The 57671-nt window shown below is 66.6% G+C and carries 48 protein-coding genes and 1 tRNA gene (1 of these 49 running past the window's edge); 33 read left to right on the top strand and 16 right to left on the bottom strand.

The genetic code is table 11. The annotated features are described in order from the left end of the window. A protein-coding gene (locus EJV47_RS14690; RefSeq protein WP_126693919.1) for a flagellar hook assembly protein FlgD crosses the window boundary here: on the bottom strand, positions 1-304 show its 5' end (the start). The gene continues 1313 nt to the left of window position 1, outside the view; only the first 304 of its 1617 coding nucleotides appear in the window; the start codon lies at positions 302-304; the stop codon falls past the left edge of the window. A 274-nt stretch (positions 305-578) separates the two neighbouring features. Between EJV47_RS14690 and EJV47_RS14685 the strand changes: the two genes are divergently transcribed. From EJV47_RS14685 to EJV47_RS14650, 8 genes are all read left to right on the top strand, one after another. After that, positions 579-1382 carry a PhzF family phenazine biosynthesis protein gene (locus tag EJV47_RS14685; RefSeq protein ID WP_126693918.1) on the top strand — a complete coding sequence of 268 codons (804 nt, stop codon included), beginning with the start codon at positions 579-581 and terminating at the stop codon, positions 1380-1382. Then, positions 1379-1810: a DUF5071 domain-containing protein gene (locus tag EJV47_RS14680; RefSeq protein ID WP_126693917.1), complete on the top strand. Its 432-nt coding sequence runs from the start codon at positions 1379-1381 to the stop codon at positions 1808-1810. Before EJV47_RS14685 ends, EJV47_RS14680 begins: the two co-directional genes overlap by 4 nt. A gap of 116 nt (positions 1811-1926) precedes the next feature. Next, positions 1927-3006, top strand: coding sequence for a tetratricopeptide repeat protein (locus tag EJV47_RS14675; protein ID WP_165903769.1), 1080 nt, complete (start codon positions 1927-1929; stop codon positions 3004-3006). A 3-nt stretch (positions 3007-3009) separates the two neighbouring features. Next, a complete protein-coding gene (locus EJV47_RS14670; RefSeq protein ID WP_126693915.1) occupies positions 3010-3408 on the top strand; it encodes a DoxX-like family protein in 399 nt (132 codons plus the stop codon). Continuing rightward, a complete protein-coding gene (locus EJV47_RS14665; RefSeq protein WP_126693914.1) occupies positions 3408-4139 on the top strand; it encodes a DUF2071 domain-containing protein in 732 nt (243 codons plus the stop codon). Before EJV47_RS14670 ends, EJV47_RS14665 begins: the two co-directional genes overlap by 1 nt. Before the next feature lie 156 nt (positions 4140-4295). Further along, positions 4296-5057, top strand: coding sequence for a class I SAM-dependent methyltransferase (locus EJV47_RS14660; RefSeq protein ID WP_126693913.1), 762 nt, complete (start codon positions 4296-4298; stop codon positions 5055-5057). Then, positions 5038-5448: a hypothetical protein gene (locus EJV47_RS14655; protein ID WP_243651173.1), complete on the top strand. Its 411-nt coding sequence runs from the start codon at positions 5038-5040 to the stop codon at positions 5446-5448. Before EJV47_RS14660 ends, EJV47_RS14655 begins: the two co-directional genes overlap by 20 nt. Before the next feature lie 69 nt (positions 5449-5517). After that, entirely contained in the window at positions 5518-7326 is a 1809-nt protein-coding gene (locus EJV47_RS14650) for an ATP-dependent nuclease (protein WP_126693912.1), read from the top strand. A gap of 6 nt (positions 7327-7332) precedes the next feature. On the opposite strand, the gene ruvC is transcribed toward EJV47_RS14650, so the two are convergent. Beyond that, a complete protein-coding gene (gene ruvC, locus EJV47_RS14645) occupies positions 7333-7968 on the bottom strand; it encodes a crossover junction endodeoxyribonuclease RuvC (RefSeq protein ID WP_126693911.1) in 636 nt (211 codons plus the stop codon). Between the two features lie 90 nt (positions 7969-8058). Here ruvC and EJV47_RS14640 point away from each other — a divergent pair, with 90 nt between their 5' ends. From EJV47_RS14640 to EJV47_RS14575, 14 genes are all read left to right on the top strand, one after another. After that, positions 8059-9021, top strand: a complete 963-nt coding sequence (locus EJV47_RS14640) for a lysylphosphatidylglycerol synthase domain-containing protein (protein WP_165903768.1) — start codon at positions 8059-8061, stop codon at positions 9019-9021. Continuing rightward, entirely contained in the window at positions 9018-10226 is a 1209-nt protein-coding gene (locus EJV47_RS14635; RefSeq protein WP_126693909.1) for a glycosyltransferase, read from the top strand. The genes EJV47_RS14640 and EJV47_RS14635 overlap by 4 nt, the downstream gene beginning before the upstream one ends. 226 nt (positions 10227-10452) lie before the next feature. Further along, positions 10453-10698, top strand: a complete 246-nt coding sequence (locus EJV47_RS14630; protein ID WP_126693908.1) for a hypothetical protein — start codon at positions 10453-10455, stop codon at positions 10696-10698. After that, the gene (locus tag EJV47_RS28440; RefSeq protein WP_207895897.1) at positions 10689-13415 is read left to right on the top strand and encodes an RHS repeat-associated core domain-containing protein; all 2727 of its coding nucleotides are present in this window, start codon (positions 10689-10691) and stop codon (positions 13413-13415) included. The genes EJV47_RS14630 and EJV47_RS28440 overlap by 10 nt, the downstream gene beginning before the upstream one ends. Beyond that, positions 13406-13807 carry a hypothetical protein gene (locus EJV47_RS14620; protein ID WP_126693907.1) on the top strand — a complete coding sequence of 134 codons (402 nt, stop codon included), beginning with the start codon at positions 13406-13408 and terminating at the stop codon, positions 13805-13807. The genes EJV47_RS28440 and EJV47_RS14620 overlap by 10 nt, the downstream gene beginning before the upstream one ends. A 108-nt stretch (positions 13808-13915) precedes the next feature. Further along, complete coding sequence (locus EJV47_RS14615) at positions 13916-16837, top strand: GEVED domain-containing protein (RefSeq protein ID WP_165903767.1); 2922 nt, start codon at positions 13916-13918, stop codon at positions 16835-16837. 200 nt (positions 16838-17037) lie between these two features. After that, a complete protein-coding gene (locus EJV47_RS14610) occupies positions 17038-17664 on the top strand; it encodes a helix-turn-helix domain-containing protein (protein ID WP_126693905.1) in 627 nt (208 codons plus the stop codon). A gap of 138 nt (positions 17665-17802) precedes the next feature. Further along, positions 17803-18219: a hypothetical protein gene (locus tag EJV47_RS14605; RefSeq protein WP_126693904.1), complete on the top strand. Its 417-nt coding sequence runs from the start codon at positions 17803-17805 to the stop codon at positions 18217-18219. A 182-nt stretch (positions 18220-18401) separates the two neighbouring features. Further along, on the top strand, positions 18402-18956 hold the full coding sequence (locus EJV47_RS14600) for a c-type cytochrome (RefSeq protein ID WP_126693903.1): 555 nt from the start codon (positions 18402-18404) through the stop codon (positions 18954-18956). A gap of 88 nt (positions 18957-19044) precedes the next feature. Beyond that, positions 19045-19302, top strand: coding sequence for a hypothetical protein (locus EJV47_RS14595; RefSeq protein WP_126693902.1), 258 nt, complete (start codon positions 19045-19047; stop codon positions 19300-19302). Continuing rightward, positions 19302-20477: an ABC transporter permease gene (locus tag EJV47_RS14590; protein ID WP_243651172.1), complete on the top strand. Its 1176-nt coding sequence runs from the start codon at positions 19302-19304 to the stop codon at positions 20475-20477. The genes EJV47_RS14595 and EJV47_RS14590 overlap by 1 nt, the downstream gene beginning before the upstream one ends. A gap of 100 nt (positions 20478-20577) precedes the next feature. Further along, positions 20578-21846, top strand: a complete 1269-nt coding sequence (locus EJV47_RS14585; RefSeq protein ID WP_126693901.1) for a PP2C family protein-serine/threonine phosphatase — start codon at positions 20578-20580, stop codon at positions 21844-21846. Between the two features lie 203 nt (positions 21847-22049). Next, positions 22050-22649 (top strand): DinB family protein, encoded by a 600-nt coding sequence (locus EJV47_RS14580; RefSeq protein ID WP_126693900.1) that lies wholly within the window; start codon positions 22050-22052, stop codon positions 22647-22649. A 25-nt stretch (positions 22650-22674) separates the two neighbouring features. Next, entirely contained in the window at positions 22675-23385 is a 711-nt protein-coding gene (locus EJV47_RS14575; protein ID WP_126693899.1) for a hypothetical protein, read from the top strand. A 45-nt stretch (positions 23386-23430) separates the two neighbouring features. Here the strand turns inward: EJV47_RS14575 and EJV47_RS14570 are convergent, their stop codons facing one another. Together EJV47_RS14570 and EJV47_RS14565 are read right to left on the bottom strand one after the other, a co-directional pair. Then, positions 23431-24888, bottom strand: coding sequence for an O-antigen ligase family protein (locus tag EJV47_RS14570; RefSeq protein ID WP_126693898.1), 1458 nt, complete (start codon positions 24886-24888; stop codon positions 23431-23433). Positions 24889-24892: 4 nt separating this feature from the next. Further along, the gene (locus EJV47_RS14565) at positions 24893-25981 is read right to left on the bottom strand and encodes a GumC domain-containing protein (RefSeq protein WP_165903766.1); all 1089 of its coding nucleotides are present in this window, start codon (positions 25979-25981) and stop codon (positions 24893-24895) included. A gap of 163 nt (positions 25982-26144) precedes the next feature. Between EJV47_RS14565 and EJV47_RS14560 the strand changes: the two genes are divergently transcribed. The 8 genes from EJV47_RS14560 to EJV47_RS14525 all read left to right on the top strand — a co-directional run bounded on the left by EJV47_RS14560 (position 26145) and on the right by EJV47_RS14525 (position 34598). After that, a complete protein-coding gene (locus EJV47_RS14560; RefSeq protein WP_165903765.1) occupies positions 26145-27539 on the top strand; it encodes an oligosaccharide flippase family protein in 1395 nt (464 codons plus the stop codon). Positions 27540-27684: 145 nt separating this feature from the next. Then, the gene (locus tag EJV47_RS14555) at positions 27685-28818 is read left to right on the top strand and encodes a glycosyltransferase family 4 protein (protein ID WP_126693895.1); all 1134 of its coding nucleotides are present in this window, start codon (positions 27685-27687) and stop codon (positions 28816-28818) included. A 183-nt stretch (positions 28819-29001) separates the two neighbouring features. Beyond that, positions 29002-29634, top strand: a complete 633-nt coding sequence (locus EJV47_RS14550; RefSeq protein ID WP_165903764.1) for a polysaccharide deacetylase family protein — start codon at positions 29002-29004, stop codon at positions 29632-29634. 45 nt (positions 29635-29679) lie between these two features. Then, positions 29680-30786: a glycosyltransferase gene (locus EJV47_RS14545; protein WP_126693894.1), complete on the top strand. Its 1107-nt coding sequence runs from the start codon at positions 29680-29682 to the stop codon at positions 30784-30786. Between the two features lie 236 nt (positions 30787-31022). After that, entirely contained in the window at positions 31023-31790 is a 768-nt protein-coding gene (locus EJV47_RS14540) for a TatD family hydrolase (protein ID WP_126693893.1), read from the top strand. Between the two features lie 93 nt (positions 31791-31883). Then, a complete protein-coding gene (locus tag EJV47_RS14535) occupies positions 31884-32987 on the top strand; it encodes an asparaginase (protein WP_243651171.1) in 1104 nt (367 codons plus the stop codon). 53 nt (positions 32988-33040) lie between these two features. Beyond that, positions 33041-33128 (top strand) — tRNA-Ser (locus tag EJV47_RS14530). Between the two features lie 135 nt (positions 33129-33263). Next, the gene (locus tag EJV47_RS14525) at positions 33264-34598 is read left to right on the top strand and encodes a glycoside hydrolase family 28 protein (RefSeq protein ID WP_126693892.1); all 1335 of its coding nucleotides are present in this window, start codon (positions 33264-33266) and stop codon (positions 34596-34598) included. Positions 34599-34860: 262 nt separating this feature from the next. Here the strand turns inward: EJV47_RS14525 and EJV47_RS14520 are convergent, their stop codons facing one another. The 4 genes from EJV47_RS14520 to EJV47_RS14505 form a co-directional block, all read right to left on the bottom strand. After that, positions 34861-36348 (bottom strand): serine hydrolase domain-containing protein, encoded by a 1488-nt coding sequence (locus EJV47_RS14520; RefSeq protein ID WP_126693891.1) that lies wholly within the window; start codon positions 36346-36348, stop codon positions 34861-34863. A 391-nt stretch (positions 36349-36739) separates the two neighbouring features. Further along, entirely contained in the window at positions 36740-37501 is a 762-nt protein-coding gene (locus EJV47_RS14515; RefSeq protein ID WP_126693890.1) for a LytR/AlgR family response regulator transcription factor, read from the bottom strand. Further along, positions 37498-38610 carry a sensor histidine kinase gene (locus tag EJV47_RS14510; protein WP_126693889.1) on the bottom strand — a complete coding sequence of 371 codons (1113 nt, stop codon included), beginning with the start codon at positions 38608-38610 and terminating at the stop codon, positions 37498-37500. Before EJV47_RS14510 ends, EJV47_RS14515 begins: the two co-directional genes overlap by 4 nt. A 155-nt stretch (positions 38611-38765) precedes the next feature. Next, the gene (locus EJV47_RS14505) at positions 38766-41396 is read right to left on the bottom strand and encodes a TonB-dependent receptor (RefSeq protein ID WP_243651170.1); all 2631 of its coding nucleotides are present in this window, start codon (positions 41394-41396) and stop codon (positions 38766-38768) included. 673 nt (positions 41397-42069) lie between these two features. On the opposite strand from EJV47_RS14505, the gene EJV47_RS14500 reads away from it, so the two are divergent. From EJV47_RS14500 to EJV47_RS14490, 3 genes are read left to right on the top strand one after another with little or no spacing between them, the layout of a single operon-like run. Continuing rightward, positions 42070-42459 carry a hypothetical protein gene (locus EJV47_RS14500; protein ID WP_126693888.1) on the top strand — a complete coding sequence of 130 codons (390 nt, stop codon included), beginning with the start codon at positions 42070-42072 and terminating at the stop codon, positions 42457-42459. 60 nt (positions 42460-42519) lie between these two features. Then, positions 42520-43887 (top strand): HupE/UreJ family protein, encoded by a 1368-nt coding sequence (locus EJV47_RS14495; protein WP_243651169.1) that lies wholly within the window; start codon positions 42520-42522, stop codon positions 43885-43887. A 58-nt stretch (positions 43888-43945) separates the two neighbouring features. Then, a complete protein-coding gene (locus tag EJV47_RS14490; protein ID WP_126693887.1) occupies positions 43946-45343 on the top strand; it encodes a DUF3500 domain-containing protein in 1398 nt (465 codons plus the stop codon). 168 nt (positions 45344-45511) lie between these two features. Here the strand turns inward: EJV47_RS14490 and EJV47_RS14485 are convergent, their stop codons facing one another. The 8 genes from EJV47_RS14485 to EJV47_RS14450 form a co-directional block, all read right to left on the bottom strand. After that, complete coding sequence (locus EJV47_RS14485) at positions 45512-47779, bottom strand: heavy metal translocating P-type ATPase (RefSeq protein WP_126693886.1); 2268 nt, start codon at positions 47777-47779, stop codon at positions 45512-45514. A gap of 180 nt (positions 47780-47959) precedes the next feature. Then, positions 47960-48172, bottom strand: coding sequence for a heavy-metal-associated domain-containing protein (locus EJV47_RS14480; RefSeq protein WP_126693885.1), 213 nt, complete (start codon positions 48170-48172; stop codon positions 47960-47962). 164 nt (positions 48173-48336) lie between these two features. After that, on the bottom strand, positions 48337-48930 hold the full coding sequence (locus EJV47_RS14475) for a glutathione peroxidase (protein WP_126693884.1): 594 nt from the start codon (positions 48928-48930) through the stop codon (positions 48337-48339). A gap of 190 nt (positions 48931-49120) precedes the next feature. Continuing rightward, the gene (locus EJV47_RS14470) at positions 49121-52105 is read right to left on the bottom strand and encodes a hypothetical protein (protein ID WP_126693883.1); all 2985 of its coding nucleotides are present in this window, start codon (positions 52103-52105) and stop codon (positions 49121-49123) included. 201 nt (positions 52106-52306) lie between these two features. Then, positions 52307-54817 carry a hypothetical protein gene (locus EJV47_RS14465; protein ID WP_126693882.1) on the bottom strand — a complete coding sequence of 837 codons (2511 nt, stop codon included), beginning with the start codon at positions 54815-54817 and terminating at the stop codon, positions 52307-52309. Next, the gene (locus EJV47_RS14460; RefSeq protein WP_126693881.1) at positions 54810-55550 is read right to left on the bottom strand and encodes a hypothetical protein; all 741 of its coding nucleotides are present in this window, start codon (positions 55548-55550) and stop codon (positions 54810-54812) included. Before EJV47_RS14460 ends, EJV47_RS14465 begins: the two co-directional genes overlap by 8 nt. Beyond that, positions 55547-56695 carry an AAA family ATPase gene (locus tag EJV47_RS14455; protein WP_126693880.1) on the bottom strand — a complete coding sequence of 383 codons (1149 nt, stop codon included), beginning with the start codon at positions 56693-56695 and terminating at the stop codon, positions 55547-55549. The genes EJV47_RS14460 and EJV47_RS14455 overlap by 4 nt, the downstream gene beginning before the upstream one ends. 125 nt (positions 56696-56820) lie before the next feature. Then, positions 56821-57453 carry a hypothetical protein gene (locus EJV47_RS14450; RefSeq protein WP_126693879.1) on the bottom strand — a complete coding sequence of 211 codons (633 nt, stop codon included), beginning with the start codon at positions 57451-57453 and terminating at the stop codon, positions 56821-56823. Between the last annotated feature and the right edge of the window lie 218 nt (positions 57454-57671).

The following is a 57671-nucleotide window of genomic DNA, read 5'->3' as shown; positions in this document are numbered from 1 at the left end:
AAAAGGCGTTGGAGGCGCAGTGCTGGGTGCCCAGCATACCCGGCCCGATCAGCGGCAGCGAGATGCTGCGGTTCAGCGGGTCGTTGGTGGTGCAGCCGTTCACGCGGGCGGCCAGCGTCACCGACGTGGGCGCGGCCACCACCGAACAGTCGCGGAAGTTGCGGAAGTATACGCGGTACTGGTTGCTGCCCAGGCTTTCGTAGCGCAAGTCGCCGCCGAGGGCGTGCGAGGCCTCGGCCCGCTGGCCGGCCACCCCCAGCAGCAGAAGCAGCCCCAAAGCAGCAGTGCGTAAAAATCGTTTCATAGGCAGGGGAGGGAAGGCGGAACTCGGGGGCGGGGCCTTTTCAGCAGGGGATGACCCGGCCCCCGGCGCCGGGGTTGGAATCGGTTAGAAAAAAAGTTTAGCGCCACCGGGGCCCGGCCTCCCGCTGGCGGGGCCGGGCCGGCAAGGCCAGCGCGGCGGCCAGGGGCGTGCGTAGGGGTAGCAGCAGCAAGCAAAAAACGATAGGCGCGGAAAAGCCGAAATATCTAGCTTCGCCGCGGCGCCCACAACCCTTATTTTCCCCGCCGCCCCGCCTATGTCGCTGCCCCTCTACCAGGTCGACGCCTTTACCGACCACATCTTCGCCGGCAACCCCGCCGCCGTGTGCCCGTTGCGCGAGTGGCTGCCCGCCGAGCAGATGCAGGCCATTGCGGCCGAAAACAACCTGGCCGAAACCGCCTTTTTCGTGCCCCGCGCCGGGACGGCCGACGAATTTGAGCTGCGCTGGTTTACGCCCGCCGTGGAAGTGGCCCTGTGCGGGCACGCCACGCTGGCTACCGCCCACGTGCTGTTTCGCCACCTCGGCGCCACGGCCGCGGTGCTCACGTTTCACTCGCAGAGCGGCCCGCTGCGCGTAAGCCAGCAGCCCGATGGCCGCCTTACCCTCGACTTTCCCGCCCAGCCCCCGCAGCCGCTGGCCCAGCACCCGGACGGCCTCACCGACGGGCTGCGGGCCGTGCCGCTGAGCATTTTGGCCGGCCCCGACCTGATTGCCGTGTTCGACTCCGAGGCCGAAATCCGGGCCCTGCGCCCCCACATGCAGCACCTGGGCAAGGTGGAGTACCGCGGCATCATCGTCACGGCCCCCGGCGCGGGCGACATTGACTTCGTCTCGCGCTTTTTCGGCCCGCGGGTGGGCGTGCCCGAAGACCCCGTTACCGGCTCGGCCCACACCCAGCTGGTGCCGTACTGGGCCGCCCGCCTCGGCAAAACCCGGCTGCGCGCCCGGCAGGTGTCGGCCCGGGGCGGCGACCTGTGGTGCGAGCTACAGGGCGAGCGGGTGCTGATGAGCGGCTACGCGGTAACGTATTTGCGGGGCGAAATCGAGCTGCCGGCATGAGCACCGAGCCGCTCGACCCGCAGCGCATCGTGCCGGTGAACAGGCTTGACGACGCGGCGGCGGCGAACCTGCGCCGGGCCGATAAGGCCGCCGTGCTGGCCCAGGCCGGGCCGCTGCTGCAGTGGCTGCAGGACATCAACTGGCCCGTGGCCGCGGAAGTGGCCGAGGTACTGCGGCCCTACACCAACGATATAAAGGACGAGCTGCTGGAAGTCCTGCGCGGCGACGACGACGCGTGGAAATACTGGTGCATCATCTACCTCATCCGCAATGCGCCGGTACCTCGCCTGCACGACGAGCTGCTGGCCGAGCTGAGGCGCTTGGTAGAGCGGCCCGCGCCCGGCGAGCCGGAAGAAGGAGTAACCCGGGTGGCCAAGGCCGTGTGGGAAGAATGGACCGCCAAGCACGCCGCCCACCCGTCCGCTTAAGCCCGGCCGCCAATTATTCGCCGATTCCGGCTCGCGGGCATTGCGCGGCAAGCCGGTGCCGCGTAGCTTGTGCGGCCGCGCCCGGCGCGTTCCTCCAACTTCTATTCCCTGCTTCTATGCTGCACCGCTACCGTCGTTTCATTCTCATTGCCGCCCTGGGGTTGCTGCCCTTGCTGAGTTCGGCCCAGGCCACCGAGCAGGTGCGCCAGCTGGCCAAGGAAGGCGTGGCTCTGCACCTGGTCGACCGTTACCAGGAAGCCGACGCCAAGTACCAGCAGGCCCTGAAGCTGGAGCCCAATAGTCAGCTCATCAAGTACCTGATGGCGCTGAACTACACGCAGCTGGACCGGCACGCCGAAGCCATTCCCTTGCTCCAGGAATACATCGACGCGGACCCGGCGGCCGCGCCGGGCGAAGCCTACGTATCCCTGGGTACCTCGCTGAGCCGCCTGAAAAAGCTGCCCGAAGCCATCAAGGTGTACGAGCAGGGCATCAAGCGCCACCCGACGCATCAGCTGCTGTATTTCAACATGGGCCAGGCCTACCTTAAGCTGGGCAAGCCGGAAGACGCCATTGGCGCCTACCGCCAATCTGCCCGCCTCAACCCGCAGCATCCCACCTCGGCCCTGTACCTGGGTGTAGCCACGGCGGACCTCTCCAACCGCATTCCGGCCGTGCTGGAGCTGAGCCGGTTTCTGCTGCTGGCGCCCACCCACCGCAATGCGCCCACGGCCATCCAGCACCTGTACCGCCTGGTGGGCAGCGGCGTGAAGAAAACCGGCGCCAACGAGGTAAGCCTCACCATGAACGCCGACGCGCTGAAAGCCAGTCAGCGCGGCCGCGGCGACGAAAATTTCGGCGACCAGGACATGCTGCTGAGCCTGATGTCGGCCGGTGACTACACCGAGGAAAACCGCGGCAAAACCCCGGCCGTGCGCTTCGCCGAAAAAATGAACGACCTGTTCAAGAGCCTGGGCACGGCAGACGGCCGCCAGAGCCGCAAGGGCTTCGCCTGGGAGTTTTACGCCCCCTACTTCGCCGAGCTGCAGCGCAAAGGCTACGCCGAAACCTGCGCCTACCTGCTGCGCTCGGCCGACTCCGCCGACGAAGAAAGCAAAGCCTGGCTGGCCGCGCACGCCGCGCAGGTAGCCGACTTCCAGGCCTGGTCGGCGGCGTACGCCTGGCCGAAAGGGTAGGGGATGCGGCCGACTGCTTCCCGCTGGCTGCCCGCCCTGCTGACCTACGCCCTGGCGGCCGTGTGGCTCGTCAACGGGCTGCTGTGCAAGGTGCTGCTGCTGGTGCCGCGCCACCAAGACATTGTGGCGCGCATCCTCGGGCCGGCCCACGCCCCGCTGCTCACCCGGCTCATCGGCCTGGCCGAAATCGGCATGGCGGTGTGGGTGCTCAGCGGCCGGTGGCGGCGCCTGGGCGTGCTCACCCAAATCGGGCTGGTGCTGACGATGAACCTGCTGGAATTCTGGCTGGCCGCCGATTTGCTGCTCTGGGGCCCGCTGAACCTGCTGTTTGCCGGGCTGTTCGCGCTCGGGCTGTATTATTACGGCTTCCGGCTGCCCGCCCCGCGGCCGGCCCGCCCCTGATGCTGAGTTTGCGCCACCACCCCTTCGCCGTGGAAGCCCGGCTGGCCCGCACCACCGTGCTGACCTACGCCGCCCCGGCCGCCGCCCTGCAGCCCCTGCTGCCCGAGTGCCTGACGCTCGATACCCTGGGCGAGTGGGGCTTCGTGGCCGTGGCCATGGTGCAGACGCGGCAGCTGCGCCCCCGCGGGCTGCCCGCCTGGCTGGGGCAGAATTTTTTCCTCATCGGCTACCGGCTGCTGGTGCGCTACCGCTCGGCGGCCGGTAAGCGCCTGCGCGGCCTCTACATCCTGCGCTCCGAAACCGACCAGCGCCGCATGACGCTGCTGGGCAACCTGCTCACCGGCTACCGCTACCACACCGTCGACATCGGCCAGGAGCAGCGCGGGCCCGAGCAGCGCATCTTTTCCGCCCAAACCGGGCTGGACGTGCGCATTTGGGAAGCTGCGGAAGCTGCCCTGCCGCCCGGCTCCCCCTTCGCCGACTGGACCCAGGCCCGCCGCTACGCCGGCCCGCTGCCGTTCACCTTTTCCTACGACGCGGCCGCGGGGCAGGTCACCATCGTGCAGGGCCGGCGCGAGTTCTGGACGCCCCGGCCGGTGCAGGTGCTGGCCGCCCAGGTGCCGCTTGTGGAGCAGCTGCCCGGGCCGCCGCAGCTGGCCAGCGCCTTCGTCACCGATGATATTCCCTACCACTGGCAGAAAGGCCGCCGCGAAGCCTGGACGGGGCATTGAATGAATGGCCGTCCTGTCGAGCTGGTCGAGACATCTCGCTGGGTTGTCATTTCTTCGATGAACGATTGAGTTACTACCTGACGTCAGCACGCGAGATGTCTCGACCAGCTCGACAGGACGGGCTGATTATTGCCATGATGTTCTGATTATTAGAGTATGACGCTTCGAACGCCCTGGCAGGGCACCCTGAACATCGTGCGCTTCAACTGGCCCTTCTTCGCGGGGGCGGCGGGCGGGGCCGCGCTGCTGCTGGCCGTCGGGCTGCTGCACGCGCCGCTGCGCCCGTACGCATGGCTGGCGGCGCTGGCCGTGCTGGCGGGCACGGCCGCGTCGCTGCTGGTATCGGCCTACGTGTACGACGGCTCGGGCCTGTACCGCTTCGGCTGGCTCGACGGGCTGGGGCTGCCGGCCGGGGCCGCGGTGGTCAACATTCACGCGGGCTTCGACGAAAGCAGCGCCCTGCTGCAGCGGCACCTGCGCCCGGCCACCCTGCGCGTATTCGATTTCTACGACCCCGCCGCCCACACCGAAGCTTCCATCCGGCGCGCCCGCCGGGCCTACGCGGCCTACCCGGGCACGCAGTCGGTAAGTACCCGCCACCTGCCCGCGCCCGGTGGCAGCACCGACCTGGTCGTGCTGCTGCTGGCCGCCCACGAAATCCGGCAGGAGCCGGAGCGCGTGGCCTTCTTCCGCGAAGCCCGCCGCCTGCTGCGTCCCGGCGGCCGCATCGTGGTGGTGGAGCACCTGCGCGACGCGGCCAACCTGCTGGCCTACAGCGTCGGGGCGTTTCACTTCTACTCGCGGCGGGCGTGGCGGCGGGTGTTCGGGGCGGCGGGCCTGCGCGTGGCCGCCGAGCAGAAAATCACGCCCTTCGTGTCGGTTTTTGTCCTCCTCGCCGATGATAGTGCTGCAGCTTAAGCTGGTGGGCGGGCTGCTGGTGCTGCTGGCCCTGGTCCACGCGGGCTTTCCGCGCTACTTCAGCTGGGCCGCCGAGCTGCGCACCGTCAGCCTCATCAACCGGCAGATGATGTACATCCACACCCTGTTTCTGGCCGTGGCGCTGCTGCTCATGGGCCTGCTGTGCCTGAGCAGCGCCCCCGAGCTGACGGGCACCGTGCTGGGCCGCCGGGTGTGCCTGGGGCTGGGCCTGTTCTGGCTGCTGCGGCTGCTGGTGCAGTTTTTCGGCTACTCGGCGGCGCTGTGGCGCGGCAAGCGGTTCGAAACGGTGGTGCACGTGCTCTTCATCCTACTCTGGAGCTACCTGACGATGGTGTTTCTGGTGGTTGGCCTAGAGGTTACTTCTAATTAAATCATAATTTGTTGTATGTGTTGTTGATTTTTAATATTGTTGCGGTGTTTGTGGCTAAATCTAAGGCATATGCTGAGAAAAATTGCTCTGAAAAGATTTAAGAAATTTCAAGATTCTACTGTCGAGTTGAAACCGTTTACTATACTCATGGGTGAGAATAGTTCTGGTAAGACAACAGTTTTACAGGCTATCAATATATCATTGAGTGTGATATTTGGTAATAAGCTGATATTCGACAAGGATGGCTTACCTAAGGTCAAACAAGGCGGTACCGGGTTATACGATCTGCCTGGCGTATACTTGTCTAATACAAATGAGTTATGGTACAGGAAAAAATCAATCGGTGGCAAGGTTGTTGGTGAACAGGCCAATCCAAGTGTTGATATAGATCTATTTGATGAGAATAATAATGTCTATAGAGTTAATATAAGAACTAGATTCGGTAGTTATAATGTTAAGTGTAGTTCAAGTGATATTGATTTGCTAAATCAGCCTGATTTGCATAGGAAAATACCATTATTTATTACTGGATTTGTAGGGCTGAGAGTAACGGAGGAAAGAACATTTCCTGCGTTTATTAGAGAAACAATGAGGTCTGGTGAAGCAAGCTCTGTGATTCGAAATTTGCTTTTTGATATATGGGAGAAAAATAAAGATAATTATAACAGATTGAAGGATAGACTGTTTAAGGATTTTGGGTTTTCTCTTGATTCAGTTGAATTTGATTCGGAGAATGACATATTTGTGAAGGCTCAGTACTCAGAAGAGCTTGGGAAAGATAAGTTTGCTCTTGATTTTAATTCGTCAGGAAGTGGGTTTATGCAAATACTGCAAATACTTGCTCCTATTTATCGTTTTTGCCCCGAAATATCTAGTATTGTTTTGCTTGATGAGCCTGATGCTCATCTTCATCCAAATTTGCAAAATCAACTAGCGAATACATTGCGTGAAATACAAAAAGAATTTGGTATTCAAATAATAGTTTCGACTCATTCAACTTCTATAATACGTGCCGCAGATCCAAGTGAAGTGGTGCCAGTGTCTGCTAAAAATAAGGCCAATATTCCTTTGACAAACTCAGATGAAGTCGAGCAGGAAATTATATCTAGAATAGATACATACGAATTGGCGAAAACGGCGCTGTCTGGTCAGTTAATATTTATTGAGGATAATGACACTTCTATACTAGAGGCAATCGATAGAACTTTGGAAGCAAACTGTATTGCTGGCTCTACTACAATACCGGTGATTAGAGGGAGAGGTAAGGATGATAGAACGCCTTTTAATATTAAAGACGTGCTAAAAGAAGTTTTAAAAAAGGATATTAAAGTGTCTTTGATGCTTGATAGAGATGGGCTGAGTAATATGTGGGTTGATAAACTTAAAGACTATGCTAAAAAGAAAAAAGTAAATATGCATATTCTAGACGTGTATGAAATAGAAAATTATCTTCTGTGTCCTGAGTCTATCTATGCTGCTATTACTGCAAAGTATGGAGATATGCAGCATGTGTTGAATGTTGTGGTGATTAAAGAGAAAATAGCTCAATTTTTAAAGCAAACAATTGTGCATAATAGATATAAATACAGGGAGGTATTAAAGCAGCAAATATCTAAACTTGCAGTCTTATTAAATGATGATGAATTCAGGAGTAATAACGCGCAGGATAGAGAGGTAGATAGAATTATTAATGCATATTATGACGTAGATGAATTCGATGAGTTGTTGAAAATAGGTATGGGCAAAGAAACGCTGAAGGAAATATTTAAATGGCTGGAGACAAAATCTGTAAATATAGGAAGGAGGGATATAATAAATAAGATAAGTTTGAATAATAAAGTAGGGGACTTTAGGGCAATATTCCAATCCTTGAGTTAAAGTCATCTACGCCGCCGGCTTCTTGCGGGCGGCCGTAGCCTTTTTGCCGGCCACCGGGGCGGCCAGCTTGTCGGGGTTGTCGGCCAGGAACTTGCCCCAGCTCTTGCCGCCGGCCTTCACGTTGTTGCCCTTTTGGTAGTGGTGGCACATGGCCACGGCCAGGGCGTCGGTGGCGTCCAGGAACTTGGGCGCGTCGTCGGCGGATAGCTTCAGCGTCTGGCGCAGCATGCTGGCTACCTGCTCCTTGCTGGCCGCCCCCGAGCCCGTCACCGACTGCTTCACCTTCGTGGGGGCGTACTCCACGTAGGGAATCTGGCGCGACAGGCAGGCGGCAATGGCCACGCCCTGGGCCCGGCCCAGCTTGAGCATGCTCTGCACGTTGGCCCCGTAGAAAGGCGCCTCGATGGCCAGCTCATCGGGCAGGAACTCCTCGATCAGCTCGATCATGCGGTCGAAGATCTTCTTTAGCTTTACTGCGTGATTCGACCCCAGCGCCTTCATATTGATGACGTCGTAGCGCAGCACCTCGACGCGCTGCCCGGTCACCTCAATCACGGCGTACCCCATAATCTGGGTGCCGGGGTCGACGCCCATGATAATCTTGGGCAGGTCGGGCAGGGCGGGAGCGGGGAAGGCGGGCATAGTATACAAAGCTACGCAACGATTCCCGGGCCCGAACCAAAGCGGCCCGCCGGCGGCCCCACGCCGCGCCGCAACTGGCGTCCCTGGGTGGTGCTGGGCAAGCTGGCCGTTACTGCTCTTACGCTCTGGCTGCTCTGGCAGTCGGTGGTGGCCGATGCGGCCACGGCCACGGCCTGGCGCGGCCTGCTCACCGACGCCCAGCGCGGCCCGGCCCTGGCGGCCCTGCTGCTGGTGCCCCTGAACTGGGCCCTCGAAGCCTGGAAATGGTGGCGCCTGGCCCGGTTTCTGGAGCCGGTGTCGTATGGGCGCAGCTTCCGGGCGGTGCTCACCGGCCTCACGCTGGGCTTCGTGACGCCCAACCGCGTGGGCGACTACGCCGGCCGCCTGCTGGAGCTGAAAAACCGCCGCCCCGAAGCCCTGGGCGCCGTGTTTCTGGGCCGCTACTGCCAGCTGGTTGTCACCGTGCTGGCCGGCTCCCTGGGCGTGCTCTACTTCGTGGGGCGCTACCTGGGCCCCGAGTACCCGCTGGTGGCCGCCGGCCTGGGGCTGACGGCCGCCGTGGGCAACGCGCTGATGCTGCTGCCGCTCTACCGCAGCCGCCTGCTGCTCGCGGCGGTGCTGCAGTGGCGGCCGCTGCGGCGGTTTCAGCGCTACACGGCCAATCTGCCCCACTACCCGGCCCGGGTGCTGCACCAGGTGCTGCTGCTGTCCGGGCTGCGCTACGCGGTGTTTACGGCCCAGTTTGGCCTGCTGCTGTGGGCCTACGGCGCCACGGCCCCGCTGGGCGCGGCGCTGGCCGCCATTGCCGGCACTTTCCTGCTGAAGTCGCTAGTGCCCTCCCTGAATGCCCTCACCGACGTAGGGGCCCGGGAGCTGTCGGCCACGCACCTGTTCGGGCTGCTGGGGCTGCCGGTGCTGCCGGTGCTGTCGGCCAGCCTGAGCCTGTGGGTGCTCAACATTGCCCTGCCCAGCGCGGCCGGCCTGCTGTTTGTGCTGCGGCTGAAGGTGCTGCGCCGCCAGAAAAAGCGCCGTCCGGCCGCCCCCAGCGCATGAGCGGGACCGACTGGCTGGGCCTATTGCTGACGCTGCCCGCCGCCGCCTACGCCGCCGTGTTCCTGCGCTACCGCCGGGCCTGGCGGGGCCTGCGCCCGGGCAGAATGGCCGAAGAAACCGCCGCTGCCTCGAAGCCTGCCGACGGGCATGGACTCAACGCTGCTGCTGGTGCCCCGGCGCCACTGGTTTCCGTCCTCATTGCTGCCCGCAATGAAGCGGCCGCGCTGCCGCGGCTGCTGGCTGATTTGCGCGCCCAAACCTGGCTGCACCTTGCCGGCCCACCGTTCGAGGTCATCGTGGCCGACGACCACAGCACCGACGCCACCGCCGCCGTGGTGTGCGCCGCCGCGGCCGATAGTCCGTTTCCCCTGCGTCTGCTGGCGCTGGCCGGGCTGCCCAACCGGCCCACCGGCAAGAAAGCCGCCGTCGAGGCCGCGCTGGCCGTAGCCCGGGCCCCCTGGGCCGTCTGCACCGATGCCGACTGCCGGGTGGGGGAGGGCTGGCTGGCGGCCTACGCCCCGTATTTCGCCGCCGAGCAGGTGCAGTTCATCAGCGGGCCAGTGCTGCTGACGGGCCGGGGGCTGCTGGCCGATTTGCAGGGTCTGGAGCTGGCTGCCTTAGTGGGCACTGGCGCCGCCAGCATTGCCCTGGCTGCCCCCACCATGTGCAACGGCGCTAACCTGGCCTACCGCCGCGCGGCCTTTCACGAAGTCGGGGGCTTCCGCGGCAACGACCATCTGCCCAGCGGCGACGACGAGTTTCTGCTCCACAAGCTGGCCGCGCGCTACCCGCAGGGCATCCGCTTCGTGGCCGACGCCGCGGCCACCGTGCGCACCGCGGCCCAGCCTACGCTGGGGGCCCTGTTGCAGCAGCGGGTGCGCTGGGCCAGCAAGTGGCGGCACTACCAGCCCGGCGGCGCCTCACGCGGCCTGGCCCTGCTGGTGCTCGGGGCCAACCTGAGCCTCTACCTGCTGGCGCTGCTGCTGCTCATCCGCCCGGCCGCCTGGCCCTGGGCGGCGGCCGGCTGGGCGCTCAAGCTCGGCGCCGACGTGGCGTTTCTGAGGCCGGTGCTGGGCTTTTTCGGGCGGCGGCGCTGGCTGGGGCTGGTGCCGCTGCTGCAACTGCTGTACCCGCCGTATGCGCTGGCGGTGGGGCTGCTGGGGCTGCGCGGGGGGTACCAGTGGAAAGGGCGGCGGGCAGGGTAGAAGAGGCCTTGAAGCGGAGGTGTATAGTAAATTAATATTAATATAATGGTATGTATCTGCCTGTATTTATATTTCCAACCACCATAATCTATTCAGTATGATGTCATTAATGCCCAAAAGCCTATCCAGGCTCCTCATTCCTTTGTTAGCTGGCAGCACGGGCTGGGCGGGACACGCCGTTGCGCAGGTTCAACTGCCCAATACAGCCAACCAGGACCGGTACCTAATGCCCCGCTCGCCGGAGGCCGCCGAGCTGGGGAAGTACGCCGAGCTGCCGGTAAGCCTGTATACCGGTGTGCCCTCCGTCGACATACCGCTGTTTACCCTGCCCGGCCAGGGCTTGTCGGTACCCATCGGGCTGCGCTACTACGGCAGCGCTCTGCGCCTGGACGAAGCAGCGCCCTGGACGGGCATCGGCTGGACGCTGCAGGCCGGTGGCGCCATTACCCGCAGCAGCCCTGGGTGCTGGTAGCCCGCCAGGAATACAACGACCTGGGCCAGCTGGTGGATAAAAAGCTGCACAGCCTCGACTGGGAAGCGGCCGATGAAATGGACGTGCCCCCGCACTTCCTGCAGTCGGTAGATTACCGCTACAACATCCGCGGCTGGCTCACCCACATCAACGACCGGCGGCTGACCAACAACGGCACCCGCTTCGGCGGGGCCGACCCCAACGACGACAACGCCGCCGAGCAGCCGGACCTGTTTGGCCTGGAGTTGCTCTACAACGACCACCGCAACATGGGCCTGAGCGCGGCGCAGTTCAACGGCAACATCGCGGAAGCCCTGTGGCAGACGCGCAACGGCGCCACCGGCCACACGCCGCGCGGCTACTCCTACCACTACGACGCCGTCAACCGCCTGATTGGTGCCGATTATCGCACCCACCAGGGCGGACAATGGGGACTCAGCGGCCCGGACTACTCGGTATCCGGCATCAGCTACGACGCCAACGGCAACCTGCTCTCGATGACCCGCCGCGGCCTGGTATCGGCTCCCGGCAGCACGGGTACGCCGCAGCACGGGGTGCTCGACCAGCTGAATTACCGCTACTCCGCCACGGCGGGCACCACCACCGAGGGCAACCGCCTGCTGGCCGTAGACGACGCGGCTGGCCCGACCGCCGCCACGCACGACCTGGAAGACCCTACCGGCCCCTACACGCCCGGCACCAGCGCGGCCGAATACGGCTACGACGCTCAGGGCAACCTGACGCAGGACCTAAACAAGGGCATTGCCCACATCAGCTACAACGCCCTGAACCTGCCCCAGCGGGTGGGAATGGCGGGCAAGCTCCCGCGGACGGTGGACTACCTGTACACGGCCACGGGTACCAAGGTGGCCAAGGTGACGACCGAGGGCACCGAAGTCACCACGACCTATTACGCCGGGGGCTTTCAGTACCAGGCGGCCCCGGCCCAGGCGCCCGTCCTGCAGTTTGCCGCTATGCCCGAGGGCCGGCTGGTGTACAAGACCACGCCCAGCGCCGGGGGCTTCCGCTGGAAGTACGAGTACCACCTCAAGGACCACCTGGGCAACCTGCGCGTGGCCTTCCGCGACGAGGGCGACGATAAGCAGCAGCGCACCGCCTCCATGGAGCCGGCCAACGCCGCCCGGGAGGAAGCGCAGTTTGAGCGCGTGGCCGAGACCCGCCTGCGCGACCCGGAGCACGCCCGCACCGGCCAGTACGTGGCCCGCCTCTCGGCCGCCGAGGGCCGCCGCCTGGGCCCCGGCCTGAGCTGGGCCGTGCAGGCCGGCGACAGCGTCCGCGCCGAGGTGTACGCCCGCTACGACCACCCGGTTCCGGCCGGCCGCGCCGCCCGGCGCGGGGCCCTGCTGGCCGGCGCGGCCGTGGCCGGCAGCCCCGGCCAGCTCGCCACCGAAACCTCCTCGCCCGGCGCCGGGCCGCGCCGCTTCCGGCCCTGGGTAGGGGCCAGCCTGGCCCTGCTGCCCCAGCGCCTGCGCCCGGCGCGGCCCCAGCCCGAGGAACTGCCGGCCGCCGCGCTGCGCTACGAGCTGTACGACCAGGACAGCCAGCTGGTAGCCAGCCGCACCGTGCCGCTGCAGCGCACCGCCACCGACGCCTGGCAGCGCCTGGCCACCGGCCTGAAAGCCGACTCGGCCGGCTACGTGCGCGTAACCCTGCTCAACGACAGCGGCACGCCCGCCTACTTCGACGACCTGGCCCTGACGCTGGTGGATAATGTTAAATTGCAGGAAAACCACTACGACCCCTGGGGCCTGAACCTGGTGGGTATTGAAACCGAGCCGCCACCCATGCCCAGCCAGTACCAGTACAATGGCAAGGAAAAGCAGCAGGAGTTTGGCCTAGCCTGGCTGGACTACGGCGCGCGCATGTATGATGCACAGCTTGGGCGGTTTGGAACAATCGACAGATTTGCTAATATATATTGTAGTGCCACACCGTATGGGTATACTGCAAATAATCCTGTTAATTTTATTGATATCAATGGTGATTATATTACAATTTTTTTGCCTGGTAGTCAGTATTCTGTATTATACGAGAACGGTAAGGCTTATCACTATTCTCAAGATAAGGATGGGAATATTACTAAAGAAGGAGAATATGATGGGAATAGCGAATTTGTAGATGGGGTAGTTTCTGATTTAAATAAAATATCTGAAACTAAAGTGGGATTATCTAGAATTAATGATTTAATAAATTCTGATAATAATTATGATATACATGCTGCAGGAAGATTGAAAGATTCTAGATTTGATGCTAATGATACAAGTATTCATTATTATAGAGGAGGAGGTGATTTGGACGATGTGTCTTATAGCAAAAGTCATTTTGCGTTAGGTCATGAATTGCAACATGGATGGGATTATGAAATGGCTCGTAGTTTTTATTTAACAAGTAGATTCGGTCCATTTCCTAATCAGAGGTTTTCTCTTTCAGAAGTAAATGCAGTGACTTTTGAAAACTATTTAAGAGCTGCAGCTGGAGAAACTCAGATGAGGACGTCGTATACAGATACCCCATTAAATATAAGTAGCTCTCCCGACGATTATAGACAAATTGCTAGACCGCTACTTAAAACCGAAGTTCTCTGGGCACCACAATCCAAAGTAAATCCTGGAAACGATGCTACGTACGTTGCGCCAAACTACAGGATGATGGTTTTAGATACTAGGACGCAAAAATTTCAAAACCCATGGAAATAAACAGAAAAATAATTTTCATTGCGTTGTTTACTTTAATTTCATGTCAAAATCGACGTGTATTATTGGATTTGCGGGAAAATATTAAATCAAAAGAATGTGATGTTGGTGATTTATTAGAGTATCCGAAAAGATATGATTCTTTATATGTTGAAATTAGCGGTAGGATTAATGATGGTTATGAAAATACGTCTTTTTGTCAACAATGGCCTGGTAATGACGAATGTGTTTGGGTTGATATAAGTAGTGTTGGGTATATGATTAATAACTACTCGCATCTTAGTATAGATGGTGAAAATGTAAAGATCATAGGAAGATTCTTGGATAAGCCATCAGGGCATTTAGGACGATATAAGGGGGAGATAACAGATATAAAATATATTCAAATTAATTAATTATGTGACATTTATTTTTGTTATTAGTTATATCATTTTGTAGATGGGAAAATGATAATAAAAAATTTTGGCTTGAAGACTATGGGTAAATTCTTTGAAGCTACAATTATGTGGATGCTCTATCTTGCGTCGAGCACCTCAGTAGCCTCAGCCCAATGCCCACCCCCCGCCACCTGCCAGCCCGGCAATGCCCCGGCGACCAACCACGCCTTCGGCATGGGCATCTACCGGGTGACGCTGGCCGGGCTGGACACGGCCACCGCCGGCGCGGCCCAGGGCTATCAGGACTACGGCTGTCGCGCCCGCGCCGCCCTGCTCGGGCGCGGGGGTAGCTACGCGCTGGCGGTGCGCACCAACCCCAACGCCGACGAGACGGTGCGCGCCTGGCTGGACTACAACAACGACGGGCAGTTCGGGGCCGGCGAGCTGGTGCTCAGCTCCGCCAACGCCCGCCAGCACGCGGCCACCTTCACCGTGCCGGCCACCGCCCCGGTGGGCGTGGCCCTGCGCCTGCGCATCGCGGCCGATTACAGCCTGGCGCCCGTGCCCGGGCCCTGCACCACCCCGCAGTACTCCCAGACCGAGGACTACCGCGTGGTGCTGCTGGCCACGGCCCCGGCCCGGCCGCAGGCCCGCTTCCTGGCCCTCGATACGGTGAGCTGCGGCGGGCCCATCAGCTTCCGCGACCAGTCGCTGCACGCCCCTGCGCAGTGGCTGTGGCGCTTCGGCGACGGGGCCAGCAGCAGCCAGCAGCACCCCCAGCACCAGTACGCCCAGCCCGGCACCTACACCGTGCGGCTGACGGCCTGCAACGCCGCCGGCTGCGACTCCCTGACGCGCACCGGCTACGTGACCGTGCGCGCCGACGCGCCCCGGCCCGCCCCCTGCCAGCCCGCCACCACGGCCCACTGCTGCGGCTACGGCCTCACGCGGGTGCGCCTGGCCGGCCTCGATAACCGCTCCTTGGACGGGCAGGCCGGCTACGAGGACTTCAGTTGCGCCCGGCGGGCCACCCTCACGGCCGACCGCCCCGCCACCCTACAGCTCAGCACCGCCGCCGTGGCCCACGACGTGCGCGTGTGGCTGGACGTGAACGACGACGGGCAGCTGGCCCCGGCCGAGCTGCTCTACCAGGGCCTGGCCGTGCAGAGCCCCAGCGTCACGCTCAGCATTCCGGCCAGCACGGCCGGGCTGGTGTACGGCCGGCCCCTGCGCCTGCGCCTGCTGGCCGACTTTGCCGGCAGCCCCGCCACCGGCCCCTGCGCCGCCCCGCAGCTGGGGCAGGTAGAAGATTACAGCGTGGTGCTGGCGCCCAACCTGGCCCCGCCCGCCGCCGCCTTTGCCGTGGCCTACCAGCAGCTCTGCGGCCCGGTGCGGGTGAGCTTCGCCAACCAGACCACCGGGGCGGCCACCGCCTACCACTGGGACTTCGGCGACGGCACCAGCAGCACCCTGGCCGCGCCGCCCCCGCACACTTACGCACGTCCCGGCCTGTACGAGGTGCGCCTGGTGGCCCAGAACGCCGCCGGCCCCGACACGGCCTGGCAGCGCGTGGCCGTGGCCGAAGCCTGCCCCACCTACTGCACCCCACTGGGCAACGGCGGCACCAATTCTGCGCCCGCGTATTTCACCAGCGTACGGCTGGGGGACATCAACAACACCGTGCCGCGCACCACCGGCGTGGCCTACCGAGACTTTACGGACCAGTATACTACCCTGCAAATTGGGCAGAGCTACCAGTTTGCGGCTACCTCGCCACCATATCCGTTTGGGGGCAGCAACCATGTGACCTGCTGGCTGGACGCCAACCAGGATGGCTTCTTTACCGCATCGGAAATCCTGGGCACGGTCAACAACGTCTTGCAGTACCAGTACGCGGTGCGGGTGCCCGCAGCGGCCAAGGCCGGCCCCACCCGCCTGCGGGTGATGATACATTATGGCGCGGCGTACGTTGACGCCACTACTTGCTCCCCCGCGTGGTGGCCAGGCTCCACCGAGGATTACACCGTGGTGGTGCTGCCGGCTGCCGGGCCGCCGGCGGCCCTGTTCTCGGCTGAGCTGCCCACATCGTGCAGCGGCACGGTGCAGTTCCGGGATTCTACCGAGAGCGGCCCCACCCGCTGGCTGTGGCGCTTCGGCGACGGCGACTCGGCTACGGTGCAGCACCCGCGCCACACCTACGCCGCCCCCGGCACCTACACCGTCTCGCTCACGGTGAGTAACCGCCTGGGCACCAGCACGCGCACCCGCCCCGGCTACGTAACCATCCGCAGCCTGGGCGGCGCGCCGGCGCCCCTGACCGCCTGCCGGCCGGCCGTGGGCGTCACCGAGGCCCAGCGCGGTATCCGCACGTTCAGCATCGGTACGGCGCTGAGCTACGGCCCGCAGCCGCTCAACGCCCCCAGCTACCGCGACGAAACCTGCGCCGTGCCCCCGGCCGTGCTGGCCCGCGGCGTGCTCTACGCCATGACCATGGCCGACCGCTACAATCCCGCCACCGCCGCCTTCGTGTGGGTCGACGTCAACGACGACGGCCGCTTCGACGCGACCGAGCTGCTCTACGACGCCCTGCAGTTTCCGGTATTCTCGCCCACGGTGCGCACGGGCACGCTCACGCTGCCCCCGGCCACGGTGCTGAACCGCCCGCTGCGCCTGCGCGTGCTGTTTGCCTACCCGCCCGGTAACCAGTCAAACCTCACGGCCATACCCTCGCCCTGCTACACCGGCGCCGCCGACCAGGCCCGCGACTTCACCATCATTGCCACGGCCTCTACGGCCACCGCGGCCGGTGCCGGCGCACCCGCCTGGCAGGTATACCCCAACCCGGCCACCGGCCACGTCAGCGTGCGCGGCGACTTCCGCCAGCCCACCGTGGTGGAGCTGTGCGACGTGCGGGGCCGCGTGGTGCTGCGCCAATCGGTGCCGCCGGTAAGCGGCGCGCTACCGCTGCAGCTGCAGGCGCTGCCCCGGGGCCTGTACCTGCTGCGCCTGCCCGCCACCGGGCAGGCGGCGCGGCTGGTGCTGGAGTAGAGGCGGCTAGCTGCGGCCCAATCGAAAATCCGGTATCCCGCGCCGCCTGGAGCTCAGAGTCACCAGCGACAGGAAGTAGACCTGCCCCATCGCCTGAAGGACAGAACCCGTTCGGGTAGCAATGCCAAGAAAATAAAATCGATTGCTACCACGCTGGTAGCAATCGATTTTATTTTCTTGGCATTGCTACCTGTGTTGCTATGTCGCGTCGAGCTTACCCATCTGCCAGTCTGGCCGCCGCTGTGCGGCAGCACTTCGCCCTGAGTCAAGCTGAGCTAGCCCAGTTTGTAGGCGTAAGCCGGCAGATGATTGCGGCGGTGGAAGCCAGCCGTAAAATCCTGGGCGCAGCCGCCGAGCACCGCCTCTGGGTGCTGGCCCGGCAGCTGCCCCCGCCCGACGGCCAGGGCCCCGCCGCCCCCGATTTTGCCCGGGAGGCCGCCCCCGAGGCGCCACCCGTCCTCGACCCGGCCGACACCGCGCCGCTGCAGCGCCGCCGCAAGCGCCTGCGCTTCTACCTCGCCAAGCTGCGCTTCGAGCTGGCGCAGCGCGGCAGCGGGCAGCAGGGCCACGCCCGCCGCCGTTGGGTCCTGGCGGTGCTGCGCCCCCTGCTGGCCGCCCCCGATGCCCCGCCCGCGCCCGGGGCCCGCCTCACCTGGCCCGGCGCCACCCCCGATGCCGCCCGCGACCTGCACTGGCTGGACGGGCTGGGGCTGCGCACCGCCGCCGCACCCGTACCCCTCGCGCCCGCCGAGCGCCTGCTGCTGCTGGCCCGCCTGCGCGGCCTCGAAGCCGAGCTGGCGGCGCTTGATGAGGTGCTGGGCGACTGATTAACTAGATATTGCCAAAATGGGAAGCTGAGTCTCAAAATGGGGCTTTGAAATGCAATTAATGAGCCTATTCTTTGGCATAAATGCAGGTAGCGCCGCGCATTAGTCCACACCCATCATTCCCACCAGTTTACGTTTATGGTTTACTCCCTCTCTTTATTGACCACCCGCGCCCAGTGCGACGCCGTGCTGGCCGTGGCCAACGAAAAGCTGAAAGTGCTCAGCTTCCGCGACATCGAAACCGACTACCGCGCCGACAATACCAGCGCCACCGCCCGCGGCCTCCACGGCGAGCTGGACGGCCTCAACAAGTACATTGCCACCATGACGCCCGTGCTCGACACCCTCGACCCGGGCAAGGAGCGCGACGAGCAGGCCAACACGCTGCGCCGCAAAACCGACCGCCGCGACGAGCTGCTCTCCCGCCAGGGCAAAGTCGGCGGGGAAAAGCTGCTGGTTCAGGAGCTGGAGCAGGCCCTGCTGGAGCCGCAGCTGCCCATCCTGCAGCAGTTCATTGCCGACGTGACGGCCCACCGGGCCACCTTGTCCGCCTAAAGCCGCAGCGTGCGCTGCCTGCGTCATGCAAGAGCCCCCGGCCTGCACAGGTCGGGGGCTTTTTGCTGCCTCGGCGGGGCGTGGCCGGGGCCGCCACAAACCCGCAAAAAAGCTTGGCACTCAGCACCTCGGGTCGTACTTTTTGGCCGATTCCTGTTGTGCCACCTCATCCGCTTTCTGCCATGTCCCGCAACGCCCTCACGCTGGTATTCCCGGCCGCTGTAGTCCTGCTCGTCTGCAGCCTCGTCGTGCTGTTTCTCACCGCCACCGGCCTGGAGCCGGGGCCGCTGCTAGTGGCCGAGGAGGAGCCGGCGCGGGGCTGCGGCGTCGTGGCCGATTCCGCCACGCTGGCCTGGCGCGCCCGCGTAGCGGAAGCTCAGCAGCGCCGCGCCAGCCTGACGCCGGCCGACGCCGCGGCCGTCGACGCCGGGGATGCGCTGTTCAAAAGCAATTGCGCGCAGTGCCACGCCATCGACGACGTGGTGGTGGGGCCGGCGCTGGCCGGCATCGGGCAGCGCCGGCCCCTGCCCTGGATTGTCAAGTGGGTGCAGAACTCCAGCCGCGTCGTGGCCAGCGGCGACGAATACGGCGTGAAGCTGTTCAACCAGTACCAGAAGCAGCAGATGCCCAGCTTTCAGCTTTCCGCAGAGCAAATCCAGCAGATTATGAAGTACGTCGAGGTGGAAGCCGGTAACAGAGTAGTTCTTTCCGGCGCGCAGGCGGTAGCCCTGAACTAAGGGCCGCGCCCCGGGCTTACGGCCGGCCTCGCATTCCTGCCCCGCTGATGATACCTTTGCTGCCTCATCCGCTGAGCCCACCCCCGCCGTGACCGACGCCGAATTCGATATCCTCGACGAGCTGTACTTCGTCGCTACGTTCAACGATTTGCAGCAGCGCACCCAGCTGCCCGCCGCCGAGCTGGAGCAGGGCCTGCGCAGCCTGCTGGAGCAGGGCCTGGTGCGCTGCTACTGGCCCGACCCCGACACCGAGCTGGCCTACGAGCCCACCTCCTTCGGGGCCCTGCGGCAGGATTGCTTTTTCCTGGCCTCCAAGGAGGGCCTGCTGCAGCACAACACGCGCTGATGGCGGCCCCCGTCGTGACAGCTGCCGCGGCTGCGCCGGTGCGCACGCCCGGCTACTACGTGCGCCGCCGCCTGCTCGGCAACGCCCCGGCCATGCTCGGGGCGGGCTTTATCCTGCTCTGCACCCTGGTGGCGTTGCTGGGCTACCTCATCCTGCCCGACCCCTCACCCGACGCCAACAACTCGCTGGTGCAGCTGCAGAAGCAGCCCCCCGGCTTCCGCGCCACCCTGCTGCGCCTCCCGCTGGCCGACTCGGTAGGGGAGGAGCCGGGGCTGCTCGGCCGCTGGCTGGGCGGCGTGCCTACCCGCTACGAGGAAGTGCCTATCGGGGGCTGGCAGGTGCAGGGCGATACGCTGGTGGTGCAGCCCTTCCGGGCCAAAGGCGCCCTGGCCGAGCCCGCCCGCCACTACGCCCTGAGCCGCGTGACGGGCCACGCCGGTCCGGCCGCCGCGCTGCGGGCCGAGGTCGAGCAGAACCACATCACGCAGCGCACCTACTGGCTGGGCACCGACAAAGCCGGCCGCGACGAGCTGAGCCGCCTGCTGCTGGGCACGCGCATCTCGCTGGGCATCGGCCTGGTGGCGGTGCTCATCTCGCTGGCCCTGGGCGTGCTGGTGGGCGCCGTGGCCGGCTACTCGGGCGGCTGGCTCGATTCGCTGCTGCTGGGGGTGATGACCGTGGTGTGGAGCATTCCGGGCATCATGCTGGTCATTGCCATTTCGCTGGCTTTCGGCTCCAAGGGCGTCTGGACCTCGTTCGTGGCCGTGGGCCTGACCATGTGGGTGGACGTGGCCCGGGTGGTGCGCGGGCAGCTGCTGAGCCTGCGCGAGAAAACCTTTGTGGAAGCCGGCCGCGTACTAGGCTTGCCGACGAGCCGCTTGCTGATCCGTCACCTGCTGCCCAATCTGCTCGGCCCGCTCATTGTCATTGCCACCAGCAACTTCGCCGCCGCCATCCTGCTCGAAGCCGGCCTGAGCTTCCTCGGGCTGGGCGTGCAGCCGCCGGCCCCGTCCTGGGGCCTGATGGTCAACGAAGGCTTTCAACTGCTGGGCACCCAGGCCGGTTTGTGGCTCACGCTGCTGCCCGGCGCGGCCATCAGCCTGCTGGTGCTTAGCTTTAACCTGCTCGGCAACGGCCTGCGCGACGCCTACGACCCCAAAACGCCTCTAGGGTAGGAGGGTGTGAGGGTAGGGGGGGATGAGTTATTTTTGACTCACTCCCTTTTCCTTACTCAACTCCTAAACTCATACCCCCCTACCCTCATACCCTAACCTCATGCCCGATACCCTGCGCCCCCTCTCCAAGGAAGAGCACCTGCTGCTGAAGCTGAAGGAGCGGGAGCTGGCGGCCCTGCTGGAAATTACCCAGTCCATCAACGGCGAGCCCAGCGACGATAACCTCTACAAAATCTTTCAGTTTACCCTGCTCGGTCAGCTCGGCGTGCGGCAGCTGGCCGTGTACATTGTGGAGGATGGCCAGTGGCGCTGCCCGGTGGCTTTCGGACCGGGCATCCCCGATTTTCGGGGCATTGCCCTGCCCGAGCAGCTGCAGCGCTTTCCGCCCGAGCACCCCGTGGAAGTGGTCGATCTGGAGCTGGGCAAGCCCTGGCACCACTTCGCCAACGTGATTCCGGTGCGCCAGAGCGACCAGCTGCTGGGCCTCGTGTTTATCGGGCTGCCGCACCAGAACTACACCGCCACCGCCGAGGCCCGGCGCGAGGCCGTGACGTTTATCGAGTCCTTGAGCCAGATTCTGCTCGGCGCCGTGTCGTCGCGGCGGCTGGTGCGCCAGCAGGTGCAGGCCGCGGCCGTGCGCAAGGAAATCGAAATTGCCCAGGAAGTGCAGGCCATGCTCTTCCCGAGTAAGCTGCCCAACGACCAGCACGTGGCCGTGCACGCCACCTACGTGCCCCACACCGCCGTCGGCGGCGACTTCTACGACGTGGTGGCCATCGACAAGGAGCGGTTCCTGTTCTGCGTGGCCGACGTGTCGGGCAAGGGCGTGGGCGCCTCGCTGCTGATGTCGAACTTCCAGGCCGGGCTGCGCACCTTGCTGCGCCAGCAGGCCGAGCTGGCCACGGTGGTGGGGGAGCTGAACAACCTGATTTTCCGCAACTCCGGCGGCGACCGGTTTATCACCGCCTTCTTCGGGGTGTACAACCGCACCACGCGCGAGCTGGAGTACGTCAACGCCGGCCACAACGACCCGCTGCTGCTGCCCGACCTAGGCCAGGGGCCGGTGCAGGTGCTCAAGACCGGCACCATCATGCTGGGCGTGATGGACGAGCTGCCCATGCTCAAGGTGGGCCGCCTGCAGGTGCCTCCGCACAGCCTGCTGCTCAACTACACCGACGGCCTGACCGAGGTGTTCAACGAGGCTGGCGACGAGTTCGGGGAGGACGGCGTGCTGCAGACCCTGCAGCAGCAGCGCTACCTGCCCCTGCCCAAGCTGCACGACGAGCTGCTGCGCCGCATCACCGCCTTCAACGTCAAGGGCACGCACTACGCCGACGACATCACCATCCTGACCTGCCGCTTTCGGTAGGCAAAGCTGGCGCCGGTTTGGCGAAACGAAGTGAAGCGTAAGCGGTGCCCAACATAAAGCAGGCTTTCAGCCTGCGCGGGGCGTTGCTGGGTTTAGCCGGGCCGCTTGTACAGGTGCCGGCCGCAGGCTGAAAGCCTGCTTTATTATAGGCACCGGTTACGCAACTTGCAGTTGCTAAACCGGCGCCAGCTCCCTTGTCCCTCATGCCCGATTCTGCCAACATCCCCGCCGTCATCGGCCACATCCGCCAGGCCCTCGACGAGGCCTTTGCCCGCCTCGATGCGTGGTTTGATCATCCCGCCGCCGAGCGGCAGTACCGCCCGCAAAGCGGCGGCTGGACCATAGCCGAAGTGCTGGAGCACGTCGGGCTGACCAACCACTTCCTGCTCATCCTCATCGACAAGGGTGCCGCCAAGGCCCTAAAAAACCAGGCCGGGCTGGATTTGGCCGCCGAGCTGCAGCACTACCAGTTCAGTGACCCGCGCCTCGACGAAATCGGCCTGCACAAGTCTTTCGAGTGGATTCGGCCCGCCCACATGGAGCCGACGGGCACCAGGCCGCTGGCCGAGGTGCGCCGGCAGCTGCGGGAGCAGCGGGCCCATTGCCACCGCGTGCTCGATGCGCTGCCGGGCGGCGAAGGCGTGCTCTACCGCACTACCATGTCGGTCAACGACCTGGGCAAAATCGACGTGTACCAGTACGTGTACTTTCTGGCCCGGCACGCCGAGCGGCACCTCACGCAGCTGGCCCGCACCGCCGCAGAGTTTGCGGCCCGGGCGGGCGCTGCGCAGGAGCAGCCGTGAAGGGCCCGGGCCTTATCTTTCCGTTATGGTTTCCAAGCTACTGCCGCTGCCCCTGGGGTTGCTGGCCTTGCCGGCGCTGGCTCAAAAGCCCAAGCTCAACGAGCGGCTGCGCTACCAGCTCGACAGCCTCGACCAGGCCTACCGGCGGTACGAGCAGCGCAAAAGCGCCGCGCTAGAGCGCGCCCAGGCCGATTCGCTGCTGAAGCCCCTGCGGCTGCCCAACGGCGCGCTGGCCGGCTACTCGGGTCCGCGCGTCGGCGAGGCGCCGCCCGACAGCACCGATTTGCGCTTCGTGGCCGCCGTCATCCGGCGCTACGGCTACCCTGGCAAGTCGAAGGTGGGGCCGGCCGCCGGGGAAATAGCCTGGCAAGTGCTGCTGCGAACCGAGCAAACCGCGCGTTTTCTGCCGCAGCTGCGCGCCGCCGCCGAAGCAGGGGAGTTGCCCTACCGGCACTACGCCTGGGCCGTGGATAACCAGCTGATGCGGGCGGGCAAGGAGCAGCTCTACGGCACGCAGGTGGTGGGCTGCGTGCTTATCAACCGAGCTACGGGCCAGTTCGACATGGTGCGCTTTCTGTGGCCCGTGGCCGATATGCGCCGGGCCAACCAGCTGCGGCGCCGGGCCGGCTTCGCCACCACCGTCGCCGAGGAAGCGCAGCAGGTGGGCGTTTCGGCCGAACCGGTGAGCCTGGAGTACGCCCTGCGCATGAAGCGCGCCGCCGAAACCAGCGAGTAGCCGCTGACCAGAGCTAAAGGCTAGTCTGCAGACTCCCCCGCTACTTCAAGCCACTTCCTGGGCGGCCTCATCCAGCCAGTTGCGGCAGCGGATGAGCACGGCTATGCCGATGAAGAAGAAGGAGCCGATTTTGTCGACTTCCACCAGCTCGTTGAGCGTGAGGTGGAAGATGATGACTACCAACGACAGCGTGGTGCCCAGCACGACGCGGCGCACGGCCGGCTGCTGCCGGGCGCGGTGGTAGAGGTTTTCGGCCCCAATCAGGACTACGCTCACCAGCAAGGCAAACAGCGCGAAGCCCGGCACGCCCTGCTCGGCCAGCTGCAGCAGGAAGTAATTGTGGGTGGTGGAGCGCTCCGGGTTGTCCGACACGTAGGTGCGGAAGCTCTTGACGGTGTAGCGCTTGTACTCCGGGTAGAAGGTAGAGGGGCCGCTGCCGGTCAGGGGCCGGTCGGCCACCATGCGGGCGGCGGCTACCCAGCGGTACACCCGCTCCATGCCCGACACGTCCTCCAGCTTGTAGGTAGCTTCCAGGTGCTTCTCGAAGTTGCCGCCGTTGAAGATGGTTTTCTCGAAGTCCGGGGCGTAGAGCATGTAGTTGTTTTGCTGCACGAAGTACGCCACCCCGCCCAGCGCCCCCAGCAGCGCGCCCAGCAGCACCCAGCGCGTGAGCCGCAGCCGCAGCACCAGGTAAAACACCGCCGACAGCGGAATGGAGAGGATGGAGGCGCGGGTGTAGGAGGTGAGCAGCCCGAAGGTGAGAACGGCCATGGCCGCGTACCACAGCAGCCGCCAGCCGCCGCCCCGCGCCGCGCGGGCGGCGTAGAAGGCGTAGGGCAGCAGCAGCGCCAGCACCGTGGCGTAGATGACGTGGTTGATGTAAAACGGCTGAATAGCCCAGTTGATACCCGCGAAGCTGAAGCCCTTCGGCGCGTGCCGCAGGGCCGTGTAGAGCACCGTGAGGGCCGCACCGCCCACGTGGCAGCCCGCAATGCGCCACACGTCGGCCGGGCGCTGCACCAGCATCAGCGTCACCAGCAAAAAGGGGCCGATGTACCAGGTCTTGGCCAGCAGGTACTTGATGGACTTGGTGGTATCCACCGAAAACAGGGCCGACACGCCGGCCCAGAGCAGCATCAGGGCCAGAATGATTACCGCCGGGTGCAGCAGCTGCCTGCCGGTGAGGCCGCTGCTGCCGCTGACGATGCTCACGCCCAGGCAGGCCAGCAGCACCAGCATTAGCGGCTCGGAGGGCACGTCGACGGTGAGGGCGCCCAGGTGCCACTCCTGCGAGAAGGCCAGGGTGCTCAGCAGCAGGTAGTACACCCAGCGCCAGTCCACGATGAGTACGCCCAGGCCCACCACCGCCAGGGCCGGCAGCAGCCCGAAGCGGTTCACGTCGAGGGCGGCCACGGCGCCGCCGCCGACGAGCAGCACGGCAAAGGCCACGAACAGCCACTGTTCGGTGCCCTGGGGGCGCAGGCGAATCAGCCAGGCCGGCATGGGCTTAGGCGTGCTGGACCGCCGGAGCCGGGCGGCCAAACTGGCGGCGGTACAGCTCCAGCAGCGTAATGACGATAACCGACAGGGCGAAGGTGACGACCACCGACGACACTACAATCAGCCAGCGCACGGGCTTGGCCTTGCGGGCGGCGGGGTAGGCCTTCTGCACCACGTACAAGGACGAAATGCGGCCCTTCAGCGCCAGATTGGCGTTTTCGTAGGCCGAGCGCGCGTTGATCAGGCGCGTCTGCAGGTCGTTAAAGCGGGCGTACAGGGTGTTCATCGAGTCGGTACCCTGCACGTAGCGCTCCAGGTTCACCGTGTTGCCGCCGTCGGCGCGGGTGAGGCCGCGCAGGGCCCGGCGCAGGCCGGCCACCTTGCCCGCGTCGCCCGCGCCCTCGGCCTTGCGCAGGGCGGCTTCGGTTTCGATGATTTCCTTGGCCAGGTAGCGCGACTCCATTTCCAGGCCGTGAATCCCGTAGTAGCGGCGCCCGTCCAGCAGGGCCAGGCGGGTTTTGTCGTACTCCTGCTGCACAAACTTGTACCGGTCGCGGTACAGCTCCAGCACGCGGCGGCGGTTGTCGCCGGTGAGCTGCTGGTTAAACGAGTCGATGACGCTGACCAGCTCGTTGGCCACGCGGGCCGCCAGGTGCTTGTCCTTGTCCTGGAAAGTCAGCTCGATGGCGTCGCGGTCGGAGTGCACGATGCTCAGGTTGCCGTTGAACTCGTCGAGGGCGGCCTGGTCGGCCAGCTCGTCGCCGGGGGTGCCCACCTTGTAGTGCTCGTGCAGGCGGAACTTGCGGATGATGTGCTCGGCCACCGGCTGGGAGTTGCCGATGGTGATGACGCGGTCCAGGTCCTCGGTGCGGCCGCTGAGCTCCAGCTTGTTGCCCTCCGGCGTCACGAACCGGTCGGGGTCGGTGCTTTCGGGGTTGGTGGGGTAGAAAACGGCCGTGGATTTGAAGATATTGGGCAGCAGCAGGGCTACCACCACGCTCACAACGGCCGCCAGGGACACGGCCCCGAGCACCAGGTATTTCCAGCGGTTGACAATCGGCCAAAGGCCCAATAATGAGTAAGGGCGTGCGGACATGTAAAGCAAGGAGGGAAAAGACGTCCGCAAAAGGCTGGGGGCCGGGTGGACGGACGTGGGCAAAGCTACCACAAAAACCGGGTACGCGCGGCTTTTTGGTAGCTTTGCGGCCCACCTAGTTTTCGGGCCTATCAAACGCTTTTTTGGAAATATCTCCCTGGCCGTGCTCCTGAACCTGCTCGTGAAGCCGGGTTGGGTGGTGGCCGAAAACGTGGTGCAGGACCGCATCGGGCACGAGGCGTTTGGCACCTTCGCGGCCCTGCTGAACTTCACGCTGGTGCTGGCCTCGGTGTCGGATCTGGGCATCACCCAGCACACCACCAAGCGCGTGGCGGCCGAGCCGGGCTTTCTGCCGGAGTATTTCCCCACGGTGCTGCCCCTGCGCGGGGCCCTGGGCCTGCTGTTCTTGCTGGTGATGGTGGCCGGGGGCTGGCTGATGGGCTACCGCGGCCACACCTTGTATTTGCTGGCCCTCATCGGTGGCGGGCTGCTGCTCACGCAGTACGCCCAGTTCTTGCGCGGGGCGGTGCAGGCCCACCAGCACTTCCGCACCGACGCCTGGCTGTCGGTGCTGGAAAAGGCCCTGATGCTGGGCCTGGTGCTACTGCTGCTGCCCATTGGCGTGACCCCCGACAACTACGTGGCGGCCCGCACGGCGGCGGCGGCTTTCACCTTCGTGCTGCTCTACGCGCTGGTGACGCGGCTATTCGGGCGGGTGCCCTGGCGGCCGCGCCGGGCCCAGGCCACCGAGCTGCTGCGCGGCTCCCTGCCTTTCGCCCTCATTACCCTGCTCTACGGCATGAATGAGCGCATCGACATGCTGATGATTGAGCGGCTCAGCTCGCCCAAGGAAGCCAGCTACTACGCCGGGGCCTACCGCTGGGTCGACGCCGTGATGATGTACCTGTGGACGGTGCTGCCGCTGTTCTTCGCCAAGTTTGCCCACGCCCTGCACCGCCGCGACGAGCAGCGGGAGCTGCTCTGGTTTGGGCAGCGGGTGGCCACGGTGCCGCTCTTGTTTATCTGCGCCTTCGTGCTGTTTCGCGGGGAGCTGCTGTTTTTCCAGTTCAGCCGCAGCTCGCCCGCCGAAATTGCCCGCATGACGCTCTGCGCCCAGCTGCTGTTTCTGAACGTACTGGTCCACGCTTTCTTCGCCATTTACAGCACCCTGCTCACCAGCACCTCGCACGAGCGGCCGGTGAGCTGGCTGGTAGCGGCCAGCATCGCGCTGAACATCGGCCTGAACGTGCTGCTGCTGCCGCGCTACGGGGCCGTGGCCGGGGCGCTGAACACGCTCATCTGCGCCGTGCTGGTGTCGGGGGGCTACGTGTGGCTGGTGCAGCGCCGGGCCTGGGTGGCGGTGCCCTGGGCGCTGCTGGCCCGGCTGGGGCTGGCCTTCGGCGCCTTGTGCGCCGCCTGGTACGGCCTGCAGCAAGCCACCGACCTGCCCTGGCTGGCCGAATGCGTGCTGACGGGCCTGCTTTTCGTCGGGCTGCTCTTCGCCGCCGGCGTGGTGCGGGTAGGGGAGCTGCGGGCCGCGCTGAAGGGCCGGGGGTAATGCCCGGGCGCCGGTTCCCGCAGAGGTGCGCAGAGGATTGCGCTGAGGCACGCAGAGGTCGTTCAGGCTGTCCGTTGGTACATCAGCCCATTTTTCACATTAGCGAAGCGCAGCACATTCCCCACATTCAGCACATTCTCCGCATTTGGATATAGCCGTCAACACCCGCTTCCTGCTCCCCGGCGACCAGCTCGAAGGCATCGGCCGCTTCACCTTCGAGACGCTGCGGCGCTTGGTGCAGCAGCACCCGGAGCACCGGTTTCACTTCCTGTTCGACCGGCCCTTCGACCAGCGCTACCTGTTCGGGCCGAACGTGACGGGGCACGTGCTCAGTCCGCCGGCCCGGCACCCGCTGCTGTTCGTGGCCTGGTTTGAGGGCGCCGTGGCGGCCTGGCTGCGCCGCCACCGCCCGGCCGTGTTGCTGAGCACCGACGGCTTCACCACGCTCCGTACCACGGTGCCGCGCGTGACGGTGGTGCACGATCTGGCCTTCGAGCATTTTCCGCAGGACGTGAGCTGGCTGGTGCGCCAGTACTACCACTACTTTTTCCCGCGCTTCGTGCGGGCCTCCCGGCGGCTGGTGGCCGTGTCGGAAGCCACCCGGCAGGATCTGGTGCAGACGTATGGGGTAGATGCCGCCCGCATCGACGTGGCCTACAACGCGGCCGACGCCCACTTCCGGCCCCTGCCCGAGGCCGCCCAGCCGGCCGTGCGGGCGCAGTTTAGTGGCGGGCGGCCCTACGTGCTGTTCGTGGGCGCCCTGCAGCCGCGCAAGAACCTGGTGAACCTGCTGCGCGCCTTCGACGCGTTCAAAACCCAGTCAGGCTCCGATACCCAGCTGCTCATCGTGGGGCGCAAGGCCTGGAAAGCCGGCCCCATCTTCGACGTGTACCAGCAGATGCAGCACCAGGCCAGCGTGCACCTCACCGGCCGCGTCACGGACGAGGAGCTGACCCAGCTCTACGGCGCCGCCCGCGCCTGCGCCTACGTGCCCTACTTCGAAGGCTTCGGCATCCCCATCGTGGAGGCCCAGCAGAGCGGCTGCCCGGTGCTGACCTCCGACCGCAGCTCCATGCCCGAGGTGGCCGGCCCCGGCGGCGCCCTGCTCGCCGACCCGTTTTCCGTGCCCGAACTAGCCGCCGCGCTGGCTCAGCTTGATTCCGACCCCGAGCTACGGGCCCGGCTGATTCAGCAAGGGTTAGTAAACTCGCAGCGCTTCAGCTGGGACGAAAGCGCCCGGCGGCTCTGGAGCAGCATCAAGGCCGCACTTGCTGGCTGATGCTAAGTAGGTTTACAGCTTTGGTAAACGGGTTTATCAGATTGTTGCGCGGGCTTTAGCCCGCGTTTGTCAGATAGTAATTTGTAGCCCCAGCACAGCGGCCGATCCGCACAAACGCGGGCTAAAGCCCGCGCTACAGCTGCCCGCCGTACCTTCGCCGCGCCACCAATCCTCCCCCTGCCCATGCGCCTGCACCGTCTGCCCGACGTCATGCACCGCTGGCTGCCCGGCGCCGTCTGGCAAGGCCCGGCCGCCGCCCAGCCCACCGTCTACCTCACCTTCGACGACGGCCCCATCCCGGAGGAAACGCCCTGGGTGCTGGAGCAGCTGGCCCGCTTCGACGCCAAGGGCCTGTTTTTCTGCGTGGGCGACAACGTGGAGCGCTACCCCGAGGTGGCCCGGCAGGTGCTGCAGGCCGGGCAGCAACTCGGCAACCACACCCACCACCACCGCAGCGGCTGGAGCACGCCCGCGGCCGAGTACCTGCAGAACGTGGCCCGCTGCCAGCAGGCCCTCGATGCGCTGCAACCCCCGGGCGCCCCGCGCTTTTTTCGTCCGCCCTACGGCCGCATCACGCCCCGCCTGCACCGCGCCCTGCACCCCGATTACCAGGTGATTATGTGGGACTTGCTCACCTGCGACTACGACCGCGCCTACGCCCCCGACCGCTGCCTGCGCGACGCGCTGCGCTTCACCCGTCCCGGCGCCGTGGTCGTCTTCCACGACAGCCTCAAGGCCAGTCCCAACCTGCGCTACGTGCTGCCCCGCTACCTCGAAGCCCTCCGCGAGCAGGGCTACCGGTTCGGGGCGCTGTAGGAAGGCTCCGCCGGGAATTTTTAATTTTTAATTCTCAATATTTAATTGACCCCCGTCCTGCTCGTCTTCTTCGTCGGCTGGTTTGCCGTGCTGCTGGGCTCCTGGCTGCTGTTTAGCCTGCGCCGGCCCCCGCGGCCGCAGCCCCTGCCGAGTCCGCCGCCGCGGGTGAGCATCCTTATTGCCGCCCGCAACGAGGAGGCCGCCATTGCCCGCTGCCTGCAGAGCGTGCGCGCCCTCGATTACCCGCCCGAGTGCCTGGAAGTGCTGCTCGGCGACGACGGCAGCACCGACCGCACCGCCGCCGTGGCCGCGGCAGCCATGCGGGGCTTCGCCGGCACCTTCCGCATCCTGCCCATCACCGATACGCTGGGCTCGGCCCGCGGCAAGGCCAACGTGCTGGCCCACCTGGCCCGCGCCGCCACCACCGGCGTCTTCCTCATCACCGATGCCGATATCAGTCTGCCCCCGAGCTGGGTGCGCGGCATGCTGGGCCACCTGCGTCCCGGCCTGGGCACCGTCACCGGCCTCACGCTGGTCACCGGCCCGCGCCTGTTCGACCGCCTGCAGGGCCTCGACTGGCTGATGTCCCTGGCGCTGGTGCAGATGGTGACGGACCGCGGGCAGCCCGTCACGGCCATGGGCAACAACATGCTCATCACCCGCGAAGCCTACGAGGCCGTGGGCGGCTACGAGAACCTGCCGTTTTCCGTCACCGAGGACTACGCGCTATTCCGGGCCGTGCTGGCCAAGGGTTTCGGCTGGCTGAACCTGTTCGAGCCGGCCGTGCTGGCCGAGTCCCTGCCCATGCCCAGCTGGCGAGGGCTGCTGCACCAGCGGCGGCGCTGGCTGCGCGGGGTGGAAAGCCTGCCCTGGCACATTCAGGCCGGCCTGATTTACTACGCCGGCTACTTCCCCGCGCTGGCGCTGGCCGCCTGGCACTGGGGGGCGTTGGCGGCGCTGGGCATCCTGGCCGGCAAGATGGTGGCCCAGGGCCTGCTGGCCGGCAGCGCCTTCCGCAAAGTAGGCCGCCGCGCCCCGCTGCACCTGCTGCCCGTGTTCGAGCTGTACACCCTGGCCGTCACCGTGGGCATGGCCGCCTTCCGCCTCAGCCGCCGCCCGTTCGAGTGGAAGGGGAGAAGGTATTCTCAATAGGTGACAGGTGACAGGTGACAGGTAACAGGTAACACGTTCGGGGTGAGGCATAGATGAGCGAAAAAGGCTGGCCGCCCTACCATCGGCGTCGAGTGTGTGGGATGCGTCCTGATTCGCGACCAATAGCCTGTCACGCCTTGCCCCGAACGTGTCGCGTGTTACCGGTCACCTGTTACCTGCGTAGCTTTGCCAATCGTCCACAAAATCCGTGAAATCCGGAAAATCCGCACGAATCCGTGATTCTGACTGATTCCCACGCCCACATCTACGCCGAGCAGTTCAAGCCGGACCGCGACCAGGCCCTGGAGCGGGCCTACGCCGCCGGCGTGCAGACCATCCTGATGCCCAACATCGACCACACCAGCATCGACGTGATGCTGGAGACGGAGGCGCGCCACCCCGGCCACTGCCACGCCATGATGGGCCTGCACCCCTGCCACGTGCTCAAGGACTTCGAGCAGGAGCTGTACCGGGTGGAAGACTGGCTTTCGAAGCGCCGGTTCGTGGCGGTAGGGGAGTGCGGCGTGGACCTGTACTGGGACAAAACCACCCTGGCCTGGCAGCAGGAGGCCCTGAAAGTGCAGCTCGACCTGGCCAAAAAGCACCAGCTACCCATCGTGCTGCACACCCGCGAGGCTTTCAACGAAACCGCCGCGCTGGTGGAAGCCGCCCAGGACGGCACCCTTACCGGCGTATTCCACTGCTTTTCGGGCACGAGGGAGGAAGCCGAGCGGGTCGTTAAGCTGGGCTTCAAGCTGGGCATCGGCGGGGTGGCCACGTTCAAAAACGGCGGCCTCGACCAGGTGCTGCCCCACGTGGCACTGGAGCACCTGCTGCTCGAAACCGACTGCCCCTACCTCGCCCCGGTGCCCCACCGCGGCAAGCGCAACGAGCCCAGCTACCTGCCCCTCATTGCCCAGCGCGTCGCCGACCTGCTGCAAAAGGACGTGGCCGAAATAGCCGAAGCCACCACCCGCAACGCCGTGGAGCTGTTCAAGCTGTGAGATGGTGAGATGGTGAAATGGTGAGTGCCGTTCAACGCCCACGCATTTCATCCGTCCCCACTCACCATTTCACCACCTCACTATTTCACCTCTTTGGAGCCCCAGATAATCGTTGAAGGCCCGGCGGTAGCGGCCGGTGAGCAAGCCCGGTCGGTATTGGTGCTGTACACCGGCGGCACGGTGGGCATGTCGGTAAACAAGCGCGGCGAACTGGTGCCGATGGATTTCACCCAGATTCGCAAGAAGGTGCCCGAAATGCGCCAGCTGGGCATGCAGGTGTCGGTACTGAGTTTGCCCGAACCCATCGACAGCAGCAACGTGACGCCCGCCGAGTGGCTGCTGCTGGCCGGCATCCTGCAGCAGCACTACGCGCAGTACGACGGCTTCGTGGTGCTGCACGGTACCGATACCATGGCCTACTCGGCCGCCGCCCTGAGCTACCTGCTCGAAAACCTGGGCAAGCCCGTCATCCTCACCGGGGCGCAGGTGCCGGTGGGACGCATCCGCACCGACGCCCGCCGCAACCTGGTGACGGCCCTGGAAATTGCCGCCGCCCGCCACCCGGGCGGCGGCGCCGTGCGCGTGCCCGAGGTGTGCGTGTTCTTCAACGACGTGCTTATCCGCGGCACCCGGGCCAAGAAGGTGGAAAGCCAGCACTACTCGGCCTTCCGCAGCGAGAATTACCCGCCGCTGGCCCGCGCCGGCATTGAGCTGGAATTCGACGACACCCTGCTGCGTCCGCTGCCCGCCGCTCCCCTGCGCGTACACTCGCAGCTCGACGACCGGGTGGTGGTGCTCAAGCTGTTTCCGGGCATCACCGAGCGCACCGTGCGCGCCATCCTCGGCGCGGAGGATTTGCGCGGCTGCGTGCTCGAAACCTACGGCTCGGGCAACGCGCCCACCAGCCCGTGGTTTCTCGACTGCCTGCGCGAGGCCACCGGGCGGGGCGTGCTGGTGCTCAACGTAAGCCAGTGCGAGGAGGGCCGCGTCATCCAGGGCCGCTACGAAACCAGCGCCCACCTCACCGAGCTCGGCGTCATCGGCGGCGAAGACATTACCACCGAGGCGGCCATTACCAAGCTCATGTACGTGCTCGGCCTGGGCCACGACGCCGCCACCACCCGCCGCCTGCTGATGAGCGACTTACGCGGCGAAATATCCCCGAGCCCGGCCGCCGGCACCAGTATCCGCGCCTGAAAGCTTGCAGATGTGCGGAATGCCGCGTTACTTTGCGCAGCTTTCCGCTACCCAGAGAGGTGTCCGAGTGGTCGAAGGAGCACGCCTGGAAAGTGTGTATGGCCCAAAAGGTCATCGTGGGTTCGAATCCCATCCTCTCTGCTGAAGCCCGTTTCTGAGTCAGAAACGGGCTTTTTGCTTTACTGATAGTTCAGCTGGCCTCCGAAGCAGGTCACTACAGAACAGTGGGGCGCGGCAAAGCGGCTTCTTTGGGCCACGTACCGTCCTGCCCACCCCATGAAAACGCTCCTCGTTCTGCTGCCGCTGGCCCTCAGCGCCTTTGCCCTGCCCTTCGGGGCCGACCACCCGGCGCCGCCCAAAGCCGCCGCGCCCAAAGAATACCTCATCACGCAGTTCGGGGCGGGCCTCGACAGCACCCGGCTCAGCACCGCGGCCATTCAGCGCACCATCGACAAGGCCAGCGCCGCGGGCGGAGGCACGGTGGTCGTGCCCAAGGGCGTGTTTCTGAGCGGGGCGCTGTTCTTTAAGCCCAAAACCCAGCTGCGGCTGGCGGCCGGGGCCAAGCTCAAGGGCTCCGACAACATCGGCGACTACCCGCTGCTGCCCTCGCGCATGGAAGGCCAGAGCCTGCCGTACTACGCGGCCCTGGTCAATGCCCGAAACGTGAACGGCTTCCGCGTAACGGGCCCGGGCACCATCGACGGCAACGGGCTGCGCTTCTGGAAGCATTTCTGGGCCCACCGCGACTCCATGAAGCGGGCGGGCAAGTCGTCGACCAACCTGGAGGTGCACCGGCCCCGGCTGCTCTTCATCTGGGGCTCGAACGACGTGACCATCAAGGACGTGAAGCTGCGCGACGCCGGTTTCTGGACCACCCACCTCTACCAGTGCAACAACGTGCTCATCGAGGGCTGCGACATCCGCTCCCCGTTCCGGCCGGTGAAGGCGCCCAGCACCGACGGGGTCGACATCGACGTGTGCAAGAAGGTGACCATCCGCAACTGCTACATCTCCGTCAACGACGACGGCATCGTGATGAAGGGCGGCAAGGGGCCCGACGCCCACAAGCTGCCCCAGAACGGGCCCATCGAGGACGTGCTGATTGAGAACTGCACCTTCGGCGAGGTGCACGCGGCCGTGACCTGCGGCAGCGAGTGTATCCACGCCAACCGCATCACCGTGCGCAATTGCAAGGTGGACAACGACCGGCCGCTGCTGCTCTTCAAGATGCGCCCCGATACCTACCAGCTCTACGAAAACATCACCGTCGACAACGTCACCGGCAAGTGCGGCACCATCGTCACGCTCTCGCCCTGGACGCAGTTTTTCGACATGAAAGGCAGCACCGAAAAGCCCTTCGGCACCATCCGCAACATCAGCATCTCCAACGTGAAGGTGCAGTGCAAGCAGTTCGCGGTGCTCAACGGCAACCCGCTCGACCAGGTGTCGAACATCAGCTTTACCAACGTGGAGGCCACCGCCCCGACGGCCACCTTCCCCAATAAATACCCGGCCCCGCAGGTGACCTTTAACAACGTGACCCTGAACGGGGCCCCGCTGCAAGCCACCCCGGCCGAAGGCGCCGCCGCCACGCCGCTGAAGCCGGACTAGGGCGCGGACTATCAGAAAAAAGACCGTCATGCAGAGGCGCAGCCGAAGCATCTCGCGTGTTTAGCCGGATAGTAATTCCTCGTCAGGGTTTTACCACCTGCCATCAGCAAGCGAGATGCTTGGCTTACGCCTTCCTCCGGTTCGGCTGCGCCTCTGCATGACGGTCTAAAATGTACGTTCTGCCAGCAGACCGTGGTATCAGCTCCGCCTTCCGCCGGTTCCGCGGCCTTGCTCGGAATGGCGTCATGAAGGCCCTAGGCCGCTACTGCTGCAGGTACTCCGCAGCGGTGCGGTTCTTGGGGTTGAGCTGCAGGGCGCGGGCGTAGTGCTGGGTGGCCAGCTTCTTGTTGCCCAGGGCGGCGTAGGTTTCGGCCAGGCTGTCGTAGGTGTTGGCGCTGCCGGGGTAGAGGCGCACGTTGAGCTGAAACACGGCCAGGGCGTCGGTCAGGCGCTGCTGGCCTACCAGGCTGTAGCCCCAGGCGTTGACGGCGGCTTCGGGCAGGGCGTAGGCCGGGTCGCGGCGCCGGGCTTTCTTCACTTCTTCTTCCAGGTGGCTGAAGCCGCGCTGATTCAGCGTGCGGTGCAGGGCGCGCAGGGTGGGGGGCAGGCCAAAGCCGTCGGCCACGCGCATGTCAGGCAAATAGCAGGCGGCCAGCTCGTCGATAAACCGCTCGGGGCTGGCGCCCTGCAGGTTGGTCAGCACCACGATGGCCAGATCATCATTCGGGTAGAGGAACACGGCGGAGCGGCCGCCGCCCACGGGGGCCACCGCCCGGTGCTCGGGCCGGTCGACGGTGGGCCAGCCCAGGGCGTAGCCGGTGAGCTTGCCGCCGAAGCTGCGCTGCGAGCCGTCGGTGAGGCGCCCGGGCGTCCAGAGCGTAGTGAGGCTGCTGGTTTGCAGCAGCTTGCCCTGCTGCAGGGCCACCAGCCAGCGGGCCATTTCCTCGGCCGTGGAACTCATGCCCGCGGCGGTGCGCAGGGGTGGTGGAAACACCTCAAACAGGTTCCGCATTTCCTTGCCGCGGCGCGGGCGCCCGTCGAGGTACTGGGTGAAGGTGTAGCCGCGGGCCAGGCGGGGCAGCACGTGGTGGGCGTCGCCGAAGCTGGTGCGGGGCATGCCCACCACGTCGAGCTGCCGCTGCTGGATAAACTGCGCGAAGGGCTGGCCGCTGAGCTTGTCGATGAGCTGGCCGAGCAGCAGGTAGTTGGTTTGGTTGTAGCGGAACTGCTGGCCGGCGGGGAAGTCCAGCGGCTGGGTTTGCACCTGGGCCCAGGCGGCTTTTTCGTTGTTTTCGGTCACCAGCGCGTCCTCGGGCAGGATGTCGGGCAGGCCGGAGGTGTGGGTGAGCAGCTGCCGCACCGTTACGGGATGCCAGGCGGCGGGCAGCTCGGGCAGGTAGCGGCCCACCGGCGCGGCCAGATCGAGGTTGCCGGCTTCCACCAGCTGCACCACCGCCACGCCCACGAAGGCCTTGGTGATGGAGTTCAGGAAAAAGCGCGTCTGCCGGGTCACCGGCACCGAGTCCTGCACGTTGGCCAGGCCGTAATTGCCCAGCTTGATGACCTGCCCGCGGCGCACCACCGCCAGCTGCAGGCCCGGGATGCGTAGCTGCTGCATGGCCTGGCGCACCAGCGCGTCCACGCTGTCGGAAGCGGCCGACTGGGCCCGGCTGCGCCCAATGGTGCTGATTAACAGAAGGAAGACGAGACTGGCCGTGCGGAGCCAGAGGGGGAGCTGCGTTTGTTTCATGGGTAGTGGATGGAATAAGTGGAGGCGGAGGCGGGCCACGGCCCGCGTTTCAGGTGGCAGTCGGGAGCCGCGGCGGGGGCTGCTGAGGCCCCGGCTTGTTTGGAGCGGCAGAGTCTAGGCTGGCGCGGCCAAAAAGCTGGTTCACAGGCTCTGGAAGCAGGTTTCGGCCGGATTCCTGCCAGCTCGGGGCACCCAGGGCAGAGCCAGCGGCACAAATATATTACCGCAACCTTGTTATGCAAGGTACTATCTTAAGCAAGTTTGATTAATTGGCCTTGGCTGGACGTTGCCAATCGATATCCTGCAGATTATCAGGTAAAAAATAAAAGGAACGGCTACAAAAAAAGCCCGCTTCTGGCTCAGAAACGGGCTTTCCAGTATTAATAAACGGCTACCGCCCCAGCCACTCCTTGAACTCCGAGGCCCGGTCGACGCTGACCAGCACGGGCTGCCGGGCCGCGGGCTGCAGCTCCAGCTCCAGGCGGCCGGCCGAGTGGTGGTGAATGGTGTCGATGGCGCTGAGGCTCACGAGGTACTGGCGGTTCACCCGGAAAAACTGCCGCGGGTTGAGCAGCTGGCCCAGCTTGTCGAGGCTGTAGTCGACGGCCAGGCGCTGGCCGGGGCGGGTGACCAGTAGGGTGGCGCCCTCCTCGAAGCAGAAGTAGGCCACCTCCTGCGTGTCCACGCTGCGCAGCTTGGTGCCGACAGATACCAGGAACCGGTCCTTGTACTCGGGCGCCGGGGCGGCGGGGCTCACCAGGCGCAGCAGGGCCGGCAAGTCGGTGGGGGTGAAGTGCTGGCGCAGGCGCTGGTACTTGGCCAGGGCGGCGGTCAGCTCCTCGTAGTTGATGGGCTTGAGCAGGTAGTCGATGCCGTTGACCTTGAAAGCCTGCACCATGTACTCGTCGTAGGCGGTGGTGAAGATGATGGGCGCCGACACCTGCACCTGCTCGAAGATGCGGAAGCCCAGGTCGTCTTCCAGGTGAATGTCGAGGAAGATAAGGTCGGGGGCGGGGTGCTGGCGCAGCCACTGCACGGCCGAAGCCACCGAGGGCAGGCGCTCCAGCACTTCGATGCTGGGGTCGTACTTGCGCAGCTGGCCTTCCAGGCGGCGGGCCGTCAGGTTTTCGTCTTCGATGATGAGGACTCTCATGCGGGCAGCAGGGGAATGCGGACGATAAACTCCCGGTTGGTGGTGCCCACGCTCACGAGGCGTTCGGTCAGCAGCCGGTAGCGGTTGTGAATGTTGGCCAGGCCCACGCCGGTGCTGGGGTAGCTGGCCGGCCGGCGCTGCAGGGAGTTGCGCACCAGCAGCGTGTCGCCGGCCAGCTCGATTTGCACCAGCAGCGGCTGCTCCCGCGACATGGTGTTGTGCTTCACCGCGTTTTCCACCAGCAGCTGCAGCGTGAGCGGGGCCACCAGGTAGGCCTGCCGGGCGGCCTCGGGTACGTCCACGCGCACCTCAAACTTGTCCTCGAAGCGGATGTTGAGCAGGAAGGTATAGGCGCGGATAAAGTCCAGCTCGGTGCCCAGCGGCACCACGTCATGCTCGCGCTGCTCCAGGGTGTAGCGGTAGGCGCGCGACAATTGCTCAATGAACTGCTCCGAGAGGTCGGCGTCGACGTGCACCAGGGAGGACAGGATGCTGAGGCTGTTGAACAGAAAGTGCGGGTTCACCTGGCTTTTCAGGGCGGCGAAGCGGGCCTGCAGGTTCTCGTTTTCCAGCTGCTGGGTGCGGGCGTGGAAGGCGCGCACCCGCAGCAGGGCCCGGCTGTTGGCCACTAGGTAAAAGGCCGACAGCATCAGCATCAGGAAAAACCCGTCGTTGGCGCGGCGGTGCAGGGCCAGGTGCGCCGGCGTCAGGCCCGGCGGCCGGCCCGAGCGCAGCTGCGGCAGCAAATGGAAAAAGCCCCGCAGCAAGGTGGTATACACCACGATGAACCCGGCCGCCAGCACCGCCGATACCAGCAGCGTGGCCAGCTGGGCCGGCAGCTTCAGCTCCAGCAGAAAATCCTCTCCGAACCAGCCGAACAGCCGCTGCTGAATCCACTCCACCAGGTTCAGCCAGATGAAGTAGAAGCCCAGCATAATGACCACCTGCACCAGCAGCACGGGCACCGAGCGCAGCAGCTCGTCCCAGTTGCGGTGCCACTCCGGGAAATTCAGGTAGGTCTGAATCGGGAAGTAGATGACCACCAGGCTGAGCGCCAGCTTCCATTTCTGGCGGGCGCTCAGGTGGTAGGTGGCGGGGGCTTGGGTCATTGGAAGAAGCGCCAAAAAGGAAGCTAGAGGCTAAAGCTAGTTCCCCTCCCCAGATGAGGAGGGGCTAGGGGTGGTTGACCTTTCATCAGAACGATTTTTAGCTCTAGTTTTTGAACCATCCCCAACCCCTCCTCATCTGAGGAGGGGAGCTAGCCCTAGGGCCGGCCGCCGCCCTGCTGCGTGCCGCCCGAGGTATCGGTGCCTTCGCCGCCGCTCTTCAAATCGTCGTTGTTCACCGACTTCTTGCGCCGCTGCGTGGGGGCGGTGGTGAGCTTGCCGATGCGGTAGCTGAAGTTGACGCGGAAGCCGAGCATCTGCATGGTATTCACGCTGTTCTGGGCAATAAGCGGCGACTCCACCGAGTTGCGCAGCTTGTAGGTAGGCGTCAGGAAGTTGTCGACGCCGAAGCCCAGGCTGCCTTTCTTGTCCCACAGGTCGCGCTTGAGGCCCAGGCTGTACACCCCGAAGCCGCTCTGGTAGCCCTGCAGCTGCACCTGCCGGCCGCGGTAGAAGCCGAAGAACTGCAGGCCCCACTTGGGCGTGAAGTTGTAGGAGCCGAACAGGCGGCCGCTGGCTACCCAGCCCCGGTTGCTGGCGCTGAAGAGCGAATTGCCCGCGTTGTTGCGCAGCACCGCGTAGTACACGTCGGGGCCGCCGCTGAGGCTGAGCTTGCCCGCCAGGTTCACGTTGGCAAACACGTTCAGCCCGTAGGCGTTTTCGGTGCCGATGTTGTCGTAAGTGGTGCGGATAACGGCCCCGTCGACCTCGCGCACGGGCTGAATGGAGCCGGTGGTGTTGCGGGCGAAGGTGCTGAAGTTAAGCGTGGTGCCCTTCAGGAAGGTGCTGTACGACAGCTCGTAGCTGTTGGTGTACTCCGGCTCCAGCGCCGGGTTGCCCTGGGTGACGCTGAGCGGGTTGGCCGCCTGGATGTTGGGGTTCAGGAACTGCAGCGAGGGGCGCTGAATGCGGCGGTTGTAGGCCGCTTTCACCATGTCGCCGTTCGACAGCTTGCGCGAGAGGTTCACGCTGGGCACCAGCACGCCGTAGCTGGGCAGCTGCACCGTCTGCCCGGTCTGGAAGTCCGCGTCGATGGTGGTGTACTCGTAGCGCGCCCCGGCTTTCAGCGAGTAGTTCTTGAGGAAGCTCAGCGTGTAGGAGAGGTAGCCGGCGGCCACGTTCTGGTTGTAGTTGAACACGTTGGTGAGCGAGGAGCCCGGCACCGGCTGAAATTCCCCGGTGGCCCCGTCGGCCAGCAGGTAGGTGTACTCGCTGCGCACCCGGCGCATGATGTCCTTGGCGCCTAGCTCCAGCAGCTGGCTTTTGCCGATGGGCACCTGGTAGTCGGCCTGCACCGTTACTTCCTGGTTGTAGCTGTCGTTCTGGTTTTTGAGCCGCTGCGTCACCGCGTCCGTGTCGGGGTCGAAAACGGTGTTGGTGAAGTCGTTGGTGGCGTTGGTGCGGCTATACAGCGTGAGCAGGCTGAACTCGTGCTGGGGCTTGCTGAACAGGTGGGTGTAGTTCAGGCTCAGATCCAGGTTGTTGGTGCGGTCGGTGTTGGTGGCGTCGCGCAGGGTGCTGCTGAGCAGGGTACCGGCGGCGGTGCTGCCCTCGTAGGTGCGCGTGAGCAGCGCGTCCTGGTAGTTCTGCCCGTTGCGCAGGCCCAGCTGGGCCCCGAAGGAGAGGGAGTTCTGCTTGTTGATGTCGTAGTCCCAGCCGAAGTTGACGCGCCCGCCCAGGTTCTGGCGGCGGGTATCGGCCTGCTGCGTCGTCAGGCGCTGGGTGCCGTCGATGGGGTCGGTGGTGAGCTGGGTATTTTCGAAGGAGCCGGGCGTGTTGTAGCCCGTGCGCAGGCCGCCGCCCAGCGAGAAGCCCATCTTGCCCGTGCGGTAGCCCGAGTTCAGGCCCAGGTCGGCGCTGCGGTAGCCCACGCTGGTGCGCAAATCCAGGGTTTTGCCCTGCAGGTTGTCCTTCTTGGTGATGATGTTGATGATGCCGCCCGAGCCTTCCGCGTCGTACTTGGCCGAGGGCGAGGTAATAACTTCCACCGACTTGATCTGGTCGGCCGGAATCTGCTTCAGCGCGTCGGCTACGTTGCTGGCGGCAATGGTCGAAGGCTTGTTGTTGATCAGCACCCGGATGTTCGAGGAGCCGCGCAAGGACACGTTGCCGTCCAAGTCCACCGACAACAGCGGCACGCGCTTGAGCACGTCGGTGGCGTCGCCGCCGCGGGTGGTTTCGTCCTTTTCGGCGTTGTACACGGTGCGGTCTACCTTTTCCTCCACCAGGCTGCGCTGGCCCTGCACCACCACCTCGCCCAGCTGCTGGGCCGCCGAGGCCAGCGCGATGGAGCCCAGGTTCTGGGTTTCGCCCGCGTCGGTGAAGCTCAGGCCGGGCTTTTCCAGCGTCTTGTAGCCGATAAAGCTGATCTGCACGGTGTAGGTGCCGGCCGGAATGCCGTTGATGCTGAACTTGCCCTTGTCGTCGGCCACGCTGCCGTCGATGGGCTTGCCGGCGGCGTTGAGCAGGGCCACCGTGGCAAAGGGCACAGGCTGCTGGTTGCCCGCGTCGAGCACGGTGCCGGTGAGCCGGCCGCTGCCCTGGGGCGCAGACTGGGCGGCCGGCGCGGCGCCGGGCATACCCGCCGGGCGGCCGGCGCCGGGGGCGCCACTACCGGGCGCACCGGCCGGGCGCTGGCCCGCGGGAACTTCGGCCGGGGTTTGGGCCTGCGCCAGCAGGGGCGCCCCGATGGTACTGATAACGGCTAAACAGAAAAGCTGGGGTTTCATAGGCAGGGAGCCGGCAGCAGACCGGCGACGATACAAAACTACCCCCGCCCCCGGCCGCCGCCCAGCCAATGTGATTGAGTGCCGGATTTTGGGGGATGAATGCCCGAAAGCCGGGACGAAGCCCCCGCGGGTGGGGATGAACCGGGAGCGGCAGGCGGGGCAGGAGCGGGGAGAAAAACCGTCATCCTGAGGCGTAGCCGAAGGACCTTCCTCGCACCCTGCACCGCCGCTGCCTACGAAGTGCTGCCGCTTTCTGCTCAAACGACAAACCATGTTACCACCGTCATTGGCTATGCTGCTACAGGACTGCACTTAACGGAAAACGCCTGCACGTTGGCACCAGCGGCGGTGCGGGGTTAGAGGAAGGTCCTTCGCTCTGCTCAGGATGACGTGCGGGTGGCCTCAGAATGACCGACGCTTAATGAGCGGCAGCACCTGATTCGAGGAAAACGCGCCCACGGCCGGGCCACAACCGACGAACCGGGCCGCTGAATCGACCAACGACGGCCCGGCGGCAGGAGCGGGGGCCACGCCGGGCTTATCGGCAGAATTCAATAAGCAGTCGGGACAAAAACGGGGCTGGTCTAACGCCTTGCGCGCCGGGCCAAAAGCGGGTGCAATTTCAAACCAGCAGCGGCGCTCCTGCCGCCTGCTTTTAGCCTTCGACGACGCCATGAACCTCCCCGCCTGCTTCCGCCTGCTCTTCGTTGCCCTCCTGCTGGTAGCCGCCGGCCCGGCCCGGGCCCAGCTGGCCGACCGCGAAGTGCCCGCCCCCCGCGGCTACTCCGATATGCCCGTAAACCTCTCGCCGCTGGCCGCCCTCGACTGCGCCCCCGAGCAGCTGCTGCGGGCCCTGGCCAACGAGCTGCACCTGCAGCCCCACCAGGCGCTGGCCCTGCGCCGCACCCTGCTGGCCGCCCCCGCCGGCGACACCGCCGACGCCGAAGTACCCGCCGCCGAAACCCTGCGCCTGCTGCTCAGCGAAGCTCAGCTCGACCAGCTGCAGCGCCTCACGGCCACGCCCGGCGAGGTGCTCACCGGCTGGGTGGCTGCCTACCGCTAAGCGCCCCGGCCGCGCCCGACAACCCCTTATCTATAAATGACCCGCGTCCGCGCTCCGCATATGTTTTTCGCCGCTCGCACCATGCCGATGACTTCCCCCGCACCCCGATTCGGCCCGCGCCGCTGGCCGCTGTGGGCCAGCCTGCTCCTGCTGCTGCTTGGCCTGGGCCAGCCGCTGGCGGCCCACCCCATGCCCAACTCCCTGCTGGTGCTCGACCTGCAGCCCGGGGGCGTGGCGGCCGAGCTGCAACTGCCCCTGAGCGAGCTGGCGCCCGCCTTCGGCCCCGGCCTGACCGGCCACCCCGAAACCCTGGTGGCCGACCACGGCCCGGCGCTGCGCCGCTACCTGGAGCAGCACACCCGCCCCCTGAGTCCCGACGGCCGGCCCTGGACGGTGCGCGTGGGGGAGCTGCGGGTGCAGGCCGCCGAGCAAACCGCCACCGGCCCCTACCAGGAGCTGACGGCCCAGCTCTGGCTGCTGCCGCCGGCCGGGGCCAGCCCCCGCGCCTTCACCCTGCACTACGACGCCATCATCCACCAGGTCGCCACGCACGTCATCCTGGTGTCGGTGCGCCGCGACTGGGCCGCCGGCCGCGTGGGCGACGAGGCCCCGACGGAGGTGGGCGTGATTCGGCTGGACGTGCGCAACAACGTGGTGCCGCCGCTGGTGGTGGATCAGGGCTTGGCCGCCGGTGGCTGGGGAGCGGGCCTGCGCGGCATGGTGCTGCTGGGCATGCGCCACATTGCTGAGGGCCCCGACCACCTGCTGTTTCTGTTGGCTTTGCTGCTGCCCGCCCCGCTGCTGGCCGCGGCCGGGCGCTGGGGCCGCTTCGGCGGGCTGCGCTACAGCCTGGGCCGCCTGCTGCGCATCACCCTGGCCTTCACCCTGGGCCACTCGCTCACCTTGCTGGCCGGGGCGCTGGGCTGGCTGCAGCTGCCCGCCCAGCCGGTCGAGGTGCTCATTGCCGTGTCCATCCTGGTATCGGCCGGGCACGCGCTGCGGCCTTTGTTTGCCGGGCGCGAGGCCTACGTAGCCGCCGGCTTCGGGCTGATTCACGGCCTGGCCTTCGCCAGCACCCTCAGCGGGCTGCACCTGGCAGCCGGCCCGCTGGCCCTGAGCATTCTGGGCTTCAACCTCGGCATCGAGCTGATGCAGCTCGGCGTGGTGGCCCTGACCATGCCCTGGCTGATCCTGCTCAGCCGCACGCCCCATTACTCGTTGCTGCGCGTGGTGGGGGCCGTGTGCGCGGCCGTGGCGGCCCTGGCCTGGATAGCCGAGCGTACCCTGCTCGACACCACGCCCTTCTCGGCGGCCGTGGAGCGCGCGGCGGCCCTGGCGCCCGGGCTGCTGGTGCCGCTGGCCCTGGCGGCCGGGCTCAGCTACCGGCGCCGCCGCAAAGCCGCCCCGGCCCCGCCCGCGGGCTGGTAGCCCCTCCTCCGATTTTCTCCCATTCACTGCATGTACCACGCTTACCCTGCCTTTCTCCATGAATAAACTTGTCCTGGTCGCGCCGCTGCTGCTGGCCGCCTCGGCCTACGAAAAGGTCGTCGACTTCTTCGCCCCGCCCGCCACCGAAGCCACCGTGACGCTGGCGCCGGCCGCTGCCGCCCGCGTAGCCGGCGTGCGCGACGTGAATACCACCACCTCGGTGGCCGACGTGGTGACGGCCGCCAACGCCTTTATGGCCACGCTCAGCAGCAGCCAGCAGGCCACGCTGGTGCAGACCTTCAACGCCACCAACGTGCAGAAGTGGTCGAACCTGCCGGTGAGCCCCGGCAGCCGCCTGGGTTTGCAGCTGAGCACCCTCACCGCCACCCAGCAGGCCGCCGCCCTGGCCGTGGTGCAGGCCGCCACCGGCACCGTGGCCGGCGACGGGTTCAACGAGGTGCAGCAGATCCGGGCCGCCGACGACAACCTGACGGCCAACGGCGGGGGCTCGGCCTACGGCTCGGGCATCTACCTGATTGCCTTCCTGGGCACGCCCAGCACTACCGGCACCTGGATGCTGCAGTTCGGCGGCCACCACCTGGCCACCAACATGACCTTCAGCAACGGCTACGTGACCGGGCCCACGCCCAAGTTCGAAGCCACCGAGCCGCTGACTTTCACCACGACCAACGCCAACGTCTTCCCGACCGGCACGGCCTGCGCCCCGCTCAGCAACGAGGCCTCCGCCATGCTGGCCATGCTCAACGGGCTGACCACCGCCCAGCGCAGCACCGCCCGCCTCACCCAGACCTTCAACGACATCGTGCTGGGGCCGGGGCAGGACGGCAACTTCCCCGCCACCCGCGTGGGCCTGCAGTGCAGCCAGCTCACCACGGCCCAGCAGGACCTGGTAGTGGCCGCCATGGCCCCTTGGGTGCAGGATGCCGACGACGCCACCGCCGCCAGCCTGCTGGCCTACTACCGCACCCAGCTGGCCGACACCTACATTGCCTACTCCGGCACCGGCAACCTGACGTCCACCGGCGACTACGTGCGCATCGACGGGCCGAACGTGTGGATTGAGTTTGCCTGCCAGAGCGGGGTAGTTTACCGCAACCAGATTCACTACCACACCATCTGGCGCGACCGGGCCCGCGACTACGGCGGTAACTTCTACACCACCGTCACGGGCACCCAGGTGGCCCGGGCCGCCCAGCTGTTCTCGGTGTACCCCAGCCCCGCTACCGGCGGCGAGGTGCTGCAGGTGAAGCTAGCGGCCCCGGCCACCACGGCCACTTACACCCTGCGCAACGTGGCCGGCCAGACCCTCAGCCGGCAGTCGTTCCGCGGCGACGCCGTGCAGGTGCCCACCGCCGGCCTGGCCGCCGGCACCTACGTGCTCAGCCTGCAGGCCGACGACAAAGCCCCCGCCACCCACCGCTTCGTGGTGAAGTAGGCACCAGTAAACGCCGAGCCCAGGCTGGCTCATTGCCGGCCCTGCAGATTGGTTTGAGCGTCCGAGAGGGGGGGCAGACTTATTCAGCGCGCGGCAGATGCACGCGCGGCTGGTCGGTGGGAATGAGCCGCGGGTGACCCGGAGTTATTCAGCGCGCGGCCCGGGCCGCTACAGCCGGGCGGCCCGCAGGCGCAGGCTGTTCAGCACCACCGATACCGAGCTCAGGGCCATGGCCGCGCCGGCCAGCATGGGGTTCAGCACGAAGCCGTTGACGGGGTAGAGCACGCCGGCGGCCACGGGAATGCCGATGAGGTTGTAGATAAAGGCCCAGAACAGGTTCTGGCGGATGGTCTGCACCGTGCGGCGGGCCAGGCGCAGGGCCCGGGGCACCAGCCCGAGGTCGGAGGTAATGAGCGTCATCTTGGCCACGTCCAGGGCAATGTCGGAGCCGCGGCCCATGGCCATGCTCACGTCGGCCTGGGCCAGGGCCTGGGCGTCGTTTATCCCGTCGCCGACCATGGCCACCACTTCCCCGCGGGCCTGCAGCTGCTGCACGAAGGCGGCTTTGTCCTGGGGCAGCGTCTCGGCCCGAAACTCCTGGATGCCCACCTGCGCGGCCACGGCCTGGGCGGTAGCCTGGTTGTCGCCGGTGAGCAGGTACACCTGCAGGCCCTGGCGCAGCAGCTGGGCCACGGCGGCGCGGGAAGTGTCCTTCACGCGGTCGGCAATGGCCAGCACGGCCAGCACCCGGCGCCCGTCGGCGAAGTAGATAACCGTCTGGGCCTGCTGCTGCAGGGCCGTGGCCCGGGCTTCGGTGGCGGCGTCGAGCGCGACGTTGTGCGCTTCGAGCAGGCGGCGGTTTCCCACCAGGTACTGCTCGCCCTGCGGGCTGCGGGCGGTGGCGCCCTGGCCCGTTACGCTGGCAAAATCCGAGAGGGTGGGGGCGGGGCCGGCGGGGGCGGGCAGGTGGCGCAGCACGGCCTCGGCCAGCGGGTGCTCCGACTGCGCCTCCACCGCCCGCAGCACGGCCGTTAGTGCGGCTTGCTCGGCTTCGGGGGCTAGCCAGTGCAGGGCGGTTACTTCGGGCTTGCCCTCGGTGATGGTGCCGGTTTTGTCGAGCACCACGGCCGTGACGCGGTAGCCCTGCTCCAGGCTTTCGGCGTCCTTAATGAGGATGTGCTGCTCGGCGCCCTTGCCCACGCCCACCATGATGGCCGTGGGCGTGGCCAGGCCCAGGGCGCAGGGGCAGGCAATGACCAGCACCGTCACCAGGGCCAGCAAACCCTGCGTCAGCCCGTTTTCACCGCCGAAGGCCAGCCACACCCCGAAGCTGAGCAGGGCCACCCCCAGCACCACCGGCACGAAGATGCCCGCCACCTTATCGACGAGCTGCTGCACGGGGGCCTTGCTGTCCTGGGCCTGCTGCACCAGCCGGATAATCTGGGCCAGCACCGTGGCGCTGCCCACCTGCTCGGCCCGGAAACGGAAGGAGCCCTTCTGGTTCACGGTGCCCGCAAAAACCCGGGCGCCGGCCTGCTTGGCTACCGGCACCGGCTCCCCGCTGATCATGCTTTCGTCGACGTAAGAGGTGCCGCTGGTGACTGCGCCGTCCACGGGCACCTGCTCGCCGGGGCGCACCAGCACCTCCTGCCCGATGCGCACCTGGGCGGCCGGTATTTCCTCTTCCCGGCCGTCGGGGCCGATGACGCGCACGGTTTTGGGCTGCAGGTTCATCAGCTTCTTGAGGGCCGCCGAGGTGCCGGCCTTGGCCCGCTCCTCCAGCAGCTTGCCCAGGAGGATAAAGGCCACGATGACGGCCGCCGCCTCGAAGTACACGTGCGGGTGCACGCCGCGGCGGTGCCAGAACTCGGGATATATCGTGTTGAAGGTGCTGAACAAGAACGCAATGCCGGTGCTCAGGGCCACCAGCGTGTCCATGTTGGCGCGACCGTGCCGGGCCTGCCGCCAGGCGCCCACGTAGAAGCGCCGGCCCAGCCAGAGCACCGGCAACGTCAGCCCCAGCATCAGCCAGTTGGCCCCCGGCACCGCCATGCCGAACATGCCCAGCCCCACCACCGGCAGGGCCAGCAGTCCGGCCAGCCAGGTGTGGCGCTTGAGCGTCTGGTAGTGCTGGCGCTGCAGCTCGGCCTGCTGCTCCTGGGCGTTGTCCTCGTCGACCAGCAGCTCGTAGCCCAGCGGCTGCAGCACCTCCCGCAGCTGGGGCAGCTGCACTTGGGCCGGGTCGTACTCGATGGCGGCCGTCTGGCTGGCGAAGTTCACGCCCGCGGTGGCCACGCCGGGCTGGGCCTTGAGCATGGATTCGGCGCTGACGGCGCAGGCCGCGCAGCTCAGGCCGCTGATGGGCACCGTGACCTGCCGGGTGGGGGCGGGGCGGCCGGTCCGGCGCGGGGCGGCCGTGAGGGGTTCGGAGTTCATAGCAAGTGGGCGGCCGGGGCCGCCGGAGTTAAGTCGGTAGTCAGTAGTATAACCGCGGGCGGCGGGCTTCGGATGTGCAGGATTCCGGCCGGCACTTGCAAGATTCGGCTGGCACGGGGCTCAAAGCAAAAACGCCCGGACGCAGGGTCCGGGCGCGTAGCGGGCCGCTGGGAGCCGCCGTTAGCTCTGGGCCGGCTGGGCCTGGAAGCCGGCCTTGTTCACCAGCTCCACCACCTGGGCCGGGGTCAGCTCCCCGACGACGGTCAGCAGCTTGTCCGGGTTGGCCGTGTCGACTTGCCAGCTCTGAATGGCCGGGGCCGCGTCGAGGGTGGGCGTCACGGCCTTCACGCAGCCGCCGCAGTTGATGTTGGTTTTAAAGCGCAGGGTAGTCATGGCGAAATCAGGGTAGAAAAGGGCCGCGGGCAGTAGCGCACTGGGCCTATACAAAGGTACGGCCGCCCCGCCGCGGCGGTGGTACACAATGCCCGCCCCCGGCTTACAAGATTGTAGCCGTTGGGCGGTCAGCGTAGCCAACGGATGGCCGCGCTGCCGACCACCTAGCGCGGCCGGATGCGGCCCGTCACCTCCGGGCTCAGCGGCGACACGGCCGGGCCGAAGTAGTGGGTCAGGCGCCCGTCGGGGCTGACGAGGTACTTGGCGAAGTTCCACTCCGGGGCGTGCTCGTTCCAGCCGTTGCGGGCGGCGTCGGTCAGCCACTGGTACACCGGGTTCTGCTGCTGGTTTTTCACCACCACGCTCTTCTTCATCAGCGGAAACGACACGCCGAAGTTGACCTGGCAGAACTGCTCAATGGCCTTGTCGTCGGCTTTTTCCTGCTCCTTGAAGTCGTTGGCCGGGAAGCCCAGCACTACCAGGTCCTCCCCGAACTGCTCCTGCAGCTGCTGCAGCTCCTGGTACTGGCCGGTGTAGCCGCAGTTGGAGGCCGTATTCACCAGCAGCACCTGCTTGCCCTTCAGGTCTTCGAAGGAAAAGGGCTTACCCGAGTTCAGCGTGCCGCTGAGCTGGTGAAAGGGCACCGGGGCCGGCAGGGGCTGGGGGCTGCTCAGGACCCGGCCCCGGGGGCTAGAGCGCGTCAGGCGCATGATGAGCGGGTACAGGCCTTGGAGCAGACGTTGGCGGAGCGTGGGCATAAGCAGAAGAAAGCGGCCGAAAGCCGGCCGGGTACAGCCCCAACTACCCGTTTGGGCCGGAAAGGTTTGGTCGGCGCCGCCACCCCAGCCCCGTCCGGCGGCCAGCAAGGGCCGACCGGTCCACCAGAGCCGGTGCAATAGCCCAGACGGTTCACCCAAAAACCACGGCCGGAATCCGAGGACAGTTCAGCTAGGCGCCGGCCAGCGTGTGCAGCGTCACCTGGCCCTGCATGGTGAGCACCGCAAACCGCTGCCGGTCGAGGGTGGGCAGCACGGCCACGGCCTCCTCCTCGATGGTGCGCAGCAGCGTGGGGCCGTCGGGCTCCGGGGTGAACTGGTAGAGGTAGCTCGGGAGGTCGTACTCCTTGGTGTTCAGCTGGAACGCCACTACGTGCTGGGGCCCCACAAACTGCAGATCGGAAATATTGGGGAATTCCTCCGGGCAATACTCCTCGACTTCGGAGCCCGCGGCGTCGGGCGTCCAAACCACCAGGCCTTCCTCGGCCACGGCGCCCAGACGCAGGGTGGCCGCGAAGGGCGAGGCCACCAGGTGCAGCACGCTGCCCTGCAGCTCCTGGGCATGGCAGCTGCCGTCGGGCAGCAGGCGCAGCAGCCACTGGTCGGCGTAGGTGAAGAAGCTGCCCTGGCGGTAAAGCATTTCGCAGGGCCAGCCGGGCCGCTCCGCGGCGTGGGCGCGGGCGTCGGCGTTGGGCAGCTCGTAGGTGCGGGCGGGCCGCAGCTGGCCCTCGGCGCTGTAGGGCTGCAGCTGCAGCAGGCCGTCGTGAAAGTGCAGGGTGGCCAGCTCGTCGTCGGGCAGCAGGGCCACGCGGGTGGGCCAGGCGGGCAGCCAGGCCGGGCACTCCACGCGCAGGCTCTGGGGGAAGTACTTGTTCTGGGGCAGCAGCTTGGCGTCGAAGGCCAGCCCGGGCACCGACACGCGCAGCAGGATGCGGCTGCTGTGCAGCTCGTCGCTCAGCAGCAGGGGCACCAGCTCGTTGTCGGGCACGGGCGTGGTCCAGCTGTAGTACTCCACGTGGCCGTACCAGTTGCCGCGGGCCAGGTGCAGGCGCCCGTCGCGCAGGCCCACGGCCACCCACTGCTGGCGGTGGCCCACCGCGTGCCGCCAGCTAATGCTGGCATCGAGCTGCGGGGCCTGCAGGCTGGCGGTGGGCGACGCCTCGCTGGGGCGGCGCTGCCGAGCCGTAGTATAGCGGCTCACGTCGGCGCCGATCAGCCGGTCGTCGGGCAAAAACGTCTTGAGCAGGCCCAGGTGGGTGGTGCGGCCGGCGGCGGCTTCGGCGCCCACCACCTCGTAGGCCAGCTCGCGGGAGGTAGCCAGCAGGGCCGCGTCGGGGTGTTGCTCGTTGATGTGGGCCAGCACCTGCAGCAGCGGCACCCGGCGCGGGGCGGGCGTGTGCTGCTGGTAGATGCGGCGCACGTGGGCGCTCGGGTCGGCTTCGGGCGTGGTGGCTATCAGGTCGGTGAAGTAGCGGCGCAGGCAGGTTTCGGGCTGGCGGTCGGCGGCCCAGCCCTGCAGCAGCACGGCGCGGGCGCGGTCGGCGTCGCGGAGCTTGTGCTGGAGCAGGCGGCCAGCCTCGGCGTGGTCGTCGGCGGCCAGCAGGTGCTCCACGCTGCGCTCGTAGTGGCGGGCGGCCAGCCGGGGCTGGTCGAGGCGCTGGTACAGGTCGCCGGCGCGCTCGTGCTGCTTGAGCTCGGCAAACAGCTCGGCCGCTTCCAGCAGCAGGCCGCCGCGCTCCAGGCACTGGGCGGCGGCGGGGCGGTTGTGCAGGTGGTCCTTGTAGAGGGCGGCGGCTTCGCGGAAGAAGCCGCCCTGCTCCAGCACCTGGGCGGCGCGGTGGTAGTCGGCCAGCAGGTGGGCGTGGATGTAGGCGGCCTTCTGGTAGCGCCCGGCCTGCACCTCCCGCTCGGCGGCGGCCAGGTACTGGCGGCGCAGGTCCTGCTCGTAGGCGTCCACGTCCCAGCCATCCACGCGCCGCCCCCCGCCCAGGCCGCTGAGGCTGAACGTGGTATTGCGCGGGCCCAGGGTATCGGAGGCGGGAGCGGTGCCGCGGTTCTGGTAGGCCCCGCCCAGCGGAATGGCGTAGCGCAGGGCCTCGTCCACGTTGTCGCCGAACAGGCGCAGCAGCCGCTCGATTTCCGCGTTGCGCTTCTTCTCCAGCCCTTCCAGACTAGCGCCCAGCCAGCGGCCCAGGCGGCCGAGCACGCCCGTGCCAGCACCCGAACCACCACCGTTGCCACCACCGCCATACTGCGGGGCTGGCGCGGGAGCATCGGAGCGGGCCTGCCGGGCGTCGGCCATCAGCATCAGCAACCGAATCAGCAGGGCAATGAGCAGCAGCGCCGCCACGCTGCCCGCTCCCGAGCCGCCGTCGGCAAACGCACTTACCAGCCAGATCAGCAGGCCCATACCCAGGATTACACCGCCCACGGCCAGCGCAAAGTTCAGCAGCGGCCGCCAGAGCGAGGGGCCGGCTCCCGGCCGCGGCCCGCGGCCCGGGCGCTGCAGCCAGCTCACCACGGCCAGGCCGGCGCGCAGCAAGCCGCGGCGCAGCCCGGCCAGCAGCGGTAGGCCGGGGCCGGGCTCGTCGGCCCGCGGCGGCAGCGCCGACAGCGACTCCGTGGCCACCTGCTGCTGCATGGTCTGCATTACCTGCTCGGCCGAGGGGGCTTCCACCTGCAGGCGCTGCAGGGCCGGGCGCAGCGGCCGGCCGGGCAGGGCGCGGCCCCAGTCGGTAGGGCGGGGCGGGGGGTAGCTCAGCAGGGCGGTCAGGTCCAGCGCATCCGCCTCCTCGAAGCCGACCAGGCCCAGGGCGGGGTGCCAGAGCTGCCGCGGCCACAGCAGGGCAGCGCGCAGCTCCTCGGGCGCGGTGGCGGGCCAGATGGTGGCGTGGGTGGGCACGTACAGCCGCCCGGCCTCCACGCCGTAGGGCTCCAGCACGTCGGCGGGCAGCGGGGCGCCGTCGGGTGCCACCACCAGCAGCCCCGCCGGCCGCACCGAGCGGATGGACTCGGGCACCAGGTAGCAGCTCAGCTGCTCCGCCGGCAGGCCCCAGCGGCCGATTTCGCGCAGCCAGGCCCCGGCATCGGTGCCGCGCAGAAAGGCCGCGCAGGCCGGGCGCTGGGCCGCAGAGGTAGGGCGAAGAGTGAGCTGCATAGGGATAGGGTAAGAGGGGATGGGGGGGATGGGGGTAGGAGTTGGGGCGGTTAGACCGTCATGCAGAGGCGTAGCCGAACTGGAAGAAGGCGTGAGCCAAGCATCTCGCGGGCTGATGGCAGATAGTAATCCAACCGAGAGGATTACTAGCCGGCGAGATGTTTCGCCTTTGGCTCTTAATGACGTTCAGGTTTACTTCGCCTACTGCTGCAGCTGCCGGATAAAGGGTTGAATATACTGCTCGTAGAACTGCGGGGCCGGCAGGCGGAGGGCGGGGTCGGGACCGGTGAAGTAGTCGGGGCCGCACACGGTGCCGTCGGCGGCCCAGGCGGCGGTGGGCCGGTCGATGATGAGCACCAGGGGCACGTCGGGCAGGGCGGGGTCGGCGCTGCGCAGGTGCAGCAGGCCGCGCGTGTCCACGAAGGCCTGGCTGCCGTCGGGCCAGGTGTGAGGGCGCAGGTGCAGCTGGGGGTTGTCGAGCAGCTGCCGGGCCGGGCCGGGCTCGGCCGGGTGGCTGAGGTGGGCGTCGGGCGTCATGTCGTAGAGCTGCAGGTGCGGCTCGGTGCCGGGCCGCACCGGCCCGAGGCGCAGCGCCCGGCCGTCGATGGCCAGCTCGCCCGCGGGGCTAAGGCGCAAGCGGCTCAGGTTCTGCAGGGTGCTGTAGCCGTTGTTGGCGAACTGCTTCAGCTGCCCGCGGTCAATAGTGAAGCCGGGCCGCTCGGGCTTGGGGAAGGGCCCGGTGTGGCGCACCACCACGTGGCGCCGGCGGCAGTCGAACACCGTCACGCCCACCGGCACCCGGAACCCGTCGCCAAAGCGCAGGTAAAAACAGCCCTGCAGGTAGGTCACCTGGGTGAGCGGCTTGGTGGCCAGCACGTCCTCTTCCAGCTCCACGCGCTCCACCTGCCCGCTGTCGGTGGCGAAGCTGTAGAACACCAGCTGCGGGCCGGTGTGCACCAGCACGTACACCGTACTGGGCGCGTCGTAGCCGAAGTAGTTCTGGCCCGCTTCGAGGTAGCCCAGCAGCTCCCGGGCGCCCTGCTCCCGGCGCGGGCAGTACAGCACCCGCTGCTGCTGGCTGACGCCCAACAAACCCAGCTGGGGGTGGAAGAAGGCAGTCTTGGGCGACACTTTCAGTCCGCCCGTGGGGAAGAGCAGCGGGGCGGGCTGCTGAGCCAGAAAGGCCGGCTCGCCGGGGAGGGCGGGCGTCAGGGTGAGGGGCCGGGCGGCGGGCACCGGCGTGGGCATGGGCGCGAAGAGCAGCGCGTCGAGGTCGTGGCGGGTGGTGCTGAGCAGCACCCGCGCCCCGCCGCGCAGAAACTCGTGCAGCTGCAGCTCCCCGCTGCGGTCCACCGTCAGCAGGAAGCGCAGGCCCGGGCTGGCCGCGGCCAGGGCGGCGGCAAAAGTGGGTTGGCTCAGCAGCTCGGCGGCCGTAATCAGCAGGGCGTCGGCGCCGGCGGCCTCGGGGCGGGCCAGGGCCAGCGGCAGGGCCGCCGCGCAGTGCGGGGCCGCATCCAGCCGAGCCAGCGCCGCCACCACGCCCCCAAACGACTCCAAATCCAGGGGCTCGGCCTGCTGCCCGCCCAGGGCGCAGGCCGCCACCGGCACGCGCTGCCGCGCCGGCTGAGCCAGGCGCGCCCAGGCCAGGGCGGCCGCCAGCCCGAACACCCGCGGCACGCCCCACAGGCGCAGGGTGGTGTCGAGCAGGATGAGGCGGGGGCGCACGTCCTGGGTGGGCGGGGCCTCGCGGCGCAGGTACAGGGCCTCGTTGCCGGCCAGGCGGGCCAGCAGGGTCAGGTCGTCGTGGGCCAGCTCGCTGAGCAGCAGCCGGTCGAAGGAGCCGCGGTTGGTCACGTCGGCCACGCCGCCCAGGGGCTGCTCGCTCACCTCGCGGGTGTGCCGCGGAATGTGCAGGGCGGCCACCAGGCGCTGGGTAAGCCGGGCCAAGCCATAGGTGCGCGCATCCTGGCTGAGCTGGCTGAGCAAATCGGCACTGGGCGCGGGCGGGGCGGGTAGCACCGGCTGGGTGAGCGGCGCGGGCGGCTGCACCACGCCGGTGCGCAGCAGGTGGGTGAGCTTCTGCACCGACTCATCGGCGCTGCCGTCGGCAATGCGCTGCCAGGCGGCCACCAGCGCGGGCAGATCCGCGCGCACCTGCTGCAGCAGCTCGGGCTGGGGCGTTACCGAGACGATGAGGGGCCCGCTTAGGCGGCCGCTGATCCACTCGTGCAGTACCAGGCGGGCGCGCTCGGGCGTGGCTATCAGCGGGTGGCGCGTTTCGAAGGCGGTGTGGGCGGGGTCGGCCAGCAGGGTGCGCAGCAGGTGCAGCTTGGCCGGCCCGGTGCGCAGCTCGGCGGGCAGGGCGGCCACGGCTTCGAGCAGGGCGGTGGCGCGGCGCAGGTTCCAGCCGTCGTCGGGCCAGGCGCGGGCGTCGCGGCGCAGCTCGTCGAGGGCGGCGGCCCCGCCCGAGCGGGCCCAGGCGCCGGAGCAGGCCGCCAGCAGCAGCAGCACCGCGCCCAGCTGGGGCAGGCCGGCCGGGGCCAGGTTTTCCAGCACCACCTGCAGCTCCTCGCGGTAGCAGATGGTGTCGCCGCCCCGCCACTCCACGATTTCGCCCCCCTCGGCCCAGCGCCAGTAGTTCAGCGGGGGCGCGCTGAAGTAGGCCCGGGCCAGGACGCTGTCGGACGGAATGGCGGAAGCAGGATTATTCATGGCGAAGACCCCGGGCCGTGAGGCGCACGGCGCTGCGGGTGGCGGGTTGCAGGTGAACAAGCGGAATCGGCTCCCAGCTGCCGTCGGCGGCGAAGAGCAGCAGGGCGTCGCCGGCCGGGTGGAGCTGGCGCGGCAGCAGCTGGGCCAGCAGCGGGCTCTCGAAGGCGAAGCCGGCGGGCAGCAGCAACTGCGGCGCCGGCTGCCAGTGCTCCTGCCCGGGCAGGGCGGGCAGCGGCTCGCCCTGCACCAGCACGCGCCCGTCGGCCGCGGCGGCGAAGCGCAGGGCCCGCAGGCGGATTTCGGGGGCGGCTTCGGCGTAGCGCAGCCACGCGGGCAAGGTGGTGAGCAGGGCCGCGCCGGGCTCGGCCCGCGCGGAGGGCAGCAGCCGCACCGGGTAGGTGGGCGCGCCCTGGGCCGGCAGGGCAGCGGTGGGCAGCTCCACGGGCAGCAGGGCGGGCAGGGGTTGCCAGCTTAGCGCGGGCAGCTGGCCCACGGGCGTGAGGCGGCCCGGCGGGAACAGGCGCCCGGTCGCGTCGAGGACGTAGGCGGCCGCGGCGGGCAGGCGGCGCAGGGCCAGCGGCAGCTCCCCGGCGGCGGGCAGCCCGCGCAGCCACAGCCGGCCGTCGGGGGCCGCGGCGGCGCGCAGGCCGGGCAGGGGCCGCACCTCGGCCAGGGCGTTGAGGTCGGCGGCCAGCACCAGCACGCGCTCGGTCAGCGAAGCCGGGGTGCTCATGCCTGCAGCACTTTATGCCAGAGCGCGTCGAGGGGCTCCTGCACGTACTGGCGCTGGGTGTCGCTCGGGAGCCACTGGCTGCGGCCGTGCAGGTAGCGCAGCTGGTCCTTGATGGCGGTGCGCTCGGCCGGGGAGGTGGCGGGCTCGTCCCACTGAGTCGTGAGCAGCTGCACTTCGCGCAGGATGGCGTCGGCGTCGGGGGCGTCCTGGCCGGCGGCGCGCGGGTGCTGGCCGGGCGCTTCGTCGGCCCGCACCACCGCATCCACGATGCCGCCGATGACTTCGCGCTGCTCGTCGGAGTCCCAGATGTAGCGCAGCACCCACATATCCGAGGGGATGACCGCGGTGCGCTGGCAGAGCAGGGCCGAGGCCGCCAGCAGGCGCTGCAGCTTCACCGCCCGCCGGTCTGACACCGGAATGCCGGCCAGGCGCAGCTGGCTGATCAGCTCCACGTACTGCGGGCGCACGGCCAGCACATCCACCGTGGGCACGGCGGCCTGCAGCGTCAGCACGTCCTCGGCCGTGATGCTGGGCGCATCGTCGGCCGTGCGGCGCTCCAGGCTCCAGCCGGCGTCGAGCACCTGGGCCAGGGCGTCGGGGGCCACGTAGTCGCAGTGCACGCGCACCAGGAAACGGTCGAATAGGGCGTGCAGGGCCTCGTCTTCGGGCAGGTGGTTGCTGGCGCCCACCATCAGCAGGGCCGGCAGCGGGCGGGTTTCGCGGCCGCGCCGGAACACCCGCTCGTTCAAGACCATCAGCAGGGAGTTCAGAATGGCGCTGTTGGCGTTGAGCAGCTCGTCGAGGAAGATGAGGTTGGCTTCCGGCAGCATACCCTCGGTGTTGGTCACCAGCTCGCCCTCGCGCAGCCGGCGAATGTCGAAGGGGCCAAACAGCTCGTTGGGCTCGGTAAAGCGGGTGAGCAGGTACTCGAAGGTGCGGCCCTGCAGGCGCTGGGCCAGGGCGCGCACCAGCGCCGATTTGGCCGTGCCGGGCGGGCCGAGCAGGAACAGGTTTTCGCGGCCCACCAGGCATAGGCACAGCAGATCGATGATGTCGTCCTTGCCGACGAAGGTGGCTTTGAGGTGGCGGGCTACCAGGTTGAGCTTGTCGACCAGCGGCCAGGGAGTAGTGGATTCTTCGGGCATGGGGTTCGGGCGAGTAGAGGCTCTGCCGATAGATTGGTTGCTCGCAGAGGTCCGCAGAAGAGACGCGGAGGTGCGCAGAGTTGGAATTAAGCGGTAATATCGGTGGTAGCAGCAGAGGGCGCCGGCTAGGCGGGCAGCACAAAGGCGTGGAAATCGGGCCAGAGACGGGCGGCGTGGCTGCCCAGCGCAGCGTGCACCAGCGGCCGCAGGGCAGGGCGGGCGGCGCGGGCCTGGTCCTGGGCCTGAATGATGCGGTCGACGTATTCCTGGCGCAGGGCGGGGTGGGCCAGCACCTGGGCTTCGGCGGCCTCCTCGGCCGGGCCCGGGTGGCCCACAAACGACAGCGGCCAGCGCCCGGCCAGGCGCTGCAGGCGGGCCACCAGCACGTCGTCGGGGGCCAGGCCGCGGGCGAGGCTGAGCAGGTTGGGCAGGTAGCGCAGCAGCAAATCGGCCGAGTACAGGGCAGCGGGTGTTAGTTCGCCGGGGTAGTCGGGCAGGCGCTCGGCCACCACGGCCGCGTCCAGCTCGCGCACCAGGGTCAGCTGCACGGTGAAGTAGAGGTACTCGGCGGCCCAGAGCGCGGCGGCGGGCTCGAAGGCGGGCGCCTGGTGGGGCAGGTGCAGGGCGTCGTCGGCGTGATAATCGGTGAGCAGCACGGTGGCCGCTTCCAAATCCACCGGTTCGAAGGTATCGGGGCGGCGCGCCACGGCCACGGCGCCGTGGCTGAGCAGCTCGTCGAGGAATTGGGTGAGAAACATCGGGCGGCTAACGAATCAGGCGGCAGCGCAAGGCAGGAGCCCCGCCGGGACAAATCAGCCCCAAGATACCGGCAAACGGGCCGTTTTGCCAAGCTAACCCAAGTTGCGGGGTACTAAAGCTGGGGCAAAAAGAAATCTGTTCCGCCCGGAACAGGGTAGGTTTGAAGTATCTGACGCTTCACTCCTTCCCCGACCATGACGGAACAGACCGTGGCAAT

The sequence above is a fragment of the Hymenobacter gummosus genome (assembly GCF_003970915.1).
In the GTDB taxonomy this organism is placed as follows: Bacteria; Bacteroidota; Bacteroidia; order Cytophagales; family Hymenobacteraceae; genus Solirubrum; species Solirubrum gummosum.
The sequence above is the reverse complement of the archived record's forward strand: the minus strand, read 5'-3'. Positions and strand labels throughout refer to the sequence as shown.

What these genes read in the sequence shown, in the direction of transcription:
- EJV47_RS14685 (WP_126693918.1), top strand. Translation starts at nt 579, where the DNA reads ATGTCGCTGCCCCTCTACCAGGTCGACGCCTTTACCGACCACATCTTC.
- EJV47_RS14680 (WP_126693917.1), top strand. Translation starts at nt 1,379, where the DNA reads ATGAGCACCGAGCCGCTCGACCCGCAGCGCATCGTGCCGGTGAACAGG.
- EJV47_RS14675 (WP_165903769.1), top strand. Translation starts at nt 1,927, where the DNA reads ATGCTGCACCGCTACCGTCGTTTCATTCTCATTGCCGCCCTGGGGTTG.
- EJV47_RS14670 (WP_126693915.1), top strand. Translation starts at nt 3,010, where the DNA reads ATGCGGCCGACTGCTTCCCGCTGGCTGCCCGCCCTGCTGACCTACGCC.
- EJV47_RS14665 (WP_126693914.1), top strand. Translation starts at nt 3,408, where the DNA reads ATGCTGAGTTTGCGCCACCACCCCTTCGCCGTGGAAGCCCGGCTGGCC.
- EJV47_RS14660 (WP_126693913.1), top strand. Translation starts at nt 4,296, where the DNA reads ATGACGCTTCGAACGCCCTGGCAGGGCACCCTGAACATCGTGCGCTTC.
- EJV47_RS14655 (WP_243651173.1), top strand. Translation starts at nt 5,038, where the DNA reads ATGATAGTGCTGCAGCTTAAGCTGGTGGGCGGGCTGCTGGTGCTGCTG.
- EJV47_RS14650 (WP_126693912.1), top strand. Translation starts at nt 5,518, where the DNA reads ATGCTGAGAAAAATTGCTCTGAAAAGATTTAAGAAATTTCAAGATTCT.
- ruvC (WP_126693911.1), bottom strand. Translation starts at nt 7,968, where the DNA reads ATGCCCGCCTTCCCCGCTCCCGCCCTGCCCGACCTGCCCAAGATTATC.
- EJV47_RS14635 (WP_126693909.1), top strand. Translation starts at nt 9,018, where the DNA reads ATGAGCGGGACCGACTGGCTGGGCCTATTGCTGACGCTGCCCGCCGCC.
- EJV47_RS14630 (WP_126693908.1), top strand. Translation starts at nt 10,453, where the DNA reads ATGCCCCGCTCGCCGGAGGCCGCCGAGCTGGGGAAGTACGCCGAGCTG.
- EJV47_RS14620 (WP_126693907.1), top strand. Translation starts at nt 13,406, where the DNA reads ATGGAAATAAACAGAAAAATAATTTTCATTGCGTTGTTTACTTTAATT.
- EJV47_RS14615 (WP_165903767.1), top strand. Translation starts at nt 13,916, where the DNA reads ATGTGGATGCTCTATCTTGCGTCGAGCACCTCAGTAGCCTCAGCCCAA.
- EJV47_RS14610 (WP_126693905.1), top strand. Translation starts at nt 17,038, where the DNA reads ATGTCGCGTCGAGCTTACCCATCTGCCAGTCTGGCCGCCGCTGTGCGG.
- EJV47_RS14605 (WP_126693904.1), top strand. Translation starts at nt 17,803, where the DNA reads ATGGTTTACTCCCTCTCTTTATTGACCACCCGCGCCCAGTGCGACGCC.
- EJV47_RS14600 (WP_126693903.1), top strand. Translation starts at nt 18,402, where the DNA reads ATGTCCCGCAACGCCCTCACGCTGGTATTCCCGGCCGCTGTAGTCCTG.
- EJV47_RS14590 (WP_243651172.1), top strand. Translation starts at nt 19,302, where the DNA reads ATGGCGGCCCCCGTCGTGACAGCTGCCGCGGCTGCGCCGGTGCGCACG.
- EJV47_RS14585 (WP_126693901.1), top strand. Translation starts at nt 20,578, where the DNA reads ATGCCCGATACCCTGCGCCCCCTCTCCAAGGAAGAGCACCTGCTGCTG.
- EJV47_RS14580 (WP_126693900.1), top strand. Translation starts at nt 22,050, where the DNA reads ATGCCCGATTCTGCCAACATCCCCGCCGTCATCGGCCACATCCGCCAG.
- EJV47_RS14575 (WP_126693899.1), top strand. Translation starts at nt 22,675, where the DNA reads ATGGTTTCCAAGCTACTGCCGCTGCCCCTGGGGTTGCTGGCCTTGCCG.
- EJV47_RS14570 (WP_126693898.1), bottom strand. Translation starts at nt 24,888, where the DNA reads ATGCCGGCCTGGCTGATTCGCCTGCGCCCCCAGGGCACCGAACAGTGG.
- EJV47_RS14565 (WP_165903766.1), bottom strand. Translation starts at nt 25,981, where the DNA reads ATGTCCGCACGCCCTTACTCATTATTGGGCCTTTGGCCGATTGTCAAC.
- EJV47_RS14550 (WP_165903764.1), top strand. Translation starts at nt 29,002, where the DNA reads ATGCGCCTGCACCGTCTGCCCGACGTCATGCACCGCTGGCTGCCCGGC.
- EJV47_RS14525 (WP_126693892.1), top strand. Translation starts at nt 33,264, where the DNA reads ATGAAAACGCTCCTCGTTCTGCTGCCGCTGGCCCTCAGCGCCTTTGCC.
- EJV47_RS14520 (WP_126693891.1), bottom strand. Translation starts at nt 36,348, where the DNA reads ATGAAACAAACGCAGCTCCCCCTCTGGCTCCGCACGGCCAGTCTCGTC.
- EJV47_RS14515 (WP_126693890.1), bottom strand. Translation starts at nt 37,501, where the DNA reads ATGAGAGTCCTCATCATCGAAGACGAAAACCTGACGGCCCGCCGCCTG.
- EJV47_RS14510 (WP_126693889.1), bottom strand. Translation starts at nt 38,610, where the DNA reads ATGACCCAAGCCCCCGCCACCTACCACCTGAGCGCCCGCCAGAAATGG.
- EJV47_RS14505 (WP_243651170.1), bottom strand. Translation starts at nt 41,396, where the DNA reads ATGAAACCCCAGCTTTTCTGTTTAGCCGTTATCAGTACCATCGGGGCG.
- EJV47_RS14500 (WP_126693888.1), top strand. Translation starts at nt 42,070, where the DNA reads ATGAACCTCCCCGCCTGCTTCCGCCTGCTCTTCGTTGCCCTCCTGCTG.
- EJV47_RS14495 (WP_243651169.1), top strand. Translation starts at nt 42,520, where the DNA reads ATGTTTTTCGCCGCTCGCACCATGCCGATGACTTCCCCCGCACCCCGA.
- EJV47_RS14490 (WP_126693887.1), top strand. Translation starts at nt 43,946, where the DNA reads ATGAATAAACTTGTCCTGGTCGCGCCGCTGCTGCTGGCCGCCTCGGCC.
- EJV47_RS14485 (WP_126693886.1), bottom strand. Translation starts at nt 47,779, where the DNA reads ATGAACTCCGAACCCCTCACGGCCGCCCCGCGCCGGACCGGCCGCCCC.
- EJV47_RS14480 (WP_126693885.1), bottom strand. Translation starts at nt 48,172, where the DNA reads ATGACTACCCTGCGCTTTAAAACCAACATCAACTGCGGCGGCTGCGTG.
- EJV47_RS14475 (WP_126693884.1), bottom strand. Translation starts at nt 48,930, where the DNA reads ATGCCCACGCTCCGCCAACGTCTGCTCCAAGGCCTGTACCCGCTCATC.
- EJV47_RS14470 (WP_126693883.1), bottom strand. Translation starts at nt 52,105, where the DNA reads ATGCAGCTCACTCTTCGCCCTACCTCTGCGGCCCAGCGCCCGGCCTGC.
- EJV47_RS14465 (WP_126693882.1), bottom strand. Translation starts at nt 54,817, where the DNA reads ATGAATAATCCTGCTTCCGCCATTCCGTCCGACAGCGTCCTGGCCCGG.
- EJV47_RS14460 (WP_126693881.1), bottom strand. Translation starts at nt 55,550, where the DNA reads ATGAGCACCCCGGCTTCGCTGACCGAGCGCGTGCTGGTGCTGGCCGCC.
- EJV47_RS14455 (WP_126693880.1), bottom strand. Translation starts at nt 56,695, where the DNA reads ATGCCCGAAGAATCCACTACTCCCTGGCCGCTGGTCGACAAGCTCAAC.
- EJV47_RS14450 (WP_126693879.1), bottom strand. Translation starts at nt 57,453, where the DNA reads ATGTTTCTCACCCAATTCCTCGACGAGCTGCTCAGCCACGGCGCCGTG.